Source organism: Janthinobacterium sp. LM6 (genome assembly GCF_002002885.1).
Classification (GTDB): domain Bacteria; phylum Pseudomonadota; class Gammaproteobacteria; order Burkholderiales; family Burkholderiaceae_D; genus Janthinobacterium; species Janthinobacterium kumbetense.
In genome coordinates this window covers 2461606-2519276 of sequence record NZ_CP019510.1, presented here as the reverse complement: position 1 = coordinate 2519276, position 57671 = coordinate 2461606, and the positions used below count along the sequence as shown (strand labels likewise).

Genomic DNA, 57671 nt, shown 5'->3' with positions numbered 1-57671 from the left:
CACCGCATATTTCCCCTGCAGGAGCGCCACGATGCCGTCCATCTCGTCCTCGCCATCGTTGACGCCTTCCATCAGGGTCCACTGGTACTGCACCGGGTAGCCCGTCAGGCGCGCATACGATTCGCCAAAGTCCACCAGTTCCTGCGGGGTGAGCCTGGGCGCGCGCGGCAGCAGCTGTTCGCGCAGCTCTCGCTTCGTCGTGTGCAGGGACAGGGCCAGCGCCGGCTTGACGCGACCTTGCGGCAGGCGCTCGAAGGCGCGCGGGTCGCCCACCGTGGAAAACACGAGGTTCTTGTGGCCGATATTGCCCTCGGTACCCAGCAGTTCGATCGCTTCCATCACGTTGTTCAGGTTATGCGCCGGTTCGCCCATGCCCATGAAGACGACTTTTTTCACGGGGCGCAAGGTGCGCGCCAGCACCACCTGCGCGACAATTTCTCCGCTGGTGACTTGCCGGATCAAGCCGTCGCGGCCCGTCATGCAGAACTGGCAGCCGACGGCGCAACCGACCTGGCTGGACACGCACAAGCCGTCGCGCGGCAGCAGCACGCTTTCCACCGTCTGGCCATCGTGCAGTCCCACCAGCAGGCGCGCGGAACCGTCCGCGCCCGGGTGGGTGCTGAGCAGCTTCAGCATGCCCTGCAATTCGAGGTCGAGCGCGGGCAAGGCCTCGCGCACAGGCAGCGGCAAAAAATCCTCGGCGCGGCGCCGGCCCTGATCGTGCGGCTGCGCCTGTATCCAGTCGCGCAGCACGCGCTGTTCGTGCAGGGGCTTGGCACCCAGGGCGCGCAGGCGCTGGCGGAGATGATCGATTTGCATGGCTTCTGAATAAAAAAACGGCGCGCCGGCAGGAATGCGAGGCGCGCCGCGAATGGCAAGGAAAAAGCTTAGACTTTTTTCACGAACTCGGTTTTCAAGCTCATGGAACCGAAGCCGTCGATCTTGCAGTCGATATCGTGGTCGCTGTCGACCAGGCGGATGTTCTTGACCTTGGTGCCCATCTTGACGACACCGCCGCCGCCCTTCAATTTCAAGTCCTTGATGACGCTGACCGTGTCGCCGTCCTGCAGGATATTGCCAGCCGAATCGCGGTACACCTTGGCGCCCTCTTCCGCCGCTTCTGCAGCCGTGGCCGACCATTCATGCGCGCATTCAGGGCAGATCAACTGGCTGCCGTCTTCGTACGTGAATTCGGATTGGCATTGCGGGCATGGTGGTAATGTGCTCATTTTCTTCTCTGTCTGGTGAACAGCGCGTGCTGTAAAAGCCGACATTATACTGCCTACGCCCCGCATCAGCGTGCTTTTTCGCCATCATTGTCAAGGCCGGCGAATAATCTCGATGGTGCTGTGAACGATTTCCTCGTGAATGCCGATGCGCGCGCGCAGTTCGGCCGCCGTCAGGCTGGCGTCGCGGCTGACGACGGACAAGGCGCATGAATACAGCTGCTTGCCGACCCGCCACACGTGCAGGTCGACGACGCGCGGCGTGTCGCCGGCGCTTTCCACTTCCACGGCTTCGCGAATTTCATCCACCACGGGATGGTCCATCTCGCGGTCCAGCAAGACCTTGCCCGTCTCCTGCATCAGCTTTTTCGCCCACAGGGCCACCAGCACGGCGCCCGCGATGCCCATCACGGGATCGAGCCAGCGCCAGCCGTAAGCCCACGCGCCGGCCAGCGCGACGATAGCCAGCACGGACGTGGCGGCATCGGCCAGCACGTGGACGTACGCAGCCTTCATGTTCAAGTCTTCGCCGTGGCCATGGTGGCCATGGTGCTCGTGGTGCTCGTGGTGAGCGTGATGGTCATGATGCCCGTGGCCGTGGTGGTCGTGATGCCCGCCGAGGATCAGCGCGCACACGAGGTTGACCAACAGGCCGAAACCAGCCACCGCCATCGCCTGCGGATAGTGGATGGGCTGCGGCGAGAACAGGCGTTCGACGGAAGCGGCCACCATCAGCACGGCCACGCCCAGCAGCAGGATGGCGCTCGTGTAGCCGGCCAGCACTTCGATCTTCCACGTGCCGAAGGCAAAGCGCGGGTCGCGCGCATAGCGGCGCGCGGCCGCATACGCAAATGCGGCCAGGCCGATGGCCAGCGCGTGCGAACTCATATGCCAGCCATCGGCCAGCAGGGCCATGGAGTTGTACCACCAGCCGGCGACGATTTCCAGCGCCATGGTGGCCAGGGTGATCCACATGACGATGCGCGCGCGGCGTTCCGCCTTGTCGCTGGCTGCGCCAAAAACGTGTTCATGCTGCCACGCGGACAGGTCTTCGTTGAGGGATTGCGTTTGCATGACGTGCTCCTTATTTGAGGTAGGTGCGCAGGATGCCCGCGATGTCGTCGGCGCCCCTGGCCCGCTCGTCGCCGGAGATATCGGAACTGGCCACGTGCTCGCGCAGGTGTTCTTCGATGACTTCGGCCATCAGGCCATTCACGGCGCCGCGCACGGCCGCGATCAGCTGCAGCACTTCGCCGCAATCGCGGCCCTCTTCCAGGCCCCGTTCCAGGCCTTCCACCTGTCCCTTGATGCGTTTGATCCTGTTCAGCAGCTTGGTCTTGTTGTGCGCCGTGTGTCCCATGGTTTTACTCCGACAAATACTATAGGGGGGTATACTATCAGAAAGCGCGCGGCATGCGGCAAGGCGTTAAAAAAGCCGCGCATCCTCGCGGATGGGCGGCTCATTCAGGCAGGAACAGGCGCTATGGTGCCGGCGCGATCTTCCGCAGCTTGCTGGCCAGCGAGGCGTCGGACAATTCGCCCAGGTGGGTATCGACCAGGCGCCCCTGCGCGTCATAAAACAGGGTGGTGGGCAGGGCCGAGGAACCGGCCGCCTTGCCCAGCACCGCCTCGCTGTCGAGCAGCACATTGCGCAGGGCCGCGCCGCTCCGCGCCAGGAAAGCGCTGGCGGCCGCCACACCCTCGCGCTGGTTCGCATACACGAAAACGATATCGGCGCGCGCCTGCTGCGCGGCGGCCAGCACGGGCATCTCGCGCCGGCATGGCGGGCACCAGCTGGCCCACAGATTGACCACCAGCGGCTTGCCGCCGGCCAGCGCCGCCAGGGTCACCGGCGCGCCATCGAGCGCCGGCATCACCACGGCCGGCAAGGCCGCCGGCTTGTCGTAGGCCAGCGATATCCCCGCGCTCAGCACGCCCCAGGCCAGCGCGCCCGATGCCACGCTGATGGCGAGAGGGCGGCGCATGGCCGCCATGGCGGGACGGCGGCAACGCCACGCGGCGATGGCCAGCGCGGCGGCGATGCCGGCCGGCGCCATGAAGCCGCCGTCGCGGATGTTGAGGATGGACCAGGGCGCGGCCAGGTACTGTTCGTGCCAGCGCAAGACGAATGCCAGCCGCGCCGCCAGCAGCCCAGCGATCAGCATGTCGGAAACGAGGGGACCGGCGTCCGGCAGTTGGCGATAGCGCCGTAGCGACCACGCCGCGACGTAGGCCGCGCACAGGGAAACGATCAGCAGGACCAGGCCCGTAGGCAGGGCCAGGGGGCCGATTTGCAGGGACAGCATGGGCGCTCTTTATAACGTCGAATGGACGACCATTCTGCCCGATGCGGATTAAGCGGGCATTAAGAAGCGGCCAGCGCCTCCTTGCGCACGAAATGCATGGCCTGCGGCTGATCCACCAGCACGCACTGCTTGCCCGTGCGCTTGCAGTGGTCGTGCACGCGCCAGTAGGCATCGTGGCTGACGCAGCCCGTCTGGCAAATTACCAGGTCGGCCGCCACCAGGCCCGCTTCCAGCGCCGCCGCATCGTCGGCGCCATCGTCGCCGCCGGCATGGTGCAGGAAGCGCCCGCCGGCCTGCTCGATGGCTTGCTGCGCCACGTTGGCGCCACCCGCGTCCTGGCCAAGCTCCAGGCTTGAATAGTTGCTCACATATAGCACGGCTTTTTCGCGCACGTCGGCCTGCAAGGCGGACACGGGTACGGCGGAGGGCGCGGGCAGCCACTGCAGGCGCAGCAACTCGCGCATCAGATCCTGCACTCGTTCACCGAGCCACTCGACCCGGCGGGCCAGCCGGACGCGCGTCGGCAAGCCCGGCACGCTGGCCGCCAGTTCGGCCAGTTCATCGCGCGCCAGCGCCAGCCGGGTATCGCGGATCACGACCTGCACCCGCGCGCGCATCAATTCAGACTCCAGCTGCGCGATGCGGGCCGCCTGCGCAGCCAGTTGCGCACTGCAGCGCGCCTGCGCGCGGCCATATTCCCCCATCAGCACGCGATGCTCGTGCGCGATCATGTCCTCGTTGCCATACACACTGCCCATCATACCCTCCTTCACCGACCGTGGCGCCATGGCGCCAGCCCATCGCACCCCCATGGATTCGCATTATAAATGAGAATCATTATTATTTTTCTGAGCGCGCGCGAGGGGTATGCGGCGGCCGCCAGCGTCACGCAGTCGGCGGGCAAGACAGCAGGCGCTGCCATACATCGTCCTGCACCTGCCGCACATGCCGCAAGCCGTCGGGGCCACGATAGATCCCCAGCGTGTTCGGCCACGCCACATCGATGAACAACAGCCGCGCCGGATCGATCAGCAGGGACTGGCCCACATAATTGCCCTTGATCTCGCCCTTGTTCACGATCAGCAGGCGCGCGCCACCGGCCAGCGCCCGCTCTTCCAGCGCCACTCCGCTGCGCTCGGCCACATCGCGCAGCCAGCGTTCGCGCCAGCGCGCCTGCTCCCCGAACTGCCCCGTTGGCGGCCGGTCCAGCTTGACGATGGCTGCCACGGGACCGTCAATGCCCGCCTGCAGCGAAAAGCCCATGCGCTCCTGCAGTTCGACCGTGTAGGCCTCGCCCTTGACGTCGATCTGGTAGCGCCCCGCCCCGTCCTGTACCCGCAGCTCGGCCTGGTGATAGGCGGGCTGGACGCAATTGGCATATTCATAGGCAAGCACATCGAGGAACGGAGGTTCGACGGGAGATGCCGCCGCCATGGCGGGCGACAGGCTGGCACACAGCACGGCGGCAGCCGCGCATTTCATTGTATTCATTTTTGCTCCGGTTCACGTGGGACGGCTGCCGAAAAACAGGCACGGCACGCCATATTATTGTTTTTAAGCAATATTTCGCAGTATTTTTTGCAATGGTGGAATTGGCAAGATCCGCACTCTAGCAGAAGGGGAAAAAACGGCCCGCACGGCCCGCGCATGACAGGGGCTGCCGCACGATTCAATTGAATCGCGCTTGTTAAATCACTATTTCTAAGGTGTAATCTTATAAGCAAATCATTGAATTAATTGCAAGTACCCACATTTCGCCACACGGAGTTCCAAGCAATGTCCGAATTGGTCCAAGCAAGCGCGTCGCCGTCATCTGCTGCGTCACCCGTCGCCAACGGCTTCAGCCAGGCCACGCGCCTGCTGAAGCTGAGCACGCCCCTGGGCCCGGACAAGCTGCTGGCCGAATGCGTGCGCGGCGAGGAAGGCCTGGGACTGGGCTATGTCTTCCACATCGCCGCCCTGTCGCTCGACGCGGCCATTGCCCTCAAGTCGCTGATCGGCCAGCCCATCCTGCTGGAATTGCGCACGGCCGCAGGCACCGAGGACTGGCGCCCGTTCCATGGCCACATCACCGCCGTCGAACTGGCGGGCGCGAACGGCGGCTTTGCCCGTTACAACCTGACCATGCAGCCGTGGACGGCCTTCCTGGCCCACGGCCGCGACAGCCGCGTCTTCCAGGACCTGGCGGTGCCGGACATTCTCGAAGTCATTTTCGCCCGCTACCAGGGCCAGGGCATGCTGGCGCCCGCCTGGCGCTTCGATCTGCTCGACCGCGCGGCCTATCCGAAACGCAGCATCTGCAGCCAGTACCAGGAAAGCGACTGGACCTTTGCGGAACGGCTGATGAGCGAGGAAGGGCTGTTTTATTATGCCGAACACACGGGCGATGCGGGCAGCGCCAGCCTGGGCAGCCATACCCTCATCATCGCCGACCACAACGGCAGCTTCAAGCCCAACGTCCAATCCAGCATCGCCTACAGCCAGCCAGGCGCCGTCATGCCGCAAGACACGATGGACCGCTGGCGCATGCAGCTGCGCCAGCAAACCAACGGCATCGAACTGTCCAGCTGGGACTACCGCGCGCTGGGCCAGCGCCCCATCAGCGCCGCTGGCGCCAGTGACGGGACGATGGCGCTGGTCAGCCGCGACACGCCAGGCGCCTATGCCTACCCGTCGCGCGAGCACGGGCAACGGCTTGCCGAGCGCCAGTTGCAGGCGCTGACGGCGGCCAGGGAAGTGTTTACCGGCGCAGGCACCGTACGCACCCTGGCGCCCGGCACCACCTTCACCCTGAGCGGCCAGGCGCAAACGGACGCGGCGGGCGATGGCGACGCAGCGACCTTCCTCGTCACCCGCACGGTGCACCTGATGCATAACAACCTCGATGCGGAGCTGGGCGGCGGACTGCTGCAGCGCTTCGACCAGGGCTTGCTCGACGCGCTGATCGGCGACGAAGCGGCCGGCAGCCTGCATGCCGTCGGCGACACCATCGGCGAACGCCCGCCCTACCGCAACCGCATCGACGCCATCCGCAGCAAAATCCCCTATCGCAGCAGCTATGCCGACGACCACGGCCAGCTGCTGCATCCGCGCCCCAGCATCATGGGCCAGCAGACGGCCATCGTCGTCGGCCCGGCCGGCGTCCAGCTGCATACGGACCGCGACCACCGCATCAAGGTGCAATTCCACTGGCAGCGGGGAGCGCAAAGCCATAGCCGGCTGGCGCATCCGGCGGCCGACGGCCACACGGGCGCGCCCGGCGACGATAGCGCCAGCACTTGGGTCAGGGTCGCCACGCCGCTGGCCCCCGTCGCCGGCGCCAACTGGGGCAGCAACGCCCTGCCCCGCGTGGGCCAGGAAGTGCTCGTCGATTTCTTGGAAGGCAATATCGACCGCCCCGTCGTCATCGGCACGCTGTACAACGGCCGCGGCCAGGCCGACGCGCAAAACAACCAGGTCAGCCAGGGCACGGGCGCGGCGACGGGCAACGCGCCGGCGTGGTTTCCCGGCCAAGCCGGCGCCCACGCCCACCCGGCGGCCTTGTCGGGCATCAAGACGCAAGCCATGCAGGCCAGCCAGGGCGGCGGCGGCGCCTACAGCCAGCTGGTGTTCGACGACAGCCCGGGCCAGGGGCGCGTCGCCTTGCAGCGCCACGCGGGCCCTCACCAGGGCACAGCCGAACTGAACCTGGGCCATTTGCGGCACCAGAGCGATAACCAGCGGCTGGCGCCGGCAGGCTTTGGCGCCGAGCTGAAAACGGAACACAGCGCCGCCCTGCGCGCGGGAGCGGGCATGCTGCTGTCGGCGCATGGCCGCGATGCCAGCGGCAGCCAGATGGATGCGCAGGAAGCGCTGGAACAGCTCAGGCAAAGCTTGCAACTGCAGACCTCGCTGGCTGAGCAGGCGCAGAAACATTTCGCGCTCGAAATGCCCAGCCCGGCCACAGCCGGTGCGGCCGCGCCAGCTTCCGCTGCCACGCCGGACCAGGCGGAGACGCCTTCGCCAGCCGCCCAGCTCCCCGCCCTCGCCCAGATGCAGCACAGCATCGAGGTCCTGGGCGCGACGGCCGAGGGCGCTGCCGCTGCGGGCCAGGGCCAGCAGGCGGCGGGCGGCGAAGGCCAGGCCAGCGCGTATGGCGACCCGCAGCTGCAATTGTCCAGTCCGTCCGGCATCGCCGCCACCACGCCGGCCAACGCCGTGCTGGTCGCTGGCGGCAATGGCAATCTGGCGGCGGGCGCGGATCTCAACTTTGCGGCGCAAGGCAACAGCCTGTACGCGCTGGGCAAGGGCATCAGTCTGTTCACCTACGGCAAGGCCAGCAGCAAGGACAAGCCCAACCAGGAAACCGGCATCCGCCTGCATGCGGCCAGCGGCAAGGTCAGCAGTCAAAGCCAGTCCGATGCGACACGGCTGACGGCGGACAAGGCCATCACCGTCAGCAGCACCGCCAAGAGTGTCACGGCGGCGGCCAAGCAGCACATCCTGATGACGGCCCAAGGCGCGTACATCCGCCTCGAAGGCGGCAACATCATGCTGCATGGACCGGGCAAGATCGATTTCAACGCCAGCATGAAGGAATTGACGGGGCCGGCGAGCAGCCAGCTCACCTTGCCGGCGATGCCGAATGCGGCCGACCTGGGCCGGGCAGTCGAGCTGAACCTGCATTATGGCGATCTCGAGCCTGTCATTAACTCCCCTTACAAAATCACGTTCGCCAATGGCACTTCCCTCAGTGGATTGCTCAACGACAAGGGCCATGCCCGCCTCGAAAACATTCCTCCCGGCGCATACCACATTGAATATGGCGAGGACCAGCGCGACTGGGTGGCGCCGCCATTGGTAGCGGAACCCCGTCTGCAGCAAGCGAGGCAGCAGCTGAAACAGGCATCCGCATTGCTGGAAGCGGCCAGGAAAACCAGTAAACCGGATCCCCAACCATGAGCCAGAATTTTGTCGATGAGATTGTAGAGTTTTTCAAGGACCTGATCTTGGGCGACTTCGAGGATGACCAGGGCAAGGCCGCCATGATCGTCGGCGGCGCCATTTCCCTGATCCCCGTGGTTGACCAGGTGATGGACGTGCGCGATGTCTCGGGCATGATCTACCGGGTCGGCAGGAAAGGCGTGTCGCGCGCGACCCGCGATGACTGGGTCGACATGGCGCTGGCGGCATTCGGCTGCATTCCGGAAGTTGGCAGCCTGTTCAAGACCATCATCAAGCCTTTGCGCAAGTACCGCAAGGAGGTTGGCGCGGCGGCCGCTGGCGGCAATGTCATGATCGAAGCCATGCTGGGCAAGAGCAAGGGCGCCGCGATCAAATTCCTGAAAACCTTCCAGTGGGCGCAAAACACCCAGCTAGCAATCAGCACGGCCATGAGCGCGCTGGACAACTGCGTGCAATTGCTCGGCTACCTGTCGACCAGCCATTGGTGGCTGCCGTCGGACTTGCAGCACTTGGCGCGCGACATGAAGCCGCAAGTCGAGGCGGTGCGCGGTCCGCTCAAAGCCGGCATTGCGCAGGGCGCCAAGGCGCTGCAGGAATTGATCGAAGACATGCTGGGTGAAGACGCCTTGTGGGCTGCAAAAAAAATCGCCGTCGCAGCCGGCACCGGCGCCAATACGGCAGCCAGGCACAATCACAAGCCAGGCAACGCGCATCCGCACAGTGCCAACGCCCAGTTCAAGTCGCCCACGACAAGCTCAGATAAAAAGTCCAAGGGCGTGGATGCCAAAGCAAAAAACAAAGAACGGGACTCGCCGGGCAAGGGCAAGGAACACAAACCCGTGGACGACTCGCACCGCCAGAGCAGCGACGGCGGCACCGCGCCGGTGAAGAATACGTCGCGACCGATTCGCGAATTGCTGTCTGAAATCAAATTTGGGCCGCGGGGACTGGTCGGTGAGCACATGGCAGACTATTACCATATGGATCATGTGCTCAAGAAGGCAGGCGCTTGGCCGCACGGCAACATCCATGGCAAATGGCGCAGCGAATATCCACGCATTGTCGGCCCCGACAGCAAACACAAGCGCCCCACGGAGTTGGTGCCGGAAGACCTCGCCAAGGTGACGCTGTCTGGGGTCGATACGATCTGGCAGACGGATGGCCCTACTTTCCACTTCATCGAAGCGAAATTCAGCGAGAGCGTATACAGCCTGCATGCGCGCCTGAAAAGAAATACGGCAAAAGGTACCATTCCGCCACCACCCGCATCGTCCAACGACAGACAGCTAATGTTATGGACCTTGCTAGGGGAACCCAAAAAAGGGACTCAGATGGGCAAAGACTGGATACGCAACAGTACTAAGTCGAGTGCCATGCAGACAAGCAGCAATATGAAAAACCGCTGGGTGTATCTGATGCTGGGCACCACTGCAGTCTCGAATCCTTTCGTCACACCAGCGCACCCACAACACAAACTCAAGCTGCTCGCAGCACCAGGAATTCTCGACCATTTTGAAGCGACGCTGGAGCTACTCGCATCGGGTGATCATTACAATATCAAGTTACACGACAAGCATCGCCAAACGCATGGCATCACGGATACCTTCACGTATCTTGAAATTGACGATACCGAAGACAACCGCAAACGCATGAAGATAGTGGCATCAGAAAATTCAGCCGGCCGGCCAGAAGCAAAAAACAACTCCGGCAAACCGCCCTCAAGTCAAAAAAATAAGCAAAGATAAGATGAATACTCCTCCATTCCATCAGCGCCGGCGGCAACAGTTTCTTTACGAGCAACTGTATGAAAAAACACGGGAAAATCAACTTTCCTTGATCCGGGGAGGAGAAGAAAACAGAAAGGATGCATACTCGATAGGCGAAAGCTCCTCCGTTCATCATTTCCTGTATCTGGAATTACTCTGGATATGGATGCTTGACTACACGGCAGGCATTGCCCTCGATCAACTGGCGCCTCGAATCGCCGACATCGTGGACAAATTTGAAGAATGGAACGAAGTGGATCAAAAGTATCAACAGGAATGTGCACTGAAGCTGCCTGAATATGGTCCATATAAATATTCGGGGGCGCCCGATTTCTCGACACTTTCCGACTACGAAGACACGCTGCAACTGCTGAGCATTGCCATTTTGGCGCGCGATCAGCGTTCGGTCCAACGTATCATTCACGTACTTCGTAGCCATCGCGGTCAAGATGGCCTGTTCGAGCAATTGATCAGTGCTTATGTCGACAACGTCGTCGAGCGCGATACCTGTGTACTTGGCGCCCCTTATGACACCTTGCTACGTGTGTTTTATGAAGAAGATGAGACGGCCACACTCACCTTGCTCAAGCAATATTTACAACAGTGGTATCCGGCAATGAAGGATCATCCACGCTGGTATGACGAGCACCTTAGAATCAGCGAAGAGGGCTACACCGGCTACTATGGCTATTGGGCATTTGAAGCCGGAGCTGCAGTCTTTATTCTCGATCTGGACGACAGCGCTATCGATCATCTGGTCTACCCTAAAGACTTGGTCAATTATGGCCGCAAGTTACGCGCGGAACACCGTTACACAAGCATGGATACTGACTTAATAAATAAGGCCGGTCGTGTTGAGGGCGGCCAGCCCTGCCCGCAAACCGGCTTCTGGGAAACCCCAGCAAAGCTACACAGCCGCAGTCACTTTGCGCAAGGTCAAGTGATGCCTGTTTTTGATGATGCGGCATACGGTGAAACCATCTGGCATTGGAGTGAAGAACAATAGCCAATTTTCCATCTCGCACAGCCAGCGACTGGCCCAGCGCCGAGCTGCGTCAGCGCCCAAATAACGGCGGCCCGGATGTCGCCACGCCAGCGCAGGAAGCTTTGGAATTGCGCGCCTACGCCGGCGAGGCCTGCCCACAGACCGGTCAGTGGCAAGCGCTCGATATTCCGCCGCAAACCCGGCGATTTGAACAGGGGGAGATCATGAGCAATCTGGATTCTGCCTATGGCTTGACGGTGTGGCGCGTCCTGAACGCATGAGGAAACAGCGACTGTACTGATGTTCGAGACCATCAACCTGATGCTCGACCGGGAAAGGCAATCATGCATTGCGGTTCCAGCTCGCGCATACCTTCTTTGACAAAAATACAATTTACCCAAGAAAAAAGCACGTAGACATGGAAGATTTATCCTTTCATCACCGACGCAGACAGCAACTTCTCTATGAAGAACTTTACAATAAAACGCGATTGAATCAATTGTCGCTAATTGGAGGAGGAATTGAAAATAGAGAAATTACTAAGACGATGCAACAAAATGCTGCGATTCATCAATTCTTGTATTTGGAAAAACTCTGGATCTGGATGCTCGACTATACGGCAGGCGAATCAATCAATGCGCTAGCGCCGCGCATCGCAGGCATCGTCGATAAATTTGAAAAATGGAATGCGGTCGATCAACTCTATCAACAGGAAACGGCAATTGAGCTTCCGGAGTTTGGGCCGTACGAATATGAGGGAGCACCGGAGTTTTCCGTCCTTTCCGACTATCAGGACACACTACAACTACTCAGCATTGCCATCTTGCTGCCCGATCATCATTCGGTTAAACGCATCATTTACATGCTACGCAGCCACCGTGGCCGTGATGGCCTGTTCGAACAATTGATTGACGGGTATGTGGAGGATGGGCAAGCGCTTGGCACCGGTATCCTCGGCAAGCCCTATGACACCCTGCTGCAAGCGTTCTATGAGAAAGATGAGAAGGCCACGCTCGACCTGCTCCAAAAATACCTGAAACAGTGGTATCCAGCCATGAAAGATCATCCCCGCTGGTACGACGGGCATCTGAGAATCCGCGACGAAGGCTACGCGCCCTATTACGGTTACTGGGCATTTGAAGCGGGTGCGACGGTTTTTCTACTTGACCTGGACGACAGCCAGATCGACCATCTGGTCTATCCCAAGGACTTGGTTGACTACGCGCGCCAGCTACGGAAAGAAGGCCGCTATACCAGCCTGGCTGCAGAACCGCTGATACACAAAGGGCGTGTCGAGGGCGGCCAGTCCTGCCCGCAAACTGGCTTCTGGGAAACCCCGGCAAAATTACACAGCCGCAGCCACTTCGTGCAAGGCCAAGTAATGCCTGTTTTTGACGATGCGGCATACGGCGAAACAATCTGGCATTGGAGTGAAAAACAATAGCCAATTCCCACCTCGCACAGCCAGCGACTGGCCAAGCGCCGAGCTGCATCAGGCCACGAGCCTTTGGAATTGCGCGCCTGCGCCGGCGAGGCCTCCCCGCAGGCCGGTCAATGGCAAGCGCTCGATATTCCGCCGCCAACCCGCAGATTTGAACAAGGCAAGATCATGAGCAATCTGGATTCTGCCTATGGCTTGACGGTGTGGCGCTTCCTGAAAGCATGAAGAAACAGCGACTGTACTGATGTTCGAGACCATCGACCTGATGCTCGACTGGACAAGCCCGTTAAAAGCCGAGCCGAACTACAGTCGCGCAACCCAGAAGGCATATTTGGGCACGCCGCCCACGCGCCCGCAGCGGCTCAGTGACGTCTTTCCATTCTGGCCCCGCCCACGTGGCAGTCTGGCGCCCGACCTGGTGATTCCGGAATACCGGCAAATGCCATGGGAAATCGACAATGTATTCGCGGCGGTGGAGATCAAGTTTCCGAATGATTGGGTGAAGGATGCACAGATGAAAGACTATGTGAAACTTATGACGCCCAAGAGCGGAAACACAAGGAAAAAAATCGGCCAGGAACGAGTCGCATTGCTGCGTGTACCGGAAGACTGCATAGGCGTCGCAGCGAAGGAACCTAAAGAGAAAAAGCACGAACAGGAAACCAGATTAAGGAATAGACGATGAGCACAACGGAACGTTTTTTTACTGCCGAAGATGTAGAGGGAATGGTTGCTGACCTCAAAGAATGGCTAAACATGTCCTGTGACGATGGTAATCAAGATCTGGCGGTGTCTCCTTTCATAACATTTTACTTCTTGTATGATACTAAACGCCATCTTGACATATCCAATCTCATGATTGATATCCATGAAGAATTTTATAAAATCACAGGAAATCCATATATTATCGCAACACATCCGAGTTCTGAGAGACCGCACCCTTACGGATCGAAACGTTTACCTGATCTGCGTGAGTTTGCAAAAAAAACAAAAAAAGAAGACTATTTCATTTTCAAATTTACCGATCAGAAAAAACATAACTCGTCTCCTTCTACTGCTGGATATTTCTGGAAAATGCGGGATCATATGAACGATAATTCAGAACCATCAAACAGAGATTACTCATTCATTCAATTCTACTATCGCTGGTCATGGTGGAAGGATAACAAGAATGCATGGCGGCAGTTTGTTCTGGAAACCATGGAAAAACTAAAACCTGATCAGGTTTACAGCGGCTTTTCGATGGCCAATCCGATTGCTTTCGGCACCCGCTCGGAAGTGACCGTGTGGGAACGCTCTCTGGCACCTCGATTTTTTGGTTTGGACATTGATTATCCTTTTTCCATGAGCGGCTCGCTGGCAGACGGCATCCGCCCGCCAACCTGGGGCTTCCTGCTATCGGATACGTGGCGCGAAAAATTGGATCTCAGCCGCGAGCAGGTAAAAATCAATTTGCACCATCCGCAAATCCGGATCGACGAACTCAATACCGGCCTGTGGATCGAACTGGGCGAGGAGCCATCGCTCTACCCGGTTGAAGAGGGCGTCCCTGAATTGCCGGCGCTGCTCAACAAACTGCTCAGGCCAATCCGCGACGACCACATGGCGCTGCTGGGCTTTGGCCAATGGGATGGCGACCCCAACGAACGCTTCAATGACGCCGACTCGCTGCGCTGGATGCGGCGCTTCGACGCCGACAGCGACTGGCCCAGCACCGAACTGCGTCAGGGCCAAAATAACGGCGGTAAGGATGCCACCGCGCCAGCGCAGGAGGCTTTGGAATTGCGCGCCTACTCCGGCGAGGCATGCCCACAGACCGGTCAGTGGCAAGCGCTCGATATTCCGCCGCAAACCCGGCGATTTGAACAGGGGGAGATCATGAGCAATCTGGATTCTGCCTATGGCTTGACGGTGTGGCGCGTCCTGAACGCATGAGGAAACAGCGACTGTACTGATGTTCGAGACCATCAACCTGATGCTCGACCGGGAAAGGCAATCATGCATTGCGGTTCCAGCTCGCGCATACCTTCTTTGACAAAAATACAATTTACCCAAGAAAAAAGCACGTAGACATGGAAGATTTATCCTTTCATCACCGACGCAGACAGCAACTTCTCTATGAAGAACTTTACAATAAAACGCGATTGAATCAATTGTCGCTAATTGGAGGAGGAATTGAAAATAGAGAAATTACTAAGACGATGCAACAAAATGCTGCGATTCATCAATTCTTGTATTTGGAAAAACTCTGGATCTGGATGCTCGACTATACGGCAGGCGAATCAATCAATGCGCTAGCGCCGCGCATCGCAGGCATCGTCGATAAATTTGAAAAATGGAATGCGGTCGATCAACTCTATCAACAGGAAACGGCAATTGAGCTTCCGGAGTTTGGGCCGTACGAATATGAGGGAGCACCGGAGTTTTCCGTCCTTTCCGACTATCAGGACACACTACAACTACTCAGCATTGCCATCTTGCTGCCCGATCATCATTCGGTTAAACGCATCATTTACATGCTACGCAGCCACCGTGGCCGTGATGGCCTGTTCGAACAATTGATTGACGGGTATGTGGAGGATGGGCAAGCGCTTGGCACCGGTATCCTCGGCAAGCCCTATGACACCCTGCTGCAAGCGTTCTATGAGAAAGATGAGAAGGCCACGCTCGACCTGCTCCAAAAATATCTGAAACAGTGGTATCCAGCCATGAAAGATCATCCCCGCTGGTACGACGGGCATCTGAGAATCCGCGACGAAGGCCACGCTCCCTATTACGGTTACTGGGCCTTTGAAGCGGGTGCGACCGTCTTTATGCTCGACCTGGACGACAGCCAGATCGACCATCTCGTCTACCCCAAAGACCTGGTCGATTATGCGCGACAGTTATGGAAAGAAGGCCGCCACACCAGCCTGGAAATGAAACCATCGGCCAAACGAGAACCCGGCGAATAGAATGAAAAATCCACCATTTGATGATCGTCGTCGCCAACAATTCCTTTGTCAGGACCTATATGAGAAAACCCTGGAGAATTCACGCGCCCTGCTACAAGTTCAGCTGAAAAACAAGGAATCAGCTGAATTCGCTGACGACATCAGTTTGGCGCACCATTTCTTATATCTTGAAAATTTCTGGATCTGGATGCTCGATTACACCGCTGGCGTGCCAATCGAGAAACTTGCGCCACGGCTGTCAGATATCGTGGACAGGTTTTCGGAATGGAACGAAGCCGATCAGTATCGACAAGAGGAAATCTTGTCGCAATATCCCGAATATGGCCCATACCGATACAGGGCAGCGCCGAATTTCGGCGACCTGTCCGAGTATGAAGATACGCTGCAATTATTAAGTGTCGCCATATTATTGCGCGATCAGCGCTCGGTCATGCGCATCATCCGCATATTTCGCAGTCACCGAGGACAAGACGGCCTGTTTGAACAGCTGATTGGCGCGTATGTGGACGATGAAATGACCCTCGATACCTGCATACTGGGCCAGCCCTACGACACGTTGCTAAAGACGGTATATGAAAACAATGAGGATACGGCACAAACTCTCATCAAAAAATATTTGAAGCAGTGGTACCCTGCCATGAAGGATCATCCACGCTGGTACAACGGCCATCTGCGCATTAGCGACGAAGGCTACGCTCCCTATTACGGCTACTGGTCATTTGAAGCGGGTGCAATGGCCTTTGTGTTTGACCTCGATGACAGCGGTATCGATCATTTCGCCTATCCGACAGATCTAGTTGCGTATGGACGTGCACTGCGCGCGGAAAACCGTTATACCAGCATATATATGAATGAGGCGGGCGATGTCGGACATGTCGAAGGCAAACAGCCCTGCCGTGACACGGATTTTCGGGAGTAAAGATGCAGACTCTGGACGAGCACACTTTTTTGGCCAGGCGCAGGGAACCGCTGCTGTCCTACGCGATTTACCTTGAAAGCAAAGACAGCCAGGACGAGTGCTTCGACATGGTGGAGGCAGGCTTGCAACAGCCTGCCGAAGTACTGCAAAATATCCCGCCAGAAAATTTCATGACAGCCACGCGCCAGCGGGCCTGGGAAGGCATCGACCTGCTCAGCCTGGCCTACAGCGCCGGCCATGCGACAGCCGATCTGCGCGCGCTGTATCCCACGGTACTCGAATACTGGGAAGAGTTTGCCAGCTATGACAGGGCTTTTGATGTGCAGGCCAGCGCTGCGGAACAGGGATTTCCCCACTTCGCCTTGCCTGGTGACGGCTACGAGCAGGTCAACCGGATGATCTGCCTTGGCATTCTCCTCGGTTGGGGCAGTTTGCTGCCCCGCCTGGCGCCAGTCATCGATTTCAACAACCACGAAAAAGATGGGCTGGTCGAACGCCTGCTGGCATTTTCCATCGATAACAGGGATACCGCCTGGCCGGAATGTACCCGCCACTTGCCCTACGTCAAGACGCTCAAGATATTTGCGGCAGAAAAAAACCAGCGCCCGGCGCTGATGCAGGATTACCTGAGGCAATGGTATGACGCCAGCCGCCGCGAACCCTACTATGACAGCCACGCGCGCGACACGTCCTTTTCAGGCTACTGGTCATGGGAAGCGGCGGCCATCACCTGCCTGCTCGATATCGACGACAGCAGCTACCGCGATGCCAAATTCTATCCCGCCGACCTGGTGGCATTCCACCGTCAGCCACCCTGTATGCGATTGGAGCCAGCATGAGCCACAAACCCGCCTTGATCGCAGCCTGCATCATCTTCGCGATGTCCACGCTGTCGCACGCCGCAGACTCGCCCTTTCCGGGGATTTATTCCGTCATCGATCCCGTCACGGGCATGACGCAGGATGTGCTGAAAATCGAACCGTTCATCAACGGCGAATTCAACGTCTTTCCCCGCTTCGCAGGGGAACGGGCGTGGGCTGGCGTGCTCTCTGGAAAGGTGATGGGCGCCAGGGATCGCTATCTGGAGGAAGCACTATTTCCGCAGGACAGCAAGGTGCACACCCTGTCCATTGCAGACATCGGCTACCTGTACCGCACGCCCGGCGACAGTTATTCGCGCGACGGCCGTTCGGATACTGGCTACCTGAGTCATATCTTTGCCATCGGCATCCAGTCCGTGCAGCGCCGGCCGCTGCTGGCAGGCCATGCCGAACGCGGCGAGCGCGGCCAGCACGATTACCGGGCCGGGGCCGATGAGGCAAAGATAGCGGTCAGCACCCTGAACTACAGCGCCCGCGCCATCCAGGTCGGCGTCAGCGATGCCGGCAATCCGGCCAATGCCGTCGATACCGATCCCCTGAACCCTTACATGAGCAGTGCCGCCAATTGCTGTTTCTACCTGCCGGCCACGCCGCACAAGCCGGTGCAGCTGACCATCGAGTACCGCTGGTTGCCTGACGGCAAGCCGGAAACGCGCACGCTGCCGCTGCCGGCCGGCAATGCCACCGAGGAGTTGCTGGTCGTCGTGCAAGCCGATGGCAAGCTGGCGCTGGAATTTCGCGCCCCGTACGAATCGCAGTCGATGACGGCGGATGGCAGTGTCGGGGCCGGCAACGGCAGGCTGTATCCGGCCCTGCCCGCTGCCGAGCGCAAGGCCGTGCTGGCCGCGGAACTGGCGCGCCAGCAGCGTTCTCTCAAAGACCTCAGCAAGAAACTGGAAAAACTGCCCCCGACGACACCATTGCAGCTCACGCAGCGGGTGGCGGAACTGGTCGAAGAGCGGCAGGCCGCCGTGACGTATCTGCAAGCGTTTTCCGCATGCAAAGCGGCTGCGCGCGAGTGCGACAAGCAAGCCAGGGCGGCGGCCCGCGCCAGATAGCAGCTAGGCCCGTTTCTGCTAGGCTATCGCCGTGTCGCCACCTGTCGACGCTTCTTTCGGCACCAGCATCGCCTCTTTTACGCCGCCCGATGCCGGTTTTGAACCCTCATATCGCCAGTACAGATATTTCTTGCCTCGTTTCCCCATGAAATACTGCCGGTTTCGGGACCAGCGACTGGCTTCAACAAAGCCGATACTGGCGTCACTCATCTGATTCTTGAATCCCGCAACAGAATCATGCACATAACGATCGAAGAATTTGTCAAACAAGGCCCGCTCGGCAACCGGCATCGACTTTCGGAGCTTGCCTTTCCAGGCATCGTAGATCGCGTCCTCCAGCGGTTCCGTGGCACTGCGAAAAAAGCCTGTCTTTTTTTCTGCGATATTCTGCACGTCGCGTTCCCATTCGCTGTCCGTCGTGGTCATGTATTTATCAGGCGTGGCATACATGACGGACTGCCCTTTTGCGATGATGGCTTCGCGTTCCTTGCGCGCCGCGCGCTGGCGTTCCGTGCGTCCCCAGCGCCAATGATAGTAATTGTTCATGTGGCTGATGACTTGCGTCTCGAGCCGCTTGTCCGCGCTGACGTGCTTCATGTAAGCGTCGAAGCATGCCTCCAATTCGCTGCTGATGTTAAACAGCGAGCCATAATCCTGAAGAACCTCTTCGGGAGACTTGAACGGCACCCCGGCGGCATATGCCGACAGATACATATTGCACAGCGGAATGCGCGCCAGTTCGTTTGACCGTCCTTCCTGATTCATGTCGTCATAACCGCCGCCCACGTCGGAGTGGGCCCCGGGATAAAGGGTTTCCCGACAGTTCGAGTCAGTGGCCTGGTCGATTCGGATAGAGTCTGATGGAAATTTCTCGCGCACTTCATGCGCTGCGACATAATGCTCGCAAAAGCGCACATACGGTGGAATACGCAGATCGGAGGCCCATTCCGCATGGCCGCCCTCGTCTGCCAGATACATCACGCCGCCCCAGACAGGTCCCAGGTGATATTTGAGATTCGACTCAAGGCGGCTACCGCCAAACCCCACCGAGGCCACGGTATCAAAAATACCAAGGAAGTAAATCACCAGACGCGGCTGAATAAATCCGCCACTTTTGATCCAGATCAATCCATCTCCCTGCTGATAACACTGTCCAGCCAACTGACGCACAAAGGCCCGCGCCTGGGCCGCCCCCCGACTGAAACCAAACACGGCAACATTGATTTGATTTACATGCGGCATGTGTTTGTCCACCCGCACCTTCAACTCCTTCAGCATCCAGCTGATGCGGGCCTGCCCTTTTGCAGCCGATGCCATGCCGAGCGCCCCATCGATTCCATCACCGCTGTCCTGAATCTCCGGAAACGGCGTGCCGACCCCTGGCGTATATATCGCGTAGGTTTTGTTTTTTTCATCGTCGGCCGTATGCGCAAATTTTCCCAGTTTCGCAATATTGCTGTACTTTACATTCGACGAAGCCAGCGAACCATTTCCATCTTTTTTGAAATTATTTCCAGTTCCGTCAAAAAAACAACTGATCCAGACGGGCTTTCGGCAATCCGACTCCTTCGCACATTTCTCCAATTCCTTGCGATAGATTCCTCGGGCAAGCCTTTCACTCTTCGTGACGTCGCTAAGCCGGCGTATCGTTGGTTTACTCATGGTCTATTCCCTATGCGGTGTGCGAGGTATGCCATAAAAGGGATTCTCGATTTCCTGCTTGCAGAACTGGCCTTGGGGAAGGCGCGTGGCATGCAGTTTCACTTGCTCGGCAGAAAGTGGCGCCTGCGTCTTGAAGGTTCCCAGATGTGCCTGAACTGTCCCATCGGCAAGAAAGTGCAAGAACACGGTGGTTGGGCGATCTGGCCCTTTGGCGGGCAGGATGTCCACAGTGGCCTGACACCAGCGGCTTCCGGGAGAACTCAGCCTGGAAGTGCGTTCGTCATAGTCAACACTCGATTTTCCATTGTGGTAGGCAGTATCGAACACCACACTCCAGACCACCCGCACTCTCAGCGGTTTATCCACGGGACTGTCCCAGATAAAACAGCAATTTCCGCTACTGAAACGGACTTTTTCACCATTGTCCATTTCAGCCTCGCTGGCGTCGCGAAAAAAAATGGAACCGCCGCTGGGAGCTTCATCGATCTTGAATGGCAGTGAAATACCCTTGAAGGTGATGGAGTAAATATCGTACGGCGTGTAGTTATATGAGGTGGTAGTGAAAGTTTTCTCGCTTAATTCCTGTTGCAAGCGATTTTCCTTTTCCTTGGAATTGCAAGCGGCCAAAATAAATAGGCACAATACGATAGAGGTCAGTTTTTTCATGTCGGGATCGCATTCATATGCTGGAAGCGGAAATTTCTTCGAGTGCAGCCCATTGCTGGGGAGTCCAGGCCAATATCCGGTCGCTGAATGACTGCGCCGTTCCCGTCGCCTGCAAAGCGACGGCGGCGATTGGGGACAGGTGAAAATCGGCGCCCAGCATGAGCGACAACATGCAGTAGCTTTTCAAGTCTGTGGGCGAACTGAGTCCATATACCTGTGCCCTGCCCAGCTGTTGAAGGAAAAAGTCGTAGCGCTGATCCGGAGGTAAACCATCTAGCGCCTGCGGATCATCGTTCTCCATTTGCTTCATCAGCATGTACGGCGCTGTTCTATTCATCAGCTCGACATATTGATGTTGTGTCAAAAGCATTCGTTCACTTCCAAGGGGCGCAGGCGCCTCATCCTTCTCGCCAGGTACAATTTGTGGCACCCCACGCACGTCCATGTACAACCAGCCCGTGATTTCTGCGAGTGCAGCCTTGCGCTGCGCCGTTTCCAGTACGTCCAGCCAGTGCGGCAGGATAAGCGGATCGTAGTAGCGCATGATCCACTCGCTACCGTCATCGTGCTCCACCTCGGTCAGCCAAGTCAGCCGTTCCAGCAATTGCGGCAGGGGCCGGTCAGAAACAATCAGCGACATGAAATGGGCGCTGCCGGCAGTGCAAAGCAATTGGGCGAGCAAGGGACATTGCTCGCGCTTGATATGCCGCAACAATATCGGGCCGGCGTAGAGGGCGTCTGGCTCGGCCAATTCACCTAACAAGGAATACAACTCAACGCTGTGATCGCTTGGCAAGCGGATACGGGCCAAACCATCGAACTTGGCGCCATCAATCAAGCTGTAGAGGATCACGTCCTGGTCGACAAGATGGCTATCGAGCAACGCAAGCAACTGCAAGCCGCAGGCGGGAGCCCCGCCATCGTCGTCGTGCATGCTTATTCCCCCTTCGCGGCAAAGGGCGAGCCGCTCCTGGCCGCATTTAACAGACATTCCTTGCAAATACTGCGAGGCATGACCGGCAGTGGGTAGCTTGCACGGGATGGCCCCGTAAAACTCTTCTTGCCGGCATGCACCGTGATTTTGCCCGGACACTGCACGGTGATATTGCCGCCCTCGATCGTGATATTCGCCCCGCCCGCCGTCGACAAACGGATGCTTTTCGCCGCCGCCCAGTCGATATGCGCGGCGGCGCTGACGATGTTGACTTCCTCGCGCGCCTGCACGTTGAGCACGTCGGCCTGCGCCTGCAGGTCGATGGCTTGCTTGGCGGCGATCAGTTGCAGGCCGATATTGTTCTCGCCCGCCTTGACGACGCCGGCCAGGGCGCCGATGGCTTGCCCGCTGTGCACGCGCAGCTGGCCGCCGCCGACGAACTGGGTGTCCTGGCCGCTCATCAGGGAGGTGGTTTCGCCATTCGCCAGCTGGATATCCTGGCCCGCCAGCACGCCCAGGCCGGCGCGGGCGGCGATGGCGATGATGGCGTCGCTGCTGTGCGGCAACTTGTCGTCGCCGGGGCTGGTCGGCTTGCCCGCCGCGTCGCGCCTGGCGGCGGCCGTATCGTCCTGGCTCAGCATGCCGGAGACGCTCGTCAGAAACGCCGGCAAGGGCGCCGCCTTCTCGTCGAGCACGCTGGCATTCGCCTTGGCTGGCCCCAGGTGGCTGGCATACGCGACCGTCTTGTGCGTGACGGCGGCGGCGCTGAAGGTTGCACCCAGCTTGGCGGCCTGCTTGAGCAAGACCATGCCCGGCGCATTGTCGCCGGCCGGATCGCGCGCCTGCGCGTCGTGGTTGACGAGGTAGCTGGAAATCAGCAGCCCGGCGCCGGCCCGCACGGCGCCGTAAGCGTCGGTGCGCAGCTCGGCGCCCGTGCCGCGCAGGCTGCCTCGGTAATTGTCGGCCGCATGGATCAGGTGGCCAAGATTGAGTTCGCTTGCCGCATGGCTGCTCTTGAGCTGGATGCGCCCCTGCTGGTCGGTATCGTCGAACAGCAACTGGTTGTAGCCGGCGGCGCCGAATTCCTTGCTGCGGACACCCCATTGCGCCGCACCGTTGCGGTGGCCGGCGCTGCCGCCGGCCGCGCCATGCCAGAGCGGGCTGTTGCCGCCGGCCACGTTGCCCTGCGCCGACGGCGCATGGTCGCGCGCCGGCTCGAAGACGCTGGCATCGGACGGTTGCTCGGCCAGACCGCCCGGCGTGGGCGCGACGCCGCCCTCGCCCTGCCCGTTGTACAGGGCGCCGACGATGATGGGGCGGTCGATATCGTTTTCCAGGAATTGCACCAGCACTTCCTGGCCGATGCGCGGCAGGAACTGGCTGCCCATGCCGCCGCCGGCCGAGCGCTGCGCCACGCGTACCCAGCAGGTGGCGCCGCCCTCCTGCTGCCAGTGAAAACGGATGCGCACCCGGCCCAGCCTGTCGCACTGGATCTCGCTGCCACCGCTGGCACTGGCGCCGCCGTCGGCGCCGACGACGATGGCGCTCTGGCTGCCGCGGGCCGTCGGTGTAGGATGGTGGCGCGCGTCGCCGCCCTCTGGTGCCGGGCGCCAAGGCGTATCGGCCGCGATCGCCTCAATATGGTTGGCATAGCCGCTCTCGACCGCCTGGGCGATCACTTGCTGGACATACGCGATATCGCGCGGCACCAGCGCCTGGCCAGCCAGGCCTTCCTGCAGCAATTCGGGTAGGGGACCGAACAGTTCAGCCAGGCCCTGCCTGGCGGGCGCCGGCAAGTTATTCACGCCCACGCTGTACACGCGCAGCACGACCAGCGCCGGCGCGTCGGCGCCGTCCTGCTGCAACGGTCCCTGCGTCAGGGTAAACCGCGTGCCGGCACGCAAGGTGCGCACCGTCGAACGCGCCTGCCAGCGCTCGCCGCGCGCTTCGATCGCCTGCATCCGCAGCAAGGCATAGCGTTCGGCCTGGGCCGCACTGGCATAGAAATACTGGCCCGGCGTATCATAGCTTTCCAGCGCGGGCGCGTTTTTCCCGCCCGGCGCCAAGCGCGTCGGCACGCTGGCGCTGACGGCTTTCTTGGCCTTGTAATCGTAGCTGAGCACGGTTGCCACCGCCGTGCGCAAGGCGCGTGCCCGGCTGAGCGCCTGGATGGAATCGGCCTGTTCCATGGCCTGCGCGCCCTGAAAACGGATGCCGCCGCCTTGCGCGCTGCTGGCGTCTTCCGGCACCGCGCTCAAGGCACTGCTGTCGGCGAACAGTACCAGGCAGTGGCCGCCCTCGTGTTCTTCGAAGCGCCAGGCCAGGCCTTCTTCGCCCAGCAGGCGCGTGACGAAGGCCAGGTCCGACTCGCGGTACTGGCAGCAATAGCTGCGCGGCGGCGCCTCGGCCATGAACGGCCCCGTGTCGCCGCTCCAACGCCAGTCGGCTTGCGGCGCGTAGGCCTGAAACACGCTGTCGACGATTTCGATGACGCTCTTGTCTTGCCAGACGCGGCTGTTGCGTACCTGGCTCAACAGCCATAGCCACGGCGTCAGGCGCAGCCGAAAACGGGCCAGTCCGCCGTCGCTGCCCAGCATCGCCGCTTCGCTGACATAGCCGCTGAAGACAGCGCGGCTGCCGTCGGCCAGGCTGGCGTGCAGCGCGGCCCGCTTGCCCAGCAGGGGCGCCAGCGCCACATTCGCCTGCGTGGACAGCACGATGACGTCGCGCACGCCCACGGCCTGCAACTGCTCGTCGGCGACAAACGCTTCCACCAGCCACTGCGCCGTCCCGCCGTCGCCGTCGTCCAGCGACAGCTCATACAGCCGCGTCACGCTGCTGAAACCAGCGAGGGAAGCGTTGACCTGAGCGGCGCTGGCGGCACTCATTTCTCGCCTTTCGCAGCAACTTTCTCCGCCTTGCATTGCGCATTCTCGGCATGGCCCTGGCAGGCGCGCGCGCGGCACGCCACGGCGGCGTCGCGCTTGAGCGCCGCGCATTGCTGCAACTGGGTCCGCAGATTGGGAACGGTTTTCTTCGGCGCCGGCGCGGCCTGCGCGTGGGCCAGCAGGGCCGACAGCAGGGCGATATCGCTGTCTTCCGCGCGACGGACGGGCGTGGCCGCAGGCCCTTTCGCCGGCGGTTTTTTGGCTGCCGGACGGGGCGCCTTGGCCACCTGTTTCGAGACGGGTTTCGAGGCGGCGGGCGGTGGCGACGGCGTTTCCAGCGCCTTGCTCAGGACATCGCCGGGGTGTGCGGCACTCGCGTTCCGGGCAGCGGCTGTGGCGGCTGTGGCGGCCGCGCCGGCATCGAGCATCTCGCTCAGGCTCTGCTGCGGTGCGGCGGCGCCGGGCGGCGCCTCGTCACGGATGCTGGCGACGGCCGGCGGCGCTTCCACGGCGGCGGGCGCGGCGGTGGCGACGGGCAGGGAAACCGGCGGCGCCGGCGCATCGTCGTCGCCAACCCGTTCTCCGCGCTGGCCCAGCCAGACGCCCGCTGCCAATAACAGCAGCAGCGCACCCACGCCTCCGCGCAGGGCCAGGCTGCCGCGCCTGGCCTTCGCGGACGCGCCGGCATTGCCACCCTCGAGCGTGCTCAGGATGCGGTTACGGTCGGCCTCCGCCTGCTGCGCCTGCGTCAACAGGCTGGGCCGGGCCGGGAGCCGGGGGCTATCGTCATGAGTTCGCAAAATGTGCGCTCCTGTAATATTTGCAAGACTTTACGCTATTCAACAAAATCATGACGCGTGCCATAAAATCAACAGTGCGCACCCCCCGCACAATTGAAAAAAGCCGCCCTTAATTATCAGTTTTGTAAGATATACTTCCAGGCAATATCCATCGCAGCCCTGTTTTTCCCGATGGACAGCACCGTTCCCCGCAGCCAAACATTTCTTGATTGAGGTTAGCGTGTTCCTACTCGCGGTAGCGCTGTATTTCATCCTGGCATGCCTGATCAGCTGGCTGATCCTGTTCCCTGCCGGGCGCGATTTCGTGCTGCACGCCGTCGATGGCGCGGAGCAGCGCCTCGCCGCGTGCCTGCAGCGCGTGGCCAGGCGCCGGCAGACGGGCATGGCCAGCCTGGGACAGCGCAGCAGCGCACTGTGGGCCCGCACTGCCGACTTGCTGCGCCGTCATTACCTGCTGTGTCTCGCGGGTGTGGCTGCGCTCAGCCTGCCGACCCTGCTGGCCCTGATGGCCGACAGCAAATCCATGCTGGGCGCCTACGATGTATCGACGCGGGAAATGAATACACAGGTCGCCAGCCTGCTGCAGGGCGAACAGCTGGTGCCGCCCGTCGACCTGCCGCCGCTCGTGTTTGCTACGGAAGAAGTGCGCCAGGAGCGCCCGCTGCTGGTATCGGCCAGCCGCAACTGGACCTTGCTGAATGTGGAATATGCCCAGCGCTTGCTGCTGGTCTTCAAGATCATGAAGGAAAAACATGGCTATGAGATGGCGCTGCTGGAAGGCTACCGCAGCCCCGAGCGGCAAGACATGTTGGCGGGCATGGGTCCCAACGTCAGCAACGCGGCCGCCTTTCAAAGCTGGCACCAGTACGGTCTGGCGGCCGACTGCGCCTTCCTGCGCAATGGCAAGCTGGTCATTTCCGAGAAGGACCCGTGGGCCATGCGCGGCTACCAGCTGTATGGCGAAGTGGCCGAATCGGTCGGCATGACCTGGGGCGGACGCTGGAAAATGATGGATTTCGGGCATACCGAACTGCGCCTGCCCGGCGTAATGAAAAAACACTGAGGGGAGCGCGTATGGCGGGTCCGGTAATCAGATTGGGCGACAAGACATCGCATGGCGGCACCGTGCTGGAAGCATCGGCGGTGAGCGACAGCGGCGGCATCGGCATGGCGCGTGTCGGCGACAAGGTCGCCTGTCCCCTGCCCGGCCATGGCGTCTGCCCCATCGTCAGCGGCGACTCCAGCTTCATCGTCGATGGCAAGCCCGTGGCGCGCCACGGCGACAAGACCAGCTGCGGGGCGCTGCTGATCGCCAGCCAGCAAGCCACCATCGACCAGGCATGACGGCCCTGTCCATACGCGGAGGAGCCCGCTGATGCGCCCCTGGTTGCGACGCTGCCTGCTGACCGTGTCCGTCTTTGCCCTGAGCTGGACAGGCGCCATCGCCTATTGGCGCGACAGCACGCGCATGCCGACGCCGGGCGAGCTGGCCGGCGCCATGCTGGCACTGCCGCTGGCCCTGCTGTTGATGCTGTGGCTGGGTAAAAAACTGCTGGCCAGGCTGCTGGCCGGGCCAGCCCTGGCGGCGCCGGGTCTTGCCGCACCACTCCAGGCCGAGGCGGCGACACCTCCCACGGCACCGTTGCCGCTGCATATCGTGGCGGCCAGCCTGCGCATGCCGGGCGGCGCCACGCCGTCAGAATTGCTGGCCGCCATGCGCTCCCGCCAGGCCCGCCCCGCGCTCGACGGCCAGTTGCTCGATGAAGACGGCTATCCCCTGCTGTGCGGCAGGGTGGACGGCATCGACGAAGAAGAGCAGCAGCAAGTGCTGGCCGCCTGGCTGCGCGAGCACCCGCAGGCCGGCCTGGCCAGCGAACCGTTTCCCTTCAATCCGGAAGACGTGCGCGCGCTGGCCCTGGGCGCCGAGGTGCTGGCCGAACTAGTGGACGAAGCCCTGCAGCATGCGCTGTCCGCAGGCGCACCGGCCTCGCCGGCCAGCGCGCCGCCCATGCTGCGGCTGCACCTGCTGATGCCGGCCTCGTGGAGCACCGCCCAGCGCCAGGCCGGCGACGCCTGGCTGCGCCACCTGGCGCGCGAGCAGGGCTGGCCAGCGAAGAATTTGCTGCCGTCCGCCGAACCGGCCACCCGGCCACCGGCGCCGTTTGCCCTGTTGAACCAGCTTGCCGGGCACGCGGCGCCGCCGCAGCCGCCCGGCCTGTCCATCGTGCTGGCCTGCGATTCGCACCTGGGCGAGCTGCGCGTGCATGTCCTGGCGAGCCAGGGCCAGCTGTTCAGCGCCACCCAGGCGAACGGACAGATTCCCGGCGAAGGCGCGGCCGGCCTGCTGCTGGCCATCCCTGGCGCGACGGCGCCACCGGACGAGCCGGCGCCAGTCGTGCTGCACCGCGCCGCCACGGGCGAACTGCCGCAAGGAGCCAGCCAGCGGGGATCAGCCGACAAGAGCATGCTGGCGGACCTGGGCAGGCAGGCGCTGGCGGCAGCCGGCGAGGATGCGGCGGCCGGCATCGCGCTGGTCAGCGCCGATACCGACCAGCGCGCCAACCGCATGCTCGAACTGATGCAGTGCACCGGTGCCATCTTGCCCCAGCTGGACCTGGGCGAGCAGGTGCTGGGCGTCGGCACCGCATGCGGCCAGTGCGGCGCCGTCACGACGCTGGCCGCACTGGCCATGGCGCGGCAGGCGGCGGCCGACGACGGCGCGCACGTTTTATGTCTCAGCAACCTCGATCCACTGCAGCGCGGCGCCCTCGTCATTGGTCCGCCCGCGAAAAACAGTCACAGCACCACCTGATACAGCGACGTCCCATTCACGCACCTTAACGGTTTGCACACTATAAAACTATGATGCAACGATTCTGGCACTCCCTGACTTCACGCACCAGCCTGCTCATCCTCGGCATCGCGGCCGCCATCCTGCTGCTGTTCGCCTGCGCCCTCATTTTCGACTGGCCGGCCATCCAGTTGCTGCCCTTGCTGGCCGCGGCGGCACTGCTGGGCGCCATCGTGTGGTGGCTGCGCCGTCGCCGACGCCGGCGCGAAGGCGCCAGCTTCAACAGCATGCTGGAGCAGCAGGCGGCCGGCGCCGCGCCCAAGGCCGGTCCGGTGCAGCGCGAGGAAACCGAAGCCATCCGCAAGCGCATGCTGGAAGCGATCAATACCATCAAGACATCGCGGCTCGGCCAGCTGTCGGGCGATGCCGCGCTGTATGAATTGCCGTGGTACATGATCATCGGCAATCCCGCCGCCGGCAAGAGCACGGCGATCGCCAATTCCGGCCTGCAGTTTCCTTTTGTCGACAGCAAGATCGTGCAAGGCATGGGCGGCACCCGCAACTGCGACTGGTTTTTCACCACGGACGGCATCCTGCTCGACACGGCCGGGCGCTACGCCGTCAACGACGAAGACCGCGCCGAATGGTTCGGCTTTCTCGGCCTGCTGAAAAAGCACCGCAAGCGCGCGCCGATCAACGGCATCATCATCGCCGTCAGCATTGCCGAGCTGACCGGCAGCAAGCCCGAATTCGCCATCGACCTGGCCAAGAACCTGCGCCAGCGCGTGCAGGAACTGACGGAGAAGCTGGAAGTCCATGCGCCCGTGTACGTCGTCTTCACCAAGGCCGACCTGATCACCGGCTTCAGCGAATTTTTCCAGGATGCCGAGCGCGCCGAACGCGACAAGGTCTGGGGCGCCACCCTGCCCTACAGCGTCAACAGCTCGAAACAGGATGTGCTGGAGCAGTTCGACCAGCGCTTCGATGAGCTGTATGATGGCTTGAAGGACCTCAGCCTGGCCAATATGTCGCTGCTAGGACGCGAGCGCATGCCGCCCGGCGTGTTCACCTTCCCGCTGGAATTCAGTTCCGTGAAGGGACCGCTGCGCGCCTTCATCGCCACCCTGTTCGAGGAAAATCCCTTCCAGTTCAAGCCCGTCTTCCGCGGTTTCTATTTCACCAGCGCGCTGCAGGAAGGCGCTTCCGTCTCCGCCTCGTCGGAACGGGTGGCGCAGCGCTTCGACCTCAAGCCGCAGCAGCAGGAACACAAGGCGGTCCAGGCCCAGGACCAGCACGGCTACTTCCTGCTGAACCTGTTTCGCAAGGTAATCTTCGCCGACAGGGAACTGGTGGCGCAATACGCCAGCCCGCGCAAGACGCGCTTGCGCTATGCCACGTTTTTCACCGCCATCGCGCTGGCCGGCCTGGCGCTGGGCGGCTGGAGCTGGTCCTACCTAGCCAACCGCCAGCTGGCGGCCAACGTCCAGGCCGACCTGGAGCAAGCCATCAAGGTGCAGGACCAGCGCCTGGATCTGCAGTCGCGCTTTCAGGCCCTGGAAATCATGCAAGACCGCATCGAGCAGCTGGAAGCGTACCGCAGCAAGCGGCCGCTGGCGCTCAGCCTGGGCCTGTACCAGGGGGACTTGCTGGAGCGCAAACTGCGCGAAGAGTATTTTTCCGGCCTCAAGGAAGTCATGCTCGCGCCGGTGGCGCAGTCGCTGGAGTCGTTCCTCGCGGAAGTGAACGCGGGCGCCGACCGCCTGCAGCCGCTGACGCCGGCACCTGCCGGCACGACGGCCGCTGCCACAGTCGGCACGGCAGCCGGTACGGCGGTCGGTACGACAGGCCAGCCCTTCAAGGATGCCGCGCCGACGAATGTGGAGGATGCCTACAACGCCCTGAAAACCTACTTGATGCTGGGCGACAAGTCGCGCGCCGAAGCCGGCCACCTGAACGACCAGCTGACCCGCTACTGGCGCGGCTGGCTCGACGCCAACCGGGGCAACATGCCGCGCGAACAAATGATCCGCAGCGCCGAGCGTCTGATCTCGTTCTACCTGACGCAGATCGACGACCCGTCCTGGCCGCAGATCGAGAACAAGCTGGCCCTGGCCGACCAGTCGCGCGACAGCCTGCGCCGCGTGGTGCGCGGCATGCCGGCGCGCGACCGCGTGTATGCGGACGTGAAGGCGCGCGCCGCCACGCGCTTCCCGTCGATGACGGTGGCGCGCATCGTTGGCGAGCAGGACAAGGAACTGGTGCTGGGCAGCTACGCCATCCCCGGCACCTTCACGCGCGACGCGTGGGAAAAATACATCCAGCAGGCGTTCCAGGAAGCGGCCAACCGCGAATTGCAAAGCGCCGACTGGGTACTCAAGACGGCGTCGAAGGATGACCTGACCCTGGAAGGCAGCCCGGAACAGATCCAGAAGGCGCTGGTGGAACTGTACAAGACCGATTACGCGAGGGAGTGGCAGAAATTCATCCAGGGCGTCAGCATCCGCGAATTGAACGGTTTCGACAACGCGGCGCAGGCGATGAACCGCCTCGGCGATCCGCAAGCCTCGCCGCTCAACAAACTGATCGAGACCGTGTACCAGGAAACCTCGTGGGACAACCCTTCGCTGCTGGGCCAGGGCTTGCAGCGCGCCCAGCGCGGGGCGATGGACTGGTTCCGCGAAACGGTGCTGCGCCAGAAGCCTGCCGCCGCGGCGGCGGGCCAGCCCGGCAGCGCCATGCCGATGGGGCCCGTCGGCCGCGAATTTTCCGGCGTGGCGCGCCTGGTGGTGGCGCGCGACAAGGAAGCCTCGCCCATGCGCGGCTACCTGGCGGCCCTGTCGAAGCTGCGCGTGCGCTTCAACCAGATCAAGAACCAGGGCGACACAGGCCCCGGCGCCAAGCAGTTGATGCAGCAGACGCTCGATGGCAGCGGCTCGGAGCTGGCCGACGCGCTGAAGTACGTGGACGAGCAGATGCTGACCGGCATGAGCGACCCGCAAAAGCAGGCCATCCGCCCGCTGCTGGTGCGCCCGCTGATGCAGACCTTCGCCGTCATCGTCAAGCCCACCGAGACGGAGATCAACAAGGTATGGCTGGCGCAGGTGCTCGAACCGTTCCAGAAAACCCTGGCGCCGAAATATCCGTTCGCGCCCGACTCGCGCATCGAGGCGAGCAATGCCGACATCGGCCAGGTATTCGGCCCGGAAGGCGCCATCGCCAAGTTCTTCAACACCACCATCGGCCCGCTGGTCGTGCGGCGCGGCGACGCCATCAGCGCCAGGACCTGGGCCGCGATGGGTATCACCCTGGCGCCGCCGGTGGTGGCCAGCCTGCCCGGCTGGGTCGCCCCGCTCAGCGCCAACGGCGTGGCCACGGCGGCCGGCGCCGCCGAAGCGCAGACGCGCTTCGACCTGCAGGCGCTGAGCGCGCCCGGCGCCGCCGAATATACGATCGAGATCGATGGCCAGGCGCTGCGCTGGCGCGGCCAGCCGCAGCCCTGGGTGCACATGGTCTGGCCCAACCCGCAGGGCGTGCCCGGCTCGCGCATCAGCGCCATCACGCCGGAAGGGCGCACCGTGGTACTGCTGAACGAACCGGGGCATTTCGGCCTGAAGAAGATGATCGACTCGGCCAGGCGCACGCGCAAGGAGGGCGGCGTATTCGAACTGAGCTGGGAGAACGGCGGCGTCACCGTGATGGCCAACCTGAAGATCGTGGCCGCGACCGCGCCGGCCGCCGCCTCCGCCGGCAACCAGGGTTTCCGCGGCCTGAAACTGCCGGAATCGGTCGTCATCGGCGCGCCGGAAACGGCCACCGCCATCGCCGGGAACACGCCATGAGCCGCCCTACCGTTACCCAGATCGGCTATTTCGGCAAGATCCCCAGCCGCGGCGACTTCATCAAGCATGGCGACAACCCGGCCCTGCTGAAGATGCTCGATGAGTGGCTGGCCAACGCGATGGAGCTGATGACGGCCGATGCGCGCTGGAAGCTGACCTACGACGCGCTGCCGCCGCTGCATTTCGCCTTTATCGGCCCGCGCCGCGGCCGCGCCATCGCCGGGCATATCGCCGCCAGCAGCGATGCCTCGTCGCGCCGCTTTCCCTTCCTGATGATGGGCGCCATGGAAGTGGCGCAGCCGGCCGGCTTCGTGCCGACCAGTCCGCTGGTTCTGTCGCGCCTGTGGAACCGCCTCGATGCCCTGAGCGCCGAGATGTGCGGCGCGGCGGCCGGCGCCGCGCTGCCGGCCGCCGCCGCGGGCGCCAGCATCGAACTGGACTTGCGCGGCAGCGCCTACGATGCGGCCTTCGACGATTTCCTCGGCTTGCAGACTGTGGGCGCGCTCGACGCCCTGCTGGCGCCCACGGGTTTTGGCGGTTCCGTGCGCCAGGTGCTGCTGGCCCTGGGCATGCTGCTGCAGCCCGTCATGGCCAGCAGCTCCAGCCGGCTGGAAAAAAGCCTGGAACTGCCGCTGCCGGCCGACCCGCTGTACCGCAACCTGGTGGCGGCCTTCTGGATGCACCTGATCGCCCCGTTCCTGGCGCGCGCCGACTTCGAACTGGCGCTGTTCATCACCCGCATCCGCGGCCGCCATGCGCTGGTGCTGGGCTTTTGCGGCGCCTCGGCGCAGACCCTGCACGCCATCATGGAACCGCAGGCGGCGCTGGAACACCACATCGCCTTCGACGACCTGGCCTGGGTCGAGGAGCACGCCAACAGCGACTACGCCATCAAGAAAGCCTCGAGCTACCTCGCGCAGGCCAACCTGTCGCTCAAATCGGCGCACGACACGTTTCGTGCCGCCTTCATCGGGACCTGATCATGCGCCACATCCGCCTTGCCATCCTTCTCAGCCTGGTATTCGCCCCGGCCGGCGCCAGCGCGCAAAGCGCCGCCGCGCCGGCGGCCGCTGTCTCGGCGCCCGCCGCCGCCACGCCGCAACCGGGCCAGGTCCTGGCCAGCGGCACGGTGCCGGACGAAGCGGCCAAGGCCGCGGTGCTGGTGCGCCTGCGCGAACTGTATGGCGCCGACAAGGTGGTCGACCAGATCGCCGTCGGCCAAGTGGCGCAGCCGGCCAACTGGAACGCCTATGTGCAAAAGCTGCTGACGGCGGACCTCAAGCAGATCCGCCGCGGCCAGCTGAAGATCGAAGGCAGCGTGGTCAGCGTGCGCGGCGAAGTGGCCAACGAAGCGCAGCGGCAAAAGATCGCCAGCGACTTCGCCACCAGCCTCAATCCCACGTACACCGTCAACAACGGCTTGCGCGTGTCCGCCTCCGACCAGAACATCCTCGACGGCACGCTGGCCAACCGCACCATCGAATTCGAGAGCGGCAAGACCACGCTGACGCCGTCTGGCCGCGCCATCCTCGACGAAATGAGCGCGGCGCTGCACAAGCTGGCGGGCCGCAAGGTGGACATCATCGGCCACACCGACAACCTGGGACTGCGCGCCAGCAACCAGAACCTGAGCCAGGCACGCGCCGAGGCGGTCAAGACCTACCTGGCCGGCAAGGGCATCGACGGTGACCTGCTCAGCGCTTCCGGGCAGGGTCCGGACCGTCCCATCGCCAGCAATGACAGCGCCGATGGCCGCGCGCGCAACCGCCGCATCGAATTTCGCATGGTCCAGTAAGACCGCCACGCCTCCCGCAAGCTATCCGCCCCACTGCCGAGAACACACATGATTTCAGCCGACCAGCTCCTGCTTCCCATCAGCGCCGAACAGCCATGCGGCGTCGACCTGTCCTTCTCCACCGACTTCGACACCATCGGCCAGGCGCGCAAGTTCGACGACCCCACGCTCGACCAGGGCGAGTGGGTCACCGACCTGAAGGAAGCCGACTGGGCCTTCGTACTGCAGCGCTGCGCCACCCTGCTGGGCGAGAAGAGCAAGGACTTGCGGCTCGCCGCCTGGCTGGCCGAAGCTTGCGCCAGGCAAGACCATTTGCGCGGCCTGGGAGAAGGCTATCGCCTGCTGGCCGGCCTGCTGCGCCAGTACTGGGACCTGGGCCTGTACCCGCAGCCCGATGGCGACGACCACGAGCAGCGCATCGGCAACCTGAGCTGGATCCTGGCGCGCACGCCGTCCCTCGTGCGCGCCATGGCGCTGACAGACAAGCAGTCGGGCGGCTGGTCGACAGTCGACTTCGAGACGGCGCGCAAGCGGGCCGCCAGCAACCAGGACGGCGTCAACGGCACCAGGCTGGTGGACATGGAGGCGGCGCGGCGCGGCACGTCGGCGCAATTCCGCGCCGCCTTTGCGGCCGACGCCCAGTTCTGCCTGGATGCGCTGGCCGAGCTGGAACAGGCGGCCGATACCCGCCTGGGCCGGGATAGCCCGGGCTTTTCCATGGCGCGCGAGGCGCTGCAGGCGATGCAGCTCGCCCTGCCTGCCGCCGCCACGGCCCTTCCTGCCTCCAGCGGCGCCGCCGCGCCGATACCGGCTGGCGGCCAGACGGCGGTGGCCGCCGTGCCGGCGCTGCCGCCGGCGGCGCCCGGCGAGCTGCAAAGCCGCGCCCAGGCGCTGGCGCAGCTGCGCCAGGTGGCGCAGTACTTCCGCCAGACGGAACCGCACAGCCCCGTCTCCTACTTCGCCGACAAGGCCGCCAACGCCGGCGAACAGAATTTGCACGAATGGCTGCGCGGCGTGGTCAAGGACGGCGCCTCCCTGGCCCACATCGAGGAGCTGCTGGGCATCGCGCCCGGCAGCGGCCACTGAGCCGGCTAGACGCCTATTTGATCGTATACCGGAACTGCCCCTGCTTGCCGGCGCTGGCCTTGATGCGGCTGATGCCCTGCCCTTCCGCCATGCGCGCCAGCACGGCTTCGGCGATTTCCGGCAGCAGGCTGCCATTGAGGATCTGATCGACATTGCGCGCGCCCGAATCGACTTCGGTGCAGCGCGCCAGCACCGCCTCGACCAGCGCCTCGTCGTAGAGGAACTCGGCCTGGTGATTGGCGGCGATACGCGCGGCGATCCGGCCCAGCTTCAGGCCGATGATACTGGCCAGCACATCGTCGCCGAGCGGATAGTAGGGAATCACTTTCAGGCGCCCCAGGAACGCGGGCTTGAAGACCTTCAGCAGCTGCGGGCGGATGGCCAGCTCCAGCTGCTCCGGCGTCGGCAGCTGCTCTTGCGGCAGGTTCAGGCACGCCTGCATCATGGTGGCCGACGCCACGTTCGAGGTCAGGATGATGATCGTATTCTTGAAATCGATCTCGCGTCCCTCGGCATCGTCCATCACACCCTTGTCGAAGACCTGGAAGAACAGCTCCATGACATCGGGATGCGCCTTTTCCACCTCGTCGAGCAGCAGCACGCTGTACGGATTGCGGCGCACCGCCTCGGTCAGCACGCCGCCCTCGCCATAGCCGACATAGCCGGGCGGCGAACCCTTCAGACCCGACACGCTGTGTGCTTCCTGGTATTCGCTCATGTTGATGGAAATGAGCTTGCGTTCGCCGCCGTACAACACGTCGGCCAGCGCCAGCGCCGTTTCCGTCTTGCCGATGCCGGACGGGCCGACGAACAGGAACACGCCCTTCGGCTTGTCCGGGTCGTCCAGGTTGGCGCGCGCCGTGCGCACGCGCTGCGCCACCGCCTCGATCGCGTGGGGCTGGCCCAGCACGCGCTCCTGCAGCAAATCCTTCAGCCGCAGCACCGTCTTGAGTTCATCCTTGACCATCTTGCCCAGCGGGATACCGGTCCAGCCGGCGACGATTTCCGCCACCACGTGGCCGTCGACCTGCACCGGCACCAGCGGCGTCTCGCCCTGCAGCGACGCCAGTTCGGCCTGCAGCGCCAGCAGCTCGCGCCCCTGGCCCGCGTCGGCCGGCTTGCCCTCCTCGAGCTGCCGGCGAATCGCCTGGATCTGTTCCGACAGCGCCTTTTCGCTATCCCAGCGCGCGGCCAGCTGCGCGTGTTCCTGCGTGGCGGCGCCGCGTTCAGCGTCGAGCTGCTGCAGCCGCGCGCCATGGCGCGCGCCGCCGCTCTCCTCGCGCGCCAGGGCCGAGGCTTCCGCATCGATGCGTTCGCGCCGGCGCGCAACGCTGTCGAGCAGGGCCGGCGTGGCGCTCTGCCCCAGCGCCACCCTGGCGCAGGCCGTATCGAGCACGCTGATGGCCTTGTCCGGCAGCTGGCGCCCGGCGATGTAGCGGTGCGACAGGCGCACGGCTTCGGTGATCGCCTCGTCGAAGATGCGCACCTTGAAATGCTGTTCCATCAGCGGCGCCATGCCGCGCAACATGGCGCACGCCAGCTCTTCGCTCGGTTCCTCGATCTTGACGACCTGGAAGCGGCGCGCCAGCGCGGCATCCTTTTCAAAATATTTTTTGTATTCGCCCCAGGTGGTGGCCGCGATGGTGCGCAGCTCGCCGCGCGCCAGTGCCGGCTTCAGCAGGTTGGCCGCATCGTTCTGGCCGGCGCTGCCGCCGGCGCCGATCATCGTGTGCGCCTCGTCGATGAAGAGGATGATGGCGTGCGCGCTCTTGCCCACTTCGGCGATGACGTTTTTCAGGCGGTTCTCGAACTCGCCCTTGACGCTGGCGCCGGCCTGCAGCAGGCCCATGTCCAGCGTGTGGATTTCCACGCCCTGCAGGATGTCGGGCACGTCGCCCTGCACGATGCGCAGCGCCAGGCCCTCCACCACGGCCGTCTTGCCGACCCCGGCCTCGCCCGTCAGGATGGGATTGTTCTGGCGCCGCCGCATCAGGATATCGATCGTCTGGCGGATTTCCATGTCGCGCCCGATCACGGGATCGACCTTGCCGGCGCGCGCGCGCGCCGTCAGGTTGACGGTGAACTGGTCCAGTGCCGGCGTTTTCGACGCCGCCGCCGCGCCGGCCAATTCCCCCACGGGATCGCCGCCGGCGTCGCCCGCCTCCTCCTGCCCTGCGGCCGCCTCGCCGGCTTCCTGCGACCCATCGGTCAGCTTGTCGAGTCCGTGCTTGATCTCGTCGAGCTTGAATTCGTGGAACAGCGCCGAGCCCCGGTAGGCCAGCTGCGCCAGTTCCGGTTCGGTCAGCAGCGCCTGCAACAGGTGACCGCTGCGGATGCTCACCTGCCGCCCGGCCCGCAAATCGAGCGAAGCGATCAGCCAGGCATGCTCGAACAGTTTCGGCAGGCGCACGGAAAACACGGGCGTACGCGCATTGCCCGTCTGCAGGCGCGCCACTTCGGCGCGCAAATCCGCTTCCAGCATGCTCACACTGACGCCGCTCCTGCGGGCAATCAGCACGAAATCGCTGCGCGGCTGCTCCAGCAGCGCGAGGAAGACATGCTCCAGGTCGACTTCATACTGCCCCAGGCCGACGCACAGACTGGCCGCGCGCGTGGCGGCAGTGCGGCAGGTGTCGTTCAACTTGCTGATCAGGGTTTTCAGGTTGATGCTCATGGGGCGGCGGTCCTTCTCGGGTGATGGTTGACGAAATCGGTGGAGTGGCGCGCTCAAGCCGGCGCATGCAGTTCATAGCGGACATCGGCGCGGTCGCGCGCCTCGCCGCCGGTGATCAGGAAACTGTCCCAGCCCAGGCGCCCGCCGCTGCGCGGCACTGCCAGCGCCATGCCCTGCACGTCGGCGGCGCGCAGCACCAGCTGCACTTCGTATTCCAGGCACAGGCCGGTGAACATGGCGAGCATCTTCTCGAGCGCGAGGGCGGCCGCGCCGCCGGGCAGGAAAGCGTCGAAGTGGCGGCGGGCCAGGGGGCCGATAGTCAGCCGCAGGCGCAAGTCGCGCTGCCAGACGCGCGCACCGACCATGGCGGTGGCGCCCAGCACGGCGTTGCTGCCGCCCAGCGTGCTTTGCTGCTCGCGCGGCACTTCATACCAGCAGCCGACAAACTGGCTGACGGCGATGCGCTGCCCGAAATACTCGGACAGCACCTGGCCGATCATCACGGCCGACGGCGGCCGGTGGCGCATGGCGGAGGCAAAGTAGCCCACCGATTCGTCGAGCACGCCCGTGCCGTCCCCCGCCAGGCGCTGGCGCAGCGAGGCGTTGCCCAGCCCTGCCAGCGACAGCAGCAGCGGCAGGAACTGGTCCTTGCCGTCGAGCTGATATTTGAGCTCCAGCCGGTACTTGCGCCACGCTTCATAGAACAGGGCCAGGGCGCGGTTCGAGAACGTGTCGAGGAAGGCGCGCGGCCCCTCGTCCTTTTCATACAGCTGATGCGTGGCGATGCGTTCCGTATAGTGCAGCGGCAGCGCGCCGGCGACGCCGAGAAAACCCATGAAGGCCGGCGTGACGCGCACGTATTTCAGCTGGGCGCTGCGCAGCGCCGCGCCCAGGGCGTTGGCGTCCGTGGCCAGTTCGCGCGGTTCGGGCGCCAGCGCTTCGATCTGGCTGGGGGCGAAGTCGAGCGAGACGGAATTCTGGAAGCGCAGGAAACTGGCCACCGCATCGTCGTGCGGCAAGCCATTGCGCCTGAGCCAAAGCTCCAGCATGCGTACCGCCTGGAAGTACTGGAAGCGGCAAGGCTGGGCAAACAGGCGCTCGATTACACTAGGCTCGAATCGCCGCTGCGTGGTTTGCATCGCCACAGCTCCTCTCCTGATTTTTTTGCCAGCACCACCAGCTGCGTAAAGCTGTTCGCATGCACATACAAGCCCAGGAAGCACTCGATCACATGCGCAAAGGCGTGGATGCCGCTGCCGACGAAGGCCTCTTCATCTATCGTCAGCCGCACTTCGACGCCGCGCACCAGGCAAGCGAAGGGATTGCCTGGCAGCCAGGCATTGGCGGCCTGGTGGGCGATGGCCGTGATGCCGCGGATTTGCCGCTGCGACGTGGCCGAGCGCGGCAAGTCGTACAGTGCCAGCATTTCCTGGAACGCTTCCAGGCCGCTGCCGGCCAGCGACAGGTGATTCAGCGACAGATGCGAAATCAAACGCCAGTGGGCGCCCCTTCCCCGTTCGAAACGGTGCGACTCGCTGGGTTTGCGCAGCAGGCTGATGCTGCGCACGCTGGAGCCGCCTTCGAGGAACAGGTCGCCGCCGTGCAAGCCGTAGGTCAGCTGCGCCGGCAAGTCGCGGTTGGTGCAGCTGAGCTCCAGGCTGAGCGTGTCCGTTTCCACCGCGGCCGGATCGAAATCGATGTCGACGATCGAGATCTGCATCTCGTAGCCGGGACTCTTGCCGGCGATGATCTCGTCGCGCCGCATGACCCAGTAGTGGCCATCCCTGGCCGGGGTCTCACCATGGCGCAGCGAATAGAATGGGCGGAATTCCACCACGGATTCGCCCTGCGGCGTCTGCCGCACCAGCTTGACCGAGTCGATGGCCTGCACCTCAAACGCATACGCACGGCGCGCATCGGCCAGCACGGGATAGCTGGCGGCCGTGTGCGTGAGGCGGATGGGCTCGCCGCGTTGGCGGAACAGGTTGACCACCGGCGTGCAGCCCAGCAGCAGGTTGTGCGTGTTCATCGTCCCCAGCAGGCGCGCCGTGTTCGAATCGGTGCGCAAGCCGCTCAGCGCCAGGTGCAAGGTGATGCGGCGGCTGCCGGACGGCAGCGCGGCGCACAGCGCACCCAGGTCGATGTCGAAGAAATTGAATTTTTCGGGAAAGCAGAAATACTCGGTCAGCAGCCGGTAGGCCGGATGCGAGCGGGCGGAAAACGGGATCAGTGCATCGTCCTCGGCAAAGCCGGCGCTGCGCACGGGAATGCCGTCGAGCGCGACCCAGCTGCCGCTGCCGTCCGCCTCGGCATAGGCCTTCACGGTGCGCATGAACAAGGCGTCGCGCAGCGCCGCGCAAAACGAGGGCTGGCCATCGATGAACACGCGCAGCGACGCCAGTCCCAGCTGGCCCAGCGACAGCTGCGCGGCGCTCGACTCGATGGTGATGCGCACGCCCGAGGTGGCATTCGCCGGCAGCAGCACCTGTTCCGGCGCCTCGATGATGGCGGAAAAAGCCGCATGCGTGAGCGCCAGCGGCGCCACCGTCACGGGATAGGCGGTACGGAAGGTGCAGGCCACGCCTTTCACGGGGCGCGTCGTCAGCTCCGTGCCGCGGGCGATTTCCGCAGGCGCCGTCAGCTGCGCCGCCGCAGCGCCGTAATCCATGCGCGCGATCGAGCACGAGGGAAACGGCCGCAGGTAGTGCGGATACAGCACTTCGAACAGCGCTTCGGTAAATTCGGGATAATCGTCGTCGATGCGCTTCGAGATGCGCGAATTGAGCAGCGCAAACGACTGGATCATGCGCTCGATGTGCGGGTCTTCGCACACCTCGCCGCCCATCAGCAGGCGGCCGGCGATCTTCGGGTAGCGCTCGGAAAACTCGCGCGAATAGCGGCGCAGGAAACCCAGTTCGCGCTCGTAATAGGGCAGCAATTCGTCCAAGGTCAGGCTCCCGTGGACGCGGCGCGGCGTCCCTTGCTGATCGTGTAATGCAGGCTGGAAGGCTGCAGGATGGCGTCGAAACTGACCGGTTCGTGCGCCGCATGCACCACCAGCAGCGCGCTGATGGCGAAATTGAGGCGGTTGATCGAGCCTTCCTCGATTTCCAGCGAGGCGCGCACCTGGCGCAAGCGCGGCTCGTGGCGGGCGATGGCCTTTTCCAGGCACTGGCAGATATAGGCGCGGTCGTCCGTGCTCGACAGGCTAAGCCCGGCGAAATCGTTCAAGCCGTATGTGATGATCGACTTGCCGCACTCGGGAAAGGGTTTGAGCAGCGCCTCGGGCAGCACGGCGCGCGTGTTGAGCAGCGCTTCGAGATCGCGCGCCACGGTGTCTTTCAAGTCTTCGAGCGAGAGGCGCGAGACGGTGCCGCTGGAGGCGCCGTGCACGGGCGTATCCATCAGGCGGTCGAACAGGCCCGGCGTAAAACCTTTCATGGGCTTCCCGTTTCATGGGTGGCGTGGACGCCGCTGCCGGCGGCCAGGAAAGCCAGCGGCGGCAGCGCGCCGCTGGCGTACGCGGTCAGATACGGTCAGAGTCGGTCAGGCCGTCTTGTTGGCCGACAGGTCCCAGCCGCCGGACGTGTTGCCGCCCGAACCGCCACCCACTTTTTGCTGCGTATACTTCCACTTGACCTTCGAATACTTGAGTGCCAGGTCTTCGCCGAGAATGTCGCCCGCGGCCACCGATGGCGCCACGCTGCTGATCATCACATTCTCCAGTTCGATCTCGAAGTACTTGATGCGCTCGCCCTGGCCATCGGCGCGCAGGAACTCGAGCTTGGCTTTCGGGATGGTCTTGCCAGAAGAGCAAGTCTGCAGCAGCAGGGGGCTGGCGAGATCGGCCATCTTGGCGATGACGATATCCTTGTGCTCGGTACGTTCGGCGGTATGGCCGCCGCCCGTCGAGGCGGTCGCCGATTTGGGTTGCAACACCTGCCACTGGACCGACTTGCATTCAATCCAATCTTTGTGGCTGTTATCCGTGGATTCGCCTTTGATGCCATCAATTTGCAAGTATACGTCGATTGCCATGTTATTCCTTTCAAGGGTGTGAAGAAAAATACATTACGATTTGGTCGACTGCGGAAGCTCCGCGACCAAACGGAGTGAAACGGACAATTCGTCGAGCTGAAAATGCGGACGCAAGAAGGACACGGCGCGGTACACGCCGGGCCGGCCCGGCACTTCCGATACCTGCACCGACGCTTCGCGCAGCGGAAACTGGGCCTTCTGTTCCTGGCTGGCGTTATCGTCGAGCAGCACGTACTGCGTCAGCCAGCGGTTGAGGAAATCTTCCACGTTGGAGGCGGCGGCAAAGCTGCCGATCTTGTCGCGCATCATGGCCTTCATGTAGTGGGCGATGCGCGACACGGCGAAGATGTATTGCAGCTGCGCCGACAGCACGGCGTTCGCGTTGGCGGCATCCGTATTGTATTTTTTCGCCTTCTGCGCCGATTGCGCGCCGAAAAACGCGGCATAGTCCGTGTTCTTGCAGTGCACGAGGGAAATGAAGCCCAGGTCGCTCAGTTCCTTTTCGCGACGGTCCGTGATCGCGATCTCGGTCGGGCATTTCAGCGCCACCTCGCCCTCGTCCGTCTTGAAGGTATGCGTCGGCAAGTCTTCCACCAGGCCGCCCCCCTCCACGCCGCGGATCGCCGCGCACCAGCCGTAATCCTCGAAGGCAGCCGTCAGCTTGGTGCCGAACGCGTAGGCGGCGTTGCACCACAGGTATTTCTGGTGGTCGGTGCCGTCGACGTCCTCGACGAAATTGAAGCCGTCGACGGTGGCGCCATCGAGCGGATTGAACGGCAGCCGGCCCAGGAATCGGGGCAAGGTCAGGCCCACATAGCGCGAATCTTCCGATTCGCGCAAGGATTTCCACTTCGCATACTCGACCGTGTCGAAGACCTTGGCCAGGTCGCGCGGCTTGCCCAGGTCGCTGTAGCTTTCCAGCCCAAACAGTTCCGGCGACGCGGACGAGATGAACGGCGCGTGCGCGGCGGCGGCCACATGCGACATCTGTTCGATGAAATACATGTCTTCCGGCTGGCGGCTGAATTCGAAGTCGCCCAGCAAGGTGCCGAACGGCGCGCCGCCAAAGGTGCCGAATTCCTCTTCGTAGACCTTCTTGAACATGGTCGACTGGTCGAACTCCAGCGCGCTCTGGAAATCCTTGACCAGTTCGCGCTTGGTCGCGTTCATCATCTTGATTTTCAGATTCGTGCCGGTGGCCGTGTTTTTCACCAGGTAGTGCAGGCCCGTCCAGCTGCTTTCCAGCTTCTGGAATTCGGGCGCGTGCATGATGGCGCTGAGCTGCGCGGAAATGAGCTGGTCCAGTTCGGCCACGCGGGCGTCGATGGTGGCGGCCAGGTTATTCGATACCACCACCGTGCCATCCATGACCTGGCTGACCAGTTCGGAAATCAGATCCTTGGCGCGGGCGTGTTCGACGCTGGACTTGGCCACCTTGCTCTGCTCGACGATCTGGTCGAGCAAGTCGATTTCGGCGGCGCCGGCGGCGCTCAGTGCGGGGGTCAGTTGTGCGGACATATCAATCTTTCCTGACGTGGGAATGTTGTTCCAGCTGGGCCAGTTTTTCCGTGCTGTTGAGCACGTCATTCAGGATGTCTTCCAGTTTGTCGTTGCCGGCCAGCTTGTTGCGCAGGTCGGCCAGCTTGGTGCGCGCCTCGAGCAGCTTGCGCAGCGGCTCGACCTGCTCGACCACCGCTTCCGGGCGGAAATCGGCGATCGCGCGAAATTTCAGCTCGACGCCGAACTGGCCGCCAGCGGCGCCCAGTTCATTCGGCACGCGGAAGGTGGCGCGCGGCTCGATGCCCTTCATCACTTCATCGAAATTATCGCGGTCGATATCGACGAACTTGCGGTCCTTCAGGCGCTTCTGTTCGAGTTCGGAATTGCCGCCGAAATCGCCCACCACGCCCACCACGAAGGGCAGTTCCTTGTTTTCGATGGCGTCGCCGATCTCGACGTCATAGGTCATCTGCACGCGTGGCGGGCGTACCTTTTGCAAGCGTTTCTGCACACTATCTTTTTTCGACATGACATCCCCTTCCCAAATATTGGCGGCATCGGCGATGCGCCTGTTGAACTGCGGCGTACCTGTGCCTGGCTGGCTACTTCAGGGCATTGAATGGATTGGCGCTGCCCTCATCGGCAGTGCGCTTGCTTGGCTGCTTGCGCGAAGCGCGCACGGGCGGCTTGTCCGGCGGCGGCACCAGCACGGTTTCGCCGAGGCTCTCGCGCAGCAGCTTGGCCAGGTCCTGCGATTCCGCGCGCAGCGGGCCGGACAGGTTGTTCTGGCGGCTCAGGTCGGCCAGCGCCCGCGTCGACAGGCGCAGGCCGCTGATGGCGATCACGCTGTTGGCCAGCTTGTCGGCAGGATCGCGCACCAGCACTTCCTGGGCATTGAGGATGGCTTCGCCATACTGGCCGGCATCGTAGCGGCTTTGCGCCATGCGCACCCAAGGCTGCTTGTCGGCTGGCGCCGCGGCGGCCGCCTCCTGCCACAGCGCCAGCGCCGCTGCCTTGTTGCCCGTGTCCACCGCCTGCGTGGCCTTGGCCATCAGCTCTTCCAGCGTCGGCGCCACGACGGGCGGCGGCTTGGCCACCGGCGCCGTACTGCAGGCGCTGAGGGCAAAAGCACAGGCGATAACTGCAAGCGTGCATAGCGAAACCGGGCGTGTCATGTTGAGCTTTCCTTCAAAAAAGAGGCGCATTCTGCGGATTGAAAAGTTGCTTTTTATAGTTGCTAATTGTTTATTTTTCGGAGCGTAACACGATTTGAAAATTCACTGCGTTCAATAGAAAATACGCGAAAACTCACACTACTCGCGTTAAAAACGTACAGTACGCACCATTCTTCAAGATAATGTTAAGGTTCTTGCAGTTGCGAAAAAAGCACCAAGTTGCGCGATGCGAAGCATGATTTTTAGTCGCTGCCGCGCGCCTCACTGTGTCTGGCATAGAGGGCAATCCATGAGCATGGCAAACAAATTGTTATGGGGCGAAGGGCTGTTCCTGCGGCCCCAGCATTTCCAGCAGCAAGACCACTACCACGAACAGCGCCTGCACGAGAGCGTCAAGGCGCTGCACCCGTACGCGTGGGGCGTGAATCAGTTGCAGATCGACCGCGATGCGCTGGCCAACAACAGCTTGCGCCTGCTGGAACTGTCGCTGGTCTTCCAGGACGGCGAAATCTACAACGCCGCCGGAAGCGATGACCTGCCCGACGCGCTCGACCTGGGCAACGTGCCGTCGTCGCTGCAATCGGTGACCTTCCACGCCGCCTTGCCGGCTTTCAAGCCATTCGGCGGCAACTTCGCCGCCAGCGGCCAGCCCAACAACGCGGCGCGCTACGCCCAGGCCAATCTCAGCACGCCGGACCTGTACACCCAGGCCGCGCAGGCCGAACTGACCTACCTGAAAAAAACCCTGCGTCTGGTCGCCGATGCCGAACCGCGCGATTCCTACGTCAGCTTCCCCCTGCTGCGCCTGCGGCGCCTGTCGACGGGCGGCTTCGAGCAGGACCCGGCCTTCGTGCCCCCCAGCCTGTCCATCCGCAGCGCGCCCCTGCTGTTCCTGCAGCTGCGCCGCCTGATCGACGCGCTGCAAGCCAAGGTCAACGCGCTGTATGGGCATCACCGCGAGCCGAGCAAGAGCGTGATCGAGTTCCGCTCCGGCGACATGTCCTCGTTCTGGCTGCTGCATACGGCCAGCGCGGCCTACGCCTCGCTCAGCCATTATTTCCATCATCCGGCGCTGCATCCGGAGCGCCTGTACGAACAGCTGCTGGCCCTGGCGGGCGGCTTGATGACCTTTTCACGAAGCCATGCGCTGGCCGACCTGCCGCCGTACCGGCATGCCGATCCCGGCCCCGCGTTCGCCCAGCTGCACGCCATGATCCGCGAATTGCTCGACACGGTGATCTCGTCGAAATACTTCGCCATCGCGCTGACGGAAACCAAGCCGTCCTACCATCACGGCAAGCTGGACTCGGAAAAGATCGATGCCAAGACGGCGTTCTACCTGGGCGTGTCAGCCGACATGGCCGGCGTGGAACTGGTCGACGTGGTGCCGCTGCGCTTCAAGGTGGGCGCGCCGGACGACGTGGAAAAATTCGTCCTGTCCGCCCTGCCCGGGGTGCGCCTGCAGCATGCGCCGCAGGTGCCGGCCGCCGTGCCGGTGCGCCCCGACATGTTTTATTTCACCATCGAGGCCAAGGGCCAGATGTACGAACGCATGCTGCAGGCGCAGTCGCTGCTGGTGTATGTCCCTTCCGGCATGCGTGAACTGAAACTCGAACTTGTCGCCGTCACTTCCTGAGGTCCAACGATGCACTCCAGCGCTCCCCCTTCCCTGATGTCCGGCAGCCAGGCCGCGTATGCCGCCAGCATGGCTGCCGGTTCCGGCACCGAACACACCTTGATGGACTTGATGTACGACGGTTTTTACGCCCTGTTCATGCTGAAGAACGGCAGCGGGCCGCAAGACAATGCCGATTTCATCAGCAAGATGACGCACTTCCTCGACGAGTTCAGCCGCGGCGCGAAAAAACAGGGTGCGTCGGCGGACGACATCGACGCCGCCAAATATGCGTTCTGCGCGGCCGTCGATGAAATCATCCTGCGCTCGCCCTACAGCATCCGCGACGAATGGGCGCGGCGGCCGTTGCAGCTGGTGCTGTTCGGCGACCAGCTGGCCGGCGAAAACTTCTTCATCCGTCTCGAAGCGCTGCGCGCGCGCGGCAGCGCGCACCTGCAGGCGCTCGAGGTCTTCCACATGTGCCTGCTGCTGGGTTTCCAGGGCCGCTACATCCTCGAAGGCCCGGAAAAACTCAATTACCTGACGGCGCGCCTGGGCGACGAAATCGCCCAGATGAAGGGCAAGAAAACCGGCTTCGCCCCGCATGCCGAGCGGCCCGACCAGATCATCCACAAGCTGCGCAACAACGTGCCGCCATGGGTGCTGTGCTCGGTGTTCGCCCTGATCTGCGCACTGGGCTACCTGGGGCTGCGCACCATGCTGGCCAAACAGACGCAAGCGCAGATCAATGCCTACAACGACATCGTCAAGCTGGCGCCGCGCGTGGCTAACCTGAGCATTACCCTGCCGTGATGGGCGGCGCACAACAAACCCCGGCACCAACGGGCCAGTTCGGCACGGGCCTGAGCCAGTATGCACGGCTCATCAGCCTGGCCACGGCCCAGCAGTCCGGGCAGCCGGAATCGCTGATGGCGGAACAGTTCGAGGGCCGCGAGGCCGTCAATGAACTGTTCCGCTTCGAGGTCGACGCGCTGAGCACCGCGGCCAGCCTCGACCTGGCCTCCTTCATCGGCGAGGAAATGACGCTGTGCCTGCTGCAGCCCGACGGCAGCCAGCGCGCCTGGCACGGCATCTGCACCGATTGCGCCTGGCTGGGCGCCGACGGCGGCGTGGCGCGCTACCGGCTGCGCCTCGAGCCGGCCCTGGCCCTGCTGCAGCTGCGCCGCGACAGTTACATTTTCCAGGACAAGAATGCGCGCGACATCGTCACCGAGCTGCTGGCCGACTACCCGCAGCTGCGCTTCGAATTCGACGTCAGCCAGGCGCTGACCACCCGCGCCATCCGCACCCAGTACCGCGAAAGCGACTTCGATTTCTTCGCGCGCCTGCTGGCCGCCGAAGGCCTGAGCTGGCGCTTCGAGCACGACCAGCCCGGCGGCGCGCAGGAAGGCGGCGAGGGCGAGGCGCAGGCCAGGCACAAACTGGTGATCTTCGACGGCAAGGCCACCGCGCCGCAGACGCCGGGCGGCGGCGACATGCGCTTTCACGGCGTGCGCGCCACCGATACCGACGACGCCATCGACCGCTTCGGCGCGCGCCGCCAGGTGCAATCGAATGCCGTCAGCATCAGCAGCTGGGACCCGGCGCAGGTGACGGCGCCCGCCGCCGAGCAGGTCTCCAGCCTGGAGGCCGGGCAATTGCCGCAGCTGGCCGTGTATGACGGCGCCGGCGAGCGCCTGCACGCCGACCGCGCGGCGGCCGGGCCGTACAGCGAGCGCATGCTGCAAGCGCTGGAACTGGACAACAAGCAGTTCGACGGCGCCGGTGCCGTGCGCCGCCTGGCCGCCGGCCACGCCATGCGCCTGCTGCAGCACGAGCAGCATGCCGATGGCGCCAACGCCTTCACCGTACTGTGGGCCGAGCACCAGGCGCGCAACAATACAGGGCCAGCTGGCGCCAGCCTGGGCGGCGTGCTGTCGAAGCTGGCCAGGACGGCCGGCCTGGGCGGCGTGGCCGACTGGATCGCCGGCCAGATCGAGCCGGGCACCTACCGCAACCGCTTCGGCTGCGTGCGCGCCAGCGTGGCCATCGTGCCGCGCGCCACCGCCGCGCGCGCGCCGGCCGTGGCGCTGGGCCCGCAGACGGCGCTGGTGGTGGGCCTGGCCGACAGCGTGGCCACCACGGGCCGCGACCACCAGGTGCGCATCCAGTTTGCCTGGCAGCGCGGCAGCGCCGCCAATCCGGGCGGCCTTGCGCACAACACCGACCAGCAGGGCAACGCGCCCGGCAACGAGGCTTCCGGCGCCTGGGTGCGCGTGGCCGAAGCGCTGGCCGGTCCGAACTGGGGCTCGCAATTCACGCCGCGCCTCGGCACCGAAGTGCTGGTCGACTTCATCGAAGGCGACATGGACCGCCCGCTGGTCGTCGCCCAGCTCTACACGGGCAGCGACACGCCGCCGTATGCGGCCGGCGAGGATTCGGGCGTCAACCACGCGGGCGTCCTGTCGGGCATGCACAGCCACAATTTCGACGGTGCCGGCTACAACCAGTGGGTGCTGGACGATACCCAGGGCCAGCTGCGCACCCGGCTCGCTTCGAGCAGCGCCGCCACCGAGCTCAATCTGGGCTACCTGGTACAGCAAGGCGCCAGTTCGGCGCAACGGGGCAGCTACCGCGGCAGCGGCTTTGAGTTGCGCACCGATGCCTGGGCCATGTTGCGCGCCGGCGAAGGCGTGCTGCTCTCGACCACGGCGCGCGCGCGCCAGGGCGCCGGCGTGGCGTCGAGCCAGCTCGACACCAGGGAAGCGCTGGCCCTGCTGCGCGGCGCCTGTGAACTGAGCAAGACCGTGGCGACATCGGCAAGCCAGCAAAAAGCCCTCGTCAGCAAGGATGCGAACCAGGCGCAGCTGGACATGGCGAAGCAGATCGACCCGGGGCAGGACGGCAAGTACCAGGCCAACGTCGGCGGCCAGGAAGCCAGCAAGGCGGGCAGCGGCACGCGCGCGCCCGATGCGGCGCAGCCCGTGGAACGCTACGCCCAGCCGCTGGTGCTGATGGAGTCGCCCACCAGCATCAACTGGGCCACGCCCGCGTCGACCGTGCTGTTCGCGGGCCAGCATCTGCACTGGACGGCGCAGGCCGACCTGCACATGACGGCCGGCCAGACGGTCGCCTCGGTAGCGGCCAACGCGGCCACGCTGTTCAGTCAGGAAGGCGGCATCAAGGCCGTCGCGGGCAACGGCCCCGTCTCGCTCGAAGCGCATACCGACCAGCTGGAAATCCTCGCCGATCAAGCCGTCACGGTGATCTCCGTGAGCGACAGCATCGACATCAAGGCCAACCAGAAAATCGTCCTGCAGGCGGGACAATCCTCGATCACGCTCGAAGGCGGCGACATCACCTTCCGCTGCCCCGGCCATTTTACGGTCAAGGGCGGGCAGCATATCTTCAACGGCGGCGCCAGCGTTGCCGCCGGCCTGCCGCCGCTGCCGGACAGCCGCTTGAAACTGTTCGACGAAGGCTTCGTGCTGAAAGACCGCGACACGGGTGAGCTGATGCCGCGCCAGCCGTATCGCGTCAAGCGCGCCGACGGCAGCATCGAAACGGGCATGACGGACGCCAGGGGCTTGACCCACATCGTGGCCGCTGCCGCCGTCGAGGCGCTGGTGATCGAACTGCTCAAATCGCCGGGCCAGATGCCCGAGACGGAGAACAGCCCTGACCCGGCTCCTGCCCCGCCACCCGGCTCGGACACGCGCGCCAAGGCGCCCGCGCCCGGCACGACGGCCAAGGCGCCGCCCACACCCGAACCGAAATTCAAGGCAACGGGCACGTCCAGCACCAGCCCCGTCGACAACAAACAGCGCAAGGAAGTGCTGATCAAGCGCCCCGCCTGCTGGATCGCCGACTATGAAAAGGAGATTAGCGTCTCCAGCGTGCCGCGCTACAACAACACCTTCGGCGCCACCGGCGCACCGCATGACTATTTCGACAACGTGCGCTACAAGATCTACGTGCCCGTCAAGTCGAATACCGGCATCATCGCCGAATTGCGCGTCAAGGTGATCACGGTGCTCGAGCCGGCCGACCAGGCGCTGGAAGACCGCGAGAAAGGTACCCCGCAGGCCGCCACGCGGGCCAAGCAGCGCGCCGCCGTCATCAAGTACGTCAAGGGCATCGCCACCACGGGGCTGGAAAGCCACTGGAACAATAAATTCCAGATGAAAATCAGCGATCCGGAATGCGGCACGCGCACCCTGCCCATCATCTACCGCGTCGTTTATGTGGAGAGCAACGAGCATTACGTCATGCAGATCCACAAACGCTACGACCGCGAAAGCGTGACGGGTACCATCATCGACGTGTCCGCCTCGACCGATGGCCAGACGCACGCGCATGAATTCGGTCACTGCTATGGCCTGCCGGATGAATATTCGTATGTGGAAGGCGACGACGAGACCGTCAAATACAAGAAGCCGGACGGCAGCTGGGATGCGCCCGTGCCTTCGCTCTCGGACGATGAGGAACCGGAACCGGCCGCTGCCAACATCATGAACTCGGCCGGCTCCATCGTCATCCGTGACCGGCATGCCTGGCAGATCGCCATCGAAGTGCAGGAATTGCTGCGGACGAAAATAGGAAGGCAGATCAAATGCGATATCATCCTGAACGGCTCCTAATCGCACTGCTCGCAGTGTCCCTACAACTCCCAGGAAACGCCATGCCGAACGACATCCTCTCCATCAGCGCCCACTGCATCGATAATCCGGCCTGCATTTTCACGGGCAGCGACATGCGCATCGAAGTGGTCATCAAGAATATCGGCAACGGGGAAGTCGGCTATCCGCTCCAGTACATGCAAGCGCGGGGGCCCAATATGCGCCTGATCGACAACGCGAGCGAACAAAGCCAGGTATTGAAGACGGGCCTGGCCAATCACGCGCTCAAGCGTGCCTTCACCCCCATCGCGCCGGGTCAGTCGATTGCGCTGCAAAGCGTCATCAAGCACACCGAGCTGCGCATGTTCCGTACGGAATTCATCGATGTGACGGCCGAAATCGGCGTCTCGGCCGGCATCCAGACGGCGGGCAGCGAGGAAGCGCTGCCCTTCAAGGGCGGCGCCAGCCTGAAGATCATCGGCAAGGATACGCTCGAACGCGAAGCGCAGCGGCGATAAGACCGCTAGCGCGCCTGCGCCCCCGCATGCAGCTGGCGCCAGAACGGCGCGGCGGGCCAGCGCTGCTCCCAGCCGTAGTACTGCTGGCGCTGCGCCAGGTATTGCGCATGGCGCAGCGCCACCGTCTGCGCCACCGCGTCCAGGGTGGCGTGGCCGGCGATGGCGCCAGCGGCCGCCATGCCGTTGGCCAGCGCCTTGACGATGCCTTGCGAAGTGACGGGATCGTAGGCCGAGGCGGCGTCGCCGATGGCCAGCCAGCCGTCGCCATGCAGTTGCTCGAGGCAGTAGGACGGCGCGGGAAAACTCTGCACGCCGCCTGCCAGCGGCGCCGCGCCGCGGGCCAGCGCAGCCGTGTTGGGCGCGGCCGCCAGCCCGTCCAGCCAGTGCCCGGCATGCTGCAGGCGCCGCGCCCTGACGGTGGCCGCATCGCTGTAAAACGCCAGCAGCAAGGTGGCGTCAGGCAGATGGGCGCCATACCACCAGCCATGTTCGACCGCTTCCAGGTGCGTCAGGCCGGAGCGGGGGCCGTCTGGCGCGGCAAAGCGCATCGCCAGGCATACCAGCGGCAGCGTTGCGACCTTGCGGCTGCCGCGCTGGCGCGCGAAGACGGCGCGCGTGCCGCTGGCGTCGACCACCACATCGGCATGGATGCTGGCCAGTCGCGGGTGCGCGGGATCGCCCAGCATCAATTCCAGGGTAAAACCGCCGCCTTGCGCCGGGGCCGACGCGGCCAGGCTGGCGCGCAGCAGCACTTCCGCCCCGCGCAAGCGCGCCTGGCGCGCCAGGAAGCCATTGAAACGGGAACGCTCCAGGTGCCAGCCATGGCCCAGCGGATGCAGCAGCGCGTCGTTGTAGCCGCGCTTGTCGCTGCCCCACCAGGAACAGCTGCCATGGCAAGGCGCGTGCGCCTCGGCGAAAAAATCCTGCGCAATGCCCAGCGCCTGGAACAGACGGTTGGCTTCGGGCGGAATGCTTTCGCCGATGCGAAATTGAGCGTAGTCGCCCGCCTCGATCACGAGCACGTCGTGCACGCCATGCTGCGCCAGCGCCAGCGCGCAGGCGCAGCCCGCCGGACCGCCGCCGATGATGGCGACCCGGTAGCGCGGCCGCGATGGCCCGGCCGCGCCGGGACTGTCTGCAGCCGCCGCCATCAGGGCTTCGGTTTCGTCTGCGGCTTCGGCCGGTACACCTTGTCGATGGCCGTGTTGCGCCAATACTCGACCAGGTTGCTTTCATCGCTGTCGAACAGGCTTTCGACTTCCAGGTAGTAATCCTTGCAGATGGCCTTCTCGCCAGCCTTGCGCGCAATCACCGTGCTTTGCACGACCACGCCGATGCGGTGCCAGTTCAGCAGGAACTGCGCGCGGTCCTGGTAGCGGCCCACATGCATGGCGGGCCGGTCGATTTCCGCATTTTCCGCTGTGGTCGATGGCACCCCATCGGCCCGCGTGCCCTTGCCGCGCACGGAATAGCGCGGCGTCGCCAGTTCGCCGCCATTGGCGACGACGTCGTCATACGTGTACACGGCTACGGGCCGCTGCGCCGGCCAGGAGGAATACAGCAAGGTATTGTAGCCATTGCCCTTGAGCGCCGTGGCCGCATCGATCGCCTGCTGGTTATTGAGTACCTTGCCGCCGGGATTCGGATCGGGCAAATGCGTGGCGCACGAGTTGTAATCGGTATGCCACGGCAAGGCCATGAACTTCGACACGTCGCCGGGCTGCACCTCGCCGCCGCGCAGCGGCATGTAGCCGGCGCCAAGGAAGGGCTGGTCCCTGACGGCGGCTGCGTAATCGAGATGCTGTGCATTGATGCGGAACGGGCCGCCGGCATCATGGCGCCGCCACGCCTGCCGGTACAGGCCGGAGTCGCGCACGATAAAACCCATCTCGATGCCGGGGCTGTAGCGGCCGCCCAGGCAGTTGAACAGGACGGTGCGGTCGAGCGCTTCGCCCGCGCCCAGCAGGAAATCGCCGCTGTCGGCCACGTACTGGCCATGCGCCCACTGGTCCATGAAAAAATACTGCGCCCGGGTCAGGGTCAGCAGGCTGCTGCCCGCGTCGCCCAGCGACAGCGGCATTTGCGGCTTCAGCGACGGCGCGCCCGTCTGGTCGGGATGGCGGATGAAATTCATGATCGGGTAGCTCAGGCCGTCCGCCTTCATCTTGCCCAGCAAGTCGTGCTCCTTGATCGCCCTGGGCGGCAAGCTGGTCGTCCAGCGCTGCAGCGAGGCCGCGCGCAGGATGGGCTGGACATCGGTGCTGAAATTGCTCCGGTAGCCCGTCTGGTAACTGCCATCCGCGTAGACGGCGGGGCGCAGCGCCATTTTTTCCAGCCAGGTGCAATACAGGTCGTCCCACAGCGAGACAACGTTCGCCGTTTGCGGCGCGTACGACGGGTCGCTCGATATCACCCAGGCGCTGCCCTCGACGCTGCGCGCCGTGCCGTCGGCGAAGAGCAGCATGGCCGTGACGGGACCATCGGCCACGTCATCGAACCAGTTGTCGTTGTTGACATTGTCGTGCAGGACGGCGGCGGGCGAATAATTGCCTTGCGCGTCGAAGCCGCATGCCTTGCCATAGCCGCCCAGCACCAGCAAACGTCCATTCGTTTCCGTCGCGATGGCGCCCAGCGAGGCGATGATGGCGCCAGGGCCTTGCGCCGGCGCGCCAGGCGGCCCGCCACGCGGGAACGACACCGGATAGTCGGGCAGGCTGCGCACGGCGCCGCTGGCCGCATCCGCGCACGACGGCGGCGTCGATGTGTCGAACTGCTGCACGCCCTGGCGCGAAGCCTGCACGGTGCGCGGTCCAGGGTCGATGACCAGCAGCTTCAGGCGCAGTGGGTCGGCCGGCGTGCCGAAGTGCGGCGAGCCTGGTGTGCCGAAGGCCGGATTGCGCAGGGCTGGCGCGCGCTGCTTGTCGAACGGTGCCACGCCTTCCCCGCCCTCCCAGCTATTGGCTTTCTTGTTGGCCAGGTGCACGGTCCAGACGATGTCCTTGACGATCTTGCCATCGACCATGCTGCCGATGGCCACTTCGGCCGCCGCGCCCCGCCGGCCCAGCGGGTAGCTTTCCACGCCGTCCGCCGCGTCGAACGCATATTGGTAAATCCGGAAGCGGGCCGCCTGCCGCTTGAGCTTTCCGCCGGCGTCGCGCAACTCGGTGCTGGCGATGGTCGTGTCTTCCGTGCCGGGCCGGATCGGCAAGCCTCCCGTGCCATCCTGGCCAGCCAGCGGCATGCCGGCCAGGCTTTCCGGGCCCAGATAGTATTCTTCGCTGTTGCCGACGCGGGCGATGCCGATGGCGGGGTGAATTCTCAAACCTGTGTATGCCATGCTGAACTCCTGATCATCAAGGGTGTCTGTGCCGGTTGGCCTGATAGTCACGGCTGCATGCCGTCCCTGACCCACTGGTCGAAGATATCGATGCCTTCCTGCGGCATCGGCCCGTCGGGCGGCATCGGATGCGGCGCGGACATGACATACTCGCCTTCCCGCCCTCCCGGCGCGCGCAGGCGGTGCCCGGCGTCCACCAGCCATTTTGCGTTGCGGCTGTCATAGTCGTAACCGTGGATGGCCACCTGGATTTGCCAGGCAAACGCCTTCACGCTCGCATAGTCATTCAGGTACAGCCGCTGCACGCCCGTCGACTCGGGGTTCGACAGCTTGATCTTGTTCATGTCGGCCACGTAGCGGGAAAACAAGCCCTGCACGTCGCGCTTGAAGCTGGTCCGTTCGCTCATGGCTTGCTCTCCTCATACGTGGGTTCGGCAGGTTTGCGGCGGTCGACGACCTGGATCACGGGCGTGGAAAAATCGCCTTGCCGTATCAGGCCGCGGCCCTTGTCATTCGTGGTGATGGCCGCCGTGATGCGCCAGGCCTGCCTGCGCTTCTTGGGGACCAGGCTGTCGACGATGCCCGTGATATCCGTTTCGATGACATATTTATCATGCTGGTGGGCACCGGACAGGGCCCAGTGGCTGGTGCTGGTGACCAGGTAGCGGTCGCGGAACGCCTTGTCGCCGATGCGCGCAGTCACCTTGGCGGGATACAGGTAGATATCGGCCTGAAAACTGTAGTCTTCGTCCGCATGCGCGCGGTCCAGCACCATGTTCGCCCGCTTGTCGCTGGCCACCCGCCGCGCCGGGATCGTGTAGGCGCTGGTCACGGTGAGGTCGGGCCTGGCGACCGCGCCATCGGCCGCATCGTCGCTGAGCAGGGCGGCGAACAGGCTTTTCTGGTTGTCGCCGAATACAAACCCCGCCTGCTGGTGCCGGTCGATCAAAGCCTGGATATCCTTCTTGCGGGCAAATTCGCCGCCATAGCGCGGCTGGAAGCCATAGCCTTGCCGGAGGGTGTCGAAGTACAGCACCGCCTGGCCCATGTTGGCCGTATAGTCGCCCGAATCGCTGCGCTGGGCATCGCCGCTGCCGGCGCTCCAGCCGACGGGCCGTGGCAAGCTGGCGTCCTGTTCGCTGCGCATGAACGCCGTGCGCCCGCTGCCGCGTATGCCGGCGTCGCCATGCTCGTCCAGCCACTTCTCGAAACTGTAATCGAGGAAATTATGGAAGGCATAGAACAGCGGATCGAGGCCGGCCGTGACGTTGTCGCCCATATTGCCGCCCATGTAGGTGGCGTGCATGTGATTGTGGATCTTCGTCTCCAGGTTGCCGCCGCCCAGGCTGCCATATTCGTCGCCGCCAAAATCGGCCCAATCCATGTAATAGATCTGGTAGGCCAGTAAGTTGGGCGAAGCCGTGGCCAGCGAGCTGTCGAGCCCCTCCCTCTTGCGCGTGGCATCGTACAGCGGCGAATCGACATCCTCGAAGGCTTTCGGATAACGCACGCCGGAAGGCTTGCGGGTGAAGTTCCAGTACGGCAACGCGACGTTGCGCGTGCTGGGGCCACGCTCGCCGTTCGGGTCGGCCGCCTGCAGGGCTTGCTCATAAAAGTACAGCTGCGCCCGGTGCCATTGCAGGAAGGTGTTCTTCTGGTGCTCGCACTCGCCCGGGAATTCCTCATGGGCATTGTCCTCGGTCGCCACCTTGTCGATGAAATAAGCAATGTCGCAGCTGTTGCGCGTCGGATCGCCCAGCAACTGCTTCAGCCTGTCGCCTGGCAAGGCCGCCTGGCGGTCATTGAAGACATCGACGGAGGTGCAGTTATGCACCCAGGCTTGCCACAGGAAGCCGCGCCGGTCATACACGTTTTCCTGGCTCTTGCGTTTCATCTCGCTCACCGCATGCTTGAAGGCGTCAAGCTCGGCCGGGGTCAGCTCATCGATATTCTTGCGGTAGCGCACGACGCGCGCGCCACCCGGCTCCGCCTGGGCCTGCAATTCCGGGCGGCAAGATACGCCAGCCTGCGCCTGTACCGCAGTGCAGACGCCCGCGCACAGCAAGCCGGCCAGGAGGGGAAGGAGGGAAGTTTTCATGCGTAACATGGGCAATTGCTCCGGAAGCAGGTTGGGAAAGGCGAAAGCGCGCCGGGCGCGCTGCCGCCAGGAACGGTCAGTGTCCGTGTCCGCCCACGTCGCCACCACCCTTGCCATCCGGCAGTACCACTTTGACGTTTTGCATCATGCCCTGGTCTTCATGCTCGAGGATGTGGCAATGCAGCACGTATTCGCCGATGTAGCGCTGGTAACGCGTGGCAATCTCGATCTTGTGGTTCTCCATCACCAGCAAGGTGTCTTTCCACGTGCCGATCAGATCCTTGTACTGCGCATTGACCGTGCCGCCGTCGGTGCGGGAAATGCCGATGATCTGGAAGGGGTTGACGTGGATATGGAAGGGGTGGCTGCCATTCTTCGACGCGAGCTCCCAGATCTGCTCGGTGCCCAGCACCAGCGTGTGGTCGACGCGGTGCGGATCATATACATACTTCAGCTCGGGTATCGGCGAGTCTTCCGGCTTGCCTTCCACCATGAAGCGGACCTTGCCGTCCAACTTGGCAATATTGAAGGTCACATACTCCTTCTTCTTGCCGCGCATCGCGTCCTTTGCCGCCTCGCTGAAGCCCGCATGCGGGACGAACTTGCCGAGCTTGAGACCATTCTCCAGGTCGCCGAGGATGATGCTCTTGACGTTATCGGGCAACTGGGCGCCGGGCAGGCTCTTGACGGCGTTGCGCAATTCGGCCAGCAGGAAATCGCGCGGCGACTCGCCCGCCCTGGCGCGCGCGGACGCCTTGGCGTTGGTCTTGGCGGCGATCACGCCGATCAGGCGCGTGTTGTTGACGTCATGCATCGTCGTCATGTTGTTGAGGTTGGTTTCCGCATATACGCAATACGCACCGGCTTTCGGCAGGGCAAACAGAATATCGCTGCGGTAACCCGGCTGCAGGTAATTCAAGGTCTTGGGGATAATCTTGTCGTGCGTCAAGCCATCGCTGGCCACCTCGAATTGCGTGACGTCCTCGCCATCGCACAACTCCATCACGTCCTTGTCCTGGTTGGCCACGCCGAGCGCCCGGAACAGCTTTTGCGGGTCGTTGGCACGGCGGATGCGCAGCACCACCGTTGCCTGAAAGCCCGTGTCGATCATGCGCCAGCGGTACAGGCGCTGCGTCTTCATCTTCAGCACCGGCTG

Annotated in this window: 48 protein-coding genes (2 of these 48 only partly in view); 23 read left to right on the top strand and 25 right to left on the bottom strand. The window is 63.4% G+C overall.

Translation table 11 applies throughout. The features are described from left to right. The 7 genes from BZG29_RS11200 to BZG29_RS11170 all read right to left on the bottom strand — a co-directional run. Positions 1-819, bottom strand: the 5' portion of a protein-coding gene (locus BZG29_RS11200; protein ID WP_077402368.1) for an RNA methyltransferase. Its footprint begins 210 nt before the window's first position; only the first 819 of its 1029 coding nucleotides appear in the window; it begins with the start codon at positions 817-819; the stop codon falls past the left edge of the window. A gap of 68 nt (positions 820-887) precedes the next feature. Beyond that, positions 888-1229 carry a zinc ribbon domain-containing protein YjdM gene (locus BZG29_RS11195; RefSeq protein WP_077402365.1) on the bottom strand — a complete coding sequence of 114 codons (342 nt, stop codon included), beginning with the start codon at positions 1227-1229 and terminating at the stop codon, positions 888-890. A gap of 90 nt (positions 1230-1319) precedes the next feature. After that, positions 1320-2300 (bottom strand): CDF family Co(II)/Ni(II) efflux transporter DmeF, encoded by a 981-nt coding sequence (gene dmeF, locus BZG29_RS11190; protein WP_077402362.1) that lies wholly within the window; start codon positions 2298-2300, stop codon positions 1320-1322. 10 nt (positions 2301-2310) lie between these two features. Then, positions 2311-2586: a metal/formaldehyde-sensitive transcriptional repressor gene (locus BZG29_RS11185; protein ID WP_077402359.1), complete on the bottom strand. Its 276-nt coding sequence runs from the start codon at positions 2584-2586 to the stop codon at positions 2311-2313. 121 nt (positions 2587-2707) lie between these two features. Continuing rightward, positions 2708-3532: a TlpA disulfide reductase family protein gene (locus BZG29_RS11180; protein ID WP_077402356.1), complete on the bottom strand. Its 825-nt coding sequence runs from the start codon at positions 3530-3532 to the stop codon at positions 2708-2710. 59 nt (positions 3533-3591) lie between these two features. Beyond that, entirely contained in the window at positions 3592-4293 is a 702-nt protein-coding gene (locus tag BZG29_RS11175) for a DUF2325 domain-containing protein (RefSeq protein ID WP_253192854.1), read from the bottom strand. Between the two features lie 124 nt (positions 4294-4417). Next, complete coding sequence (locus BZG29_RS11170) at positions 4418-5023, bottom strand: hypothetical protein (protein WP_150130869.1); 606 nt, start codon at positions 5021-5023, stop codon at positions 4418-4420. 285 nt (positions 5024-5308) lie between these two features. On the opposite strand from BZG29_RS11170, the gene tssI (BZG29_RS11165) reads away from it, so the two are divergent. The 12 genes from tssI (BZG29_RS11165) (at position 5309) to BZG29_RS11115 (ending at position 18480) form a co-directional block, all read left to right on the top strand. Further along, entirely contained in the window at positions 5309-8473 is a 3165-nt protein-coding gene (gene tssI, locus BZG29_RS11165) for a type VI secretion system Vgr family protein (RefSeq protein ID WP_077402350.1), read from the top strand. Then, positions 8470-10221, top strand: a complete 1752-nt coding sequence (locus BZG29_RS11160; protein ID WP_077402346.1) for a hypothetical protein — start codon at positions 8470-8472, stop codon at positions 10219-10221. The genes tssI (BZG29_RS11165) and BZG29_RS11160 overlap by 4 nt, the downstream gene beginning before the upstream one ends. A gap of 1 nt (position 10222) precedes the next feature. Continuing rightward, complete coding sequence (locus BZG29_RS11155) at positions 10223-11248, top strand: PoNe immunity protein domain-containing protein (RefSeq protein ID WP_077402342.1); 1026 nt, start codon at positions 10223-10225, stop codon at positions 11246-11248. A 101-nt stretch (positions 11249-11349) separates the two neighbouring features. Then, positions 11350-11508 carry a hypothetical protein gene (locus tag BZG29_RS11150; RefSeq protein WP_216350363.1) on the top strand — a complete coding sequence of 53 codons (159 nt, stop codon included), beginning with the start codon at positions 11350-11352 and terminating at the stop codon, positions 11506-11508. 137 nt (positions 11509-11645) lie between these two features. Beyond that, entirely contained in the window at positions 11646-12671 is a 1026-nt protein-coding gene (locus BZG29_RS28655) for a PoNe immunity protein domain-containing protein (RefSeq protein ID WP_150130868.1), read from the top strand. Positions 12672-12734: 63 nt separating this feature from the next. Further along, the gene (locus BZG29_RS28105; protein ID WP_171984980.1) at positions 12735-12893 is read left to right on the top strand and encodes a hypothetical protein; all 159 of its coding nucleotides are present in this window, start codon (positions 12735-12737) and stop codon (positions 12891-12893) included. A 19-nt stretch (positions 12894-12912) separates the two neighbouring features. Continuing rightward, positions 12913-13353, top strand: a complete 441-nt coding sequence (locus tag BZG29_RS11140) for a VRR-NUC domain-containing protein (protein ID WP_253192853.1) — start codon at positions 12913-12915, stop codon at positions 13351-13353. Then, positions 13350-14603, top strand: coding sequence for a type VI immunity family protein (locus tag BZG29_RS11135; protein ID WP_216350362.1), 1254 nt, complete (start codon positions 13350-13352; stop codon positions 14601-14603). Before BZG29_RS11140 ends, BZG29_RS11135 begins: the two co-directional genes overlap by 4 nt. Positions 14604-14740: 137 nt before the next feature. Further along, the gene (locus tag BZG29_RS28650; RefSeq protein ID WP_150130867.1) at positions 14741-15622 is read left to right on the top strand and encodes a PoNe immunity protein domain-containing protein; all 882 of its coding nucleotides are present in this window, start codon (positions 14741-14743) and stop codon (positions 15620-15622) included. Position 15623: 1 nt separating this feature from the next. After that, positions 15624-16541 (top strand): PoNe immunity protein domain-containing protein, encoded by a 918-nt coding sequence (locus BZG29_RS11125; protein ID WP_077402330.1) that lies wholly within the window; start codon positions 15624-15626, stop codon positions 16539-16541. Between the two features lie 2 nt (positions 16542-16543). Continuing rightward, the gene (locus BZG29_RS11120; protein ID WP_077402327.1) at positions 16544-17380 is read left to right on the top strand and encodes a PoNe immunity protein domain-containing protein; all 837 of its coding nucleotides are present in this window, start codon (positions 16544-16546) and stop codon (positions 17378-17380) included. After that, on the top strand, positions 17377-18480 hold the full coding sequence (locus tag BZG29_RS11115; protein ID WP_077402324.1) for a hypothetical protein: 1104 nt from the start codon (positions 17377-17379) through the stop codon (positions 18478-18480). The genes BZG29_RS11120 and BZG29_RS11115 overlap by 4 nt, the downstream gene beginning before the upstream one ends. A gap of 18 nt (positions 18481-18498) precedes the next feature. Here the strand turns inward: BZG29_RS11115 and BZG29_RS11110 are convergent, their stop codons facing one another. The 5 genes from BZG29_RS11110 to BZG29_RS11090 are packed head-to-tail and all read right to left on the bottom strand — an operon-like array spanning position 18499 to position 25430. Next, the gene (locus BZG29_RS11110; RefSeq protein WP_077402321.1) at positions 18499-20142 is read right to left on the bottom strand and encodes a DUF2235 domain-containing protein; all 1644 of its coding nucleotides are present in this window, start codon (positions 20140-20142) and stop codon (positions 18499-18501) included. Between the two features lie 3 nt (positions 20143-20145). Further along, positions 20146-20808 (bottom strand): DUF3304 domain-containing protein, encoded by a 663-nt coding sequence (locus tag BZG29_RS11105; protein ID WP_077402318.1) that lies wholly within the window; start codon positions 20806-20808, stop codon positions 20146-20148. A 13-nt stretch (positions 20809-20821) separates the two neighbouring features. Beyond that, positions 20822-21742: a DUF4123 domain-containing protein gene (locus tag BZG29_RS11100; protein WP_171984979.1), complete on the bottom strand. Its 921-nt coding sequence runs from the start codon at positions 21740-21742 to the stop codon at positions 20822-20824. 2 nt (positions 21743-21744) lie between these two features. Beyond that, positions 21745-24630 carry a type VI secretion system Vgr family protein gene (locus BZG29_RS11095; RefSeq protein WP_077402312.1) on the bottom strand — a complete coding sequence of 962 codons (2886 nt, stop codon included), beginning with the start codon at positions 24628-24630 and terminating at the stop codon, positions 21745-21747. After that, positions 24627-25430 (bottom strand): hypothetical protein, encoded by an 804-nt coding sequence (locus BZG29_RS11090; protein WP_150130865.1) that lies wholly within the window; start codon positions 25428-25430, stop codon positions 24627-24629. The genes BZG29_RS11095 and BZG29_RS11090 overlap by 4 nt, the downstream gene beginning before the upstream one ends. A gap of 220 nt (positions 25431-25650) precedes the next feature. On the opposite strand from BZG29_RS11090, the gene BZG29_RS11085 reads away from it, so the two are divergent. The 7 genes from BZG29_RS11085 to tssA are packed head-to-tail and all read left to right on the top strand — an operon-like array spanning position 25651 to position 34941. After that, positions 25651-26493 (top strand): M15 family metallopeptidase, encoded by an 843-nt coding sequence (locus BZG29_RS11085; protein WP_077402306.1) that lies wholly within the window; start codon positions 25651-25653, stop codon positions 26491-26493. 11 nt (positions 26494-26504) lie between these two features. After that, positions 26505-26774, top strand: coding sequence for a PAAR domain-containing protein (locus BZG29_RS11080; RefSeq protein ID WP_077402302.1), 270 nt, complete (start codon positions 26505-26507; stop codon positions 26772-26774). Between the two features lie 31 nt (positions 26775-26805). Further along, entirely contained in the window at positions 26806-28242 is a 1437-nt protein-coding gene (locus BZG29_RS11075; RefSeq protein WP_077402298.1) for a hypothetical protein, read from the top strand. 53 nt (positions 28243-28295) lie between these two features. Further along, positions 28296-32060 carry a type VI secretion system membrane subunit TssM gene (tssM, locus tag BZG29_RS11070; RefSeq protein WP_077409061.1) on the top strand — a complete coding sequence of 1255 codons (3765 nt, stop codon included), beginning with the start codon at positions 28296-28298 and terminating at the stop codon, positions 32058-32060. Beyond that, a complete protein-coding gene (gene tagF, locus BZG29_RS11065) occupies positions 32057-33040 on the top strand; it encodes a type VI secretion system-associated protein TagF (protein WP_077402295.1) in 984 nt (327 codons plus the stop codon). The genes tssM and tagF overlap by 4 nt, the downstream gene beginning before the upstream one ends. A 2-nt stretch (positions 33041-33042) precedes the next feature. Continuing rightward, positions 33043-33855 carry an OmpA family protein gene (locus BZG29_RS11060; protein WP_077402292.1) on the top strand — a complete coding sequence of 271 codons (813 nt, stop codon included), beginning with the start codon at positions 33043-33045 and terminating at the stop codon, positions 33853-33855. A gap of 48 nt (positions 33856-33903) precedes the next feature. After that, the gene (tssA, locus tag BZG29_RS11055) at positions 33904-34941 is read left to right on the top strand and encodes a type VI secretion system protein TssA (protein ID WP_077402289.1); all 1038 of its coding nucleotides are present in this window, start codon (positions 33904-33906) and stop codon (positions 34939-34941) included. 13 nt (positions 34942-34954) lie between these two features. Here the strand turns inward: tssA and tssH are convergent, their stop codons facing one another. From tssH to BZG29_RS11015, 8 genes are all read right to left on the bottom strand, one after another. Then, on the bottom strand, positions 34955-37615 hold the full coding sequence (gene tssH / locus BZG29_RS11050; RefSeq protein WP_077402286.1) for a type VI secretion system ATPase TssH: 2661 nt from the start codon (positions 37613-37615) through the stop codon (positions 34955-34957). 53 nt (positions 37616-37668) lie between these two features. Beyond that, on the bottom strand, positions 37669-38754 hold the full coding sequence (gene tssG, locus BZG29_RS11045; RefSeq protein ID WP_077409060.1) for a type VI secretion system baseplate subunit TssG: 1086 nt from the start codon (positions 38752-38754) through the stop codon (positions 37669-37671). Beyond that, positions 38718-40562 carry a type VI secretion system baseplate subunit TssF gene (tssF, locus tag BZG29_RS11040; RefSeq protein ID WP_077402283.1) on the bottom strand — a complete coding sequence of 615 codons (1845 nt, stop codon included), beginning with the start codon at positions 40560-40562 and terminating at the stop codon, positions 38718-38720. The genes tssG and tssF overlap by 37 nt, the downstream gene beginning before the upstream one ends. Positions 40563-40564: 2 nt before the next feature. Next, positions 40565-41056 carry a type VI secretion system baseplate subunit TssE gene (gene tssE / locus BZG29_RS11035; RefSeq protein ID WP_035817453.1) on the bottom strand — a complete coding sequence of 164 codons (492 nt, stop codon included), beginning with the start codon at positions 41054-41056 and terminating at the stop codon, positions 40565-40567. A 105-nt stretch (positions 41057-41161) separates the two neighbouring features. After that, the gene (locus BZG29_RS11030) at positions 41162-41653 is read right to left on the bottom strand and encodes a type VI secretion system tube protein Hcp (protein ID WP_035817450.1); all 492 of its coding nucleotides are present in this window, start codon (positions 41651-41653) and stop codon (positions 41162-41164) included. A gap of 33 nt (positions 41654-41686) precedes the next feature. After that, the gene (gene tssC, locus BZG29_RS11025; RefSeq protein ID WP_077402280.1) at positions 41687-43171 is read right to left on the bottom strand and encodes a type VI secretion system contractile sheath large subunit; all 1485 of its coding nucleotides are present in this window, start codon (positions 43169-43171) and stop codon (positions 41687-41689) included. A gap of 1 nt (position 43172) precedes the next feature. Next, positions 43173-43682 (bottom strand): type VI secretion system contractile sheath small subunit, encoded by a 510-nt coding sequence (gene tssB / locus BZG29_RS11020; RefSeq protein ID WP_077402277.1) that lies wholly within the window; start codon positions 43680-43682, stop codon positions 43173-43175. A 73-nt stretch (positions 43683-43755) separates the two neighbouring features. Continuing rightward, positions 43756-44328: a hypothetical protein gene (locus BZG29_RS11015; protein ID WP_150130864.1), complete on the bottom strand. Its 573-nt coding sequence runs from the start codon at positions 44326-44328 to the stop codon at positions 43756-43758. A 289-nt stretch (positions 44329-44617) separates the two neighbouring features. Here BZG29_RS11015 and tssK point away from each other — a divergent pair, with 289 nt between their 5' ends. Genes tssK through BZG29_RS10995 form a run of 4 tightly spaced genes read left to right on the top strand, consistent with a single transcriptional unit; the run spans position 44618 to position 51080 of the window. Continuing rightward, entirely contained in the window at positions 44618-45964 is a 1347-nt protein-coding gene (gene tssK / locus BZG29_RS11010) for a type VI secretion system baseplate subunit TssK (RefSeq protein WP_077402273.1), read from the top strand. A gap of 9 nt (positions 45965-45973) precedes the next feature. Next, a complete protein-coding gene (gene icmH / locus BZG29_RS11005) occupies positions 45974-46756 on the top strand; it encodes a type IVB secretion system protein IcmH/DotU (RefSeq protein ID WP_077402270.1) in 783 nt (260 codons plus the stop codon). Beyond that, a complete protein-coding gene (gene tssI, locus BZG29_RS11000; protein ID WP_077402268.1) occupies positions 46756-50583 on the top strand; it encodes a type VI secretion system Vgr family protein in 3828 nt (1275 codons plus the stop codon). Before icmH ends, tssI (BZG29_RS11000) begins: the two co-directional genes overlap by 1 nt. Before the next feature lie 41 nt (positions 50584-50624). Continuing rightward, entirely contained in the window at positions 50625-51080 is a 456-nt protein-coding gene (locus BZG29_RS10995) for a hypothetical protein (RefSeq protein WP_077402266.1), read from the top strand. Between the two features lie 5 nt (positions 51081-51085). Here the strand turns inward: BZG29_RS10995 and BZG29_RS10990 are convergent, their stop codons facing one another. From BZG29_RS10990 to BZG29_RS10970, 5 genes are all read right to left on the bottom strand, one after another. Further along, complete coding sequence (locus BZG29_RS10990) at positions 51086-52231, bottom strand: FAD-dependent oxidoreductase (protein ID WP_150130863.1); 1146 nt, start codon at positions 52229-52231, stop codon at positions 51086-51088. Then, positions 52231-54417 carry a LodA/GoxA family CTQ-dependent oxidase gene (locus BZG29_RS10985; RefSeq protein ID WP_077402260.1) on the bottom strand — a complete coding sequence of 729 codons (2187 nt, stop codon included), beginning with the start codon at positions 54415-54417 and terminating at the stop codon, positions 52231-52233. Before BZG29_RS10985 ends, BZG29_RS10990 begins: the two co-directional genes overlap by 1 nt. Before the next feature lie 47 nt (positions 54418-54464). Then, positions 54465-54824, bottom strand: coding sequence for a hypothetical protein (locus BZG29_RS10980; RefSeq protein ID WP_077402257.1), 360 nt, complete (start codon positions 54822-54824; stop codon positions 54465-54467). Continuing rightward, positions 54821-56515 carry a tyrosinase family protein gene (locus BZG29_RS10975; protein WP_171984978.1) on the bottom strand — a complete coding sequence of 565 codons (1695 nt, stop codon included), beginning with the start codon at positions 56513-56515 and terminating at the stop codon, positions 54821-54823. Before BZG29_RS10975 ends, BZG29_RS10980 begins: the two co-directional genes overlap by 4 nt. A 76-nt stretch (positions 56516-56591) precedes the next feature. Then, positions 56592-57671, bottom strand: the 3' portion of a protein-coding gene (locus BZG29_RS10970; protein ID WP_171984977.1) for a multicopper oxidase family protein. Its footprint extends 966 nt past the window's final position; the window shows 1080 of its 2046 coding nt (coding positions 967-2046); its start codon lies beyond the right edge, outside the window — the gene reads right to left on this strand; it ends in the stop codon at positions 56592-56594.

Coding starts and splice junctions, on each gene's coding strand:
- tssE (WP_035817453.1), bottom strand. CDS start 41,056: ATGAAAGGTTTTACGCCGGGCCTGTTCGACCGCCTGATGGATACGCCC.
- BZG29_RS11030 (WP_035817450.1), bottom strand. CDS start 41,653: ATGGCAATCGACGTATACTTGCAAATTGATGGCATCAAAGGCGAATCC.
- BZG29_RS11160 (WP_077402346.1), top strand. CDS start 8,470: ATGAGCCAGAATTTTGTCGATGAGATTGTAGAGTTTTTCAAGGACCTG.
- BZG29_RS11175 (WP_253192854.1), bottom strand. CDS start 4,293: ATGATGGGCAGTGTGTATGGCAACGAGGACATGATCGCGCACGAGCAT.
- BZG29_RS11080 (WP_077402302.1), top strand. CDS start 26,505: ATGGCGGGTCCGGTAATCAGATTGGGCGACAAGACATCGCATGGCGGC.
- tssH (WP_077402286.1), bottom strand. CDS start 37,615: ATGAGCATCAACCTGAAAACCCTGATCAGCAAGTTGAACGACACCTGC.
- BZG29_RS11100 (WP_171984979.1), bottom strand. CDS start 21,742: ATGCACGACGACGATGGCGGGGCTCCCGCCTGCGGCTTGCAGTTGCTT.
- BZG29_RS10980 (WP_077402257.1), bottom strand. CDS start 54,824: ATGAGCGAACGGACCAGCTTCAAGCGCGACGTGCAGGGCTTGTTTTCC.
- tssB (WP_077402277.1), bottom strand. CDS start 43,682: ATGTCGAAAAAAGATAGTGTGCAGAAACGCTTGCAAAAGGTACGCCCG.
- BZG29_RS10985 (WP_077402260.1), bottom strand. CDS start 54,417: ATGGCATACACAGGTTTGAGAATTCACCCCGCCATCGGCATCGCCCGC.
- tssK (WP_077402273.1), top strand. CDS start 44,618: ATGAGCATGGCAAACAAATTGTTATGGGGCGAAGGGCTGTTCCTGCGG.
- BZG29_RS28655 (WP_150130868.1), top strand. CDS start 11,646: ATGGAAGATTTATCCTTTCATCACCGACGCAGACAGCAACTTCTCTAT.
- tssM (WP_077409061.1), top strand. CDS start 28,296: ATGCAACGATTCTGGCACTCCCTGACTTCACGCACCAGCCTGCTCATC.
- tssI (WP_077402268.1), top strand. CDS start 46,756: ATGGGCGGCGCACAACAAACCCCGGCACCAACGGGCCAGTTCGGCACG.
- BZG29_RS11125 (WP_077402330.1), top strand. CDS start 15,624: ATGAAAAATCCACCATTTGATGATCGTCGTCGCCAACAATTCCTTTGT.
- BZG29_RS10990 (WP_150130863.1), bottom strand. CDS start 52,231: ATGGCGGCGGCTGCAGACAGTCCCGGCGCGGCCGGGCCATCGCGGCCG.
- BZG29_RS11135 (WP_216350362.1), top strand. CDS start 13,350: ATGAGCACAACGGAACGTTTTTTTACTGCCGAAGATGTAGAGGGAATG.
- BZG29_RS11140 (WP_253192853.1), top strand. CDS start 12,913: ATGTTCGAGACCATCGACCTGATGCTCGACTGGACAAGCCCGTTAAAA.
- BZG29_RS28650 (WP_150130867.1), top strand. CDS start 14,741: ATGGAAGATTTATCCTTTCATCACCGACGCAGACAGCAACTTCTCTAT.
- BZG29_RS11195 (WP_077402365.1), bottom strand. CDS start 1,229: ATGAGCACATTACCACCATGCCCGCAATGCCAATCCGAATTCACGTAC.
- BZG29_RS11120 (WP_077402327.1), top strand. CDS start 16,544: ATGCAGACTCTGGACGAGCACACTTTTTTGGCCAGGCGCAGGGAACCG.
- BZG29_RS11075 (WP_077402298.1), top strand. CDS start 26,806: ATGCGCCCCTGGTTGCGACGCTGCCTGCTGACCGTGTCCGTCTTTGCC.
- BZG29_RS11060 (WP_077402292.1), top strand. CDS start 33,043: ATGCGCCACATCCGCCTTGCCATCCTTCTCAGCCTGGTATTCGCCCCG.
- icmH (WP_077402270.1), top strand. CDS start 45,974: ATGCACTCCAGCGCTCCCCCTTCCCTGATGTCCGGCAGCCAGGCCGCG.
- BZG29_RS10975 (WP_171984978.1), bottom strand. CDS start 56,515: ATGAAAACTTCCCTCCTTCCCCTCCTGGCCGGCTTGCTGTGCGCGGGC.
- tssA (WP_077402289.1), top strand. CDS start 33,904: ATGATTTCAGCCGACCAGCTCCTGCTTCCCATCAGCGCCGAACAGCCA.
- dmeF (WP_077402362.1), bottom strand. CDS start 2,300: ATGCAAACGCAATCCCTCAACGAAGACCTGTCCGCGTGGCAGCATGAA.
- BZG29_RS11110 (WP_077402321.1), bottom strand. CDS start 20,142: ATGAGTAAACCAACGATACGCCGGCTTAGCGACGTCACGAAGAGTGAA.
- BZG29_RS11185 (WP_077402359.1), bottom strand. CDS start 2,586: ATGGGACACACGGCGCACAACAAGACCAAGCTGCTGAACAGGATCAAA.
- BZG29_RS11095 (WP_077402312.1), bottom strand. CDS start 24,630: ATGAGTGCCGCCAGCGCCGCTCAGGTCAACGCTTCCCTCGCTGGTTTC.
- BZG29_RS11170 (WP_150130869.1), bottom strand. CDS start 5,023: ATGAATACAATGAAATGCGCGGCTGCCGCCGTGCTGTGTGCCAGCCTG.
- BZG29_RS11105 (WP_077402318.1), bottom strand. CDS start 20,808: ATGAAAAAACTGACCTCTATCGTATTGTGCCTATTTATTTTGGCCGCT.
- BZG29_RS11115 (WP_077402324.1), top strand. CDS start 17,377: ATGAGCCACAAACCCGCCTTGATCGCAGCCTGCATCATCTTCGCGATG.
- tssC (WP_077402280.1), bottom strand. CDS start 43,171: ATGTCCGCACAACTGACCCCCGCACTGAGCGCCGCCGGCGCCGCCGAA.
- tssI (WP_077402350.1), top strand. CDS start 5,309: ATGTCCGAATTGGTCCAAGCAAGCGCGTCGCCGTCATCTGCTGCGTCA.
- BZG29_RS11155 (WP_077402342.1), top strand. CDS start 10,223: ATGAATACTCCTCCATTCCATCAGCGCCGGCGGCAACAGTTTCTTTAC.
- tssG (WP_077409060.1), bottom strand. CDS start 38,754: ATGCAAACCACGCAGCGGCGATTCGAGCCTAGTGTAATCGAGCGCCTG.
- tagF (WP_077402295.1), top strand. CDS start 32,057: ATGAGCCGCCCTACCGTTACCCAGATCGGCTATTTCGGCAAGATCCCC.
- BZG29_RS10995 (WP_077402266.1), top strand. CDS start 50,625: ATGCCGAACGACATCCTCTCCATCAGCGCCCACTGCATCGATAATCCG.
- BZG29_RS11180 (WP_077402356.1), bottom strand. CDS start 3,532: ATGCTGTCCCTGCAAATCGGCCCCCTGGCCCTGCCTACGGGCCTGGTC.
- BZG29_RS11015 (WP_150130864.1), bottom strand. CDS start 44,328: ATGACACGCCCGGTTTCGCTATGCACGCTTGCAGTTATCGCCTGTGCT.